The following is a 56,747-nucleotide window of genomic DNA, read 5'->3' as shown; positions in this document are numbered from 1 at the left end:
CATGGGATGCCGTTGAACTGCCGAGCCAATTTATGGAGAACTGGTGCTGGGAGCCACAAGCGCTGGCGTTTATCTCCGGTCACTATGAAACCGGTGAACCGCTGCCGAAAGAATTACTGGATAAAATGCTGGCGGCGAAAAACTACCAGGCGGCGCTGTTTATTCTGCGTCAGCTGGAATTCGGCCTGTTTGATTTCCGTCTGCACGCTGAGTTTAACCCGCAGCAGGGGGCCAAAATCCTTGAAACACTGGCAGAGATTAAAAAGCAGGTTGCTGTGGTGCCAGGGCCGACATGGGGTCGTTTCCCACACGCTTTCAGCCATATTTTTGCCGGCGGCTACGCAGCGGGTTATTACAGCTATCTGTGGGCTGATGTCCTGGCGGCTGACGCGTTCTCTCGCTTTGAAGAAGAGGGGATTTTCAACCGCGAAACCGGACAGTCGTTCCTGGATAGCATCCTGACTCGTGGGGGTTCTGAGGAGCCAATGACGCTGTTCAAACGCTTCCGTGGCCGTGAACCTCAGCTCGACGCCATGCTGGCGCATTACGGCATCAAGGGCTGATTGTTCGCGTGAAAATTTGTTTACTGGATGAAACAGGCGCCGGAGACGGCGCCTTATCTGTTCTGGCGACCCGCTGGGGGCTGGAGCATGATACAGACAACCTGATGGCGCTGGTGATGACGCCGGAACATCTGGAACTGCGCAAGCGAGACGAACCTAAACTCGGCGGCATCTTCGTTGATTTTGTCGGCGGGGCGATGGCGCACCGACGTAAATTCGGCGGCGGTCGCGGCGAAGCGGTGGCGAAGGCTGTCGGCATTAAAGGCGATTATCTGCCAGACGTGGTGGATGCTACCGCAGGACTGGGACGCGATGCGTTTGTGCTGGCTTCTGTTGGCTGCCATGTACGGATGCTGGAACGTAATCCGGTGGTGGCGGCGCTGCTCGACGATGGCCTGGCACGTGGTTATGCCGACCCGGAAATCGGCGGCTGGCTTCAGGAACGTTTACAGCTGATCCATGCGTCCAGTCTGACGGCGTTGACCGATATCACGCCGCGCCCGCAGGTGGTGTATCTCGACCCGATGTTCCCACATAAGCAGAAAAGTGCGCTGGTGAAAAAAGAGATGCGCGTGTTTCAGTCGCTGGTGGGGCCAGACTTAGATGCCGATGGGTTGTTGATGCCAGCACGTCAGCTGGCGACTAAACGTGTTGTGGTGAAGCGTCCGGATTACGCGCCGCCGCTCGCGGATGTGGCGACACCCAATGCGGTAGTCACCAAAGGGCATCGCTTTGATATTTACGCCGGGACGGCGTAACGTGTTGGCCGCATCCTGTTTGATGCGCTGAATCGCCTGATGGCGCTACGCTTATCAGGCCTACGGCTGAGTGTGGTTTGAAAGCCGGATAAGGTGTTACCGCAGTGGTGTCGATAATCGCCTGATAGTTTGTAGGCCGGATAAGGCGTTACCGCAGTGGTGTCGATAATCGCCTGGTAGTTTGTAGGCCGGATAAGGCGTTACCGCAGTGGTGTCGATAATTGCCTGGTAGTTTGTAGGCCGGATAAGGCGTTAGCCGCATCCGGCGATTCGACTACACGAATGGAGCCAGCGGATCGGCAATCTCAAACGCCACGGTCTTGTCAGTCTTCGGTGGATATATCAACTCACTGACAATTGAGACCTTCAGTTTTTTCGCCTCTGCACGCGTCAGTTTCACTTGCTGATCCCACCCTTCGGTATACACCGCGCCCCATGCACCAAGATCCAGACAGGTAACGTAGTTTTCCTGACGGTACGGCAGTGGCGCAACGTTTAGCAAGCTGGCTGCCGCGTTATTTCCGGCAAATTTGCCCAGTAAAATAGCGTGCTGACAGGTCATTAGCGCGTGATTGCCTTTGTCATCGGTGGCGGCGTAAGCCACATCGCCGGTGGCATAGATATCATCATGGCCGATGACCTGAAGGTTAGCGTCCACATGCAGGCGACCCTGGCGATCGCGCGGTGCGTCAATTTGCGCCGTTAACCCGTTTGCCTGGACGCCAACCGTCCAGATAACGGTCTGTGAGGCGATGGTCTGCCCATCTTTCAGCGTGACGCCGGAGGCATCCACGCACTCCACTTCCGCATTGACCCGCCATTCGACGCCCAGTTCAGCGGAGGCTTCGATAATGACGTCACGTAATTCCTGGCTCCAGCGCCCGCCCGGCTGTGCGCCGCGTTCAACTACGACAACTCTGGTCTTAGCATCAGCACCTAATATTTCGCGCAAACGCCCCGGCAATTCCAGCGCCATCTCAATCCCGGTAAAGCCGCCGCCACAGACCACGACCGTATTGCGAGCCTCACATTCCGGTTGTAATGCCAGATCCTTAATGTGCTGCTCCAGTACGGCGGCGCTCTCCAACTGGTCGAGGTCAAACGCGTGCTCGGCGGCGCCAGCGACAATGTCGCGGTTTACGTGGCTACCGCTGGCGAGAACCAAACGGTCGTAATGGCGCAAGTGGGTTTCACCGTTGACGTCTTTCCAGCTGACTTCTTTAGAGGCCGGGAGGATCTGCTCAACGTGACCTTGCAGGAAGTTAACGCCGGTAGCGTCGAATAAGGGTTGCAGCGGGGCGACCAGCGTGTGGACCGCGCTTTCATAAAAACGCGGGCGTACACGCAGCTCTGGCTGTGGCGCAATCACCGTAATATCAATGGTCTGCCGGTTTTTCTCCGCCAGACGTGCGGCGCTCAATGCTGCCCACATACCGGCAAAACCGGCACCCACGATCAGAATTTGTTTCTGCATTAGTTTTATCTCACTGGTGACTACGATTTATTTACTCGGATTTTATTGGTCGTAGTTATGGATTGCAATGCGATCCTGATCCTTTTTTCATTATTGTGCCGGGTTGTTTTATTATCTATTTGATAAATATCTATTTATATTTTTATTCTTATGCAGGGTTACTCTGTTCTCTGGAATGCATTAGATGAAAAAGCTACAATAAACTCAGATTCATTTTGGCTGAGATAAAAAATGGCATTTTACAGTTCCGGGGTTGAGTACGGCATCCATAGCCTGATGTGTATGGTCGACAGCAAAGGCGACGCGCGGGATATGAGCGTGCGAGAAATTGCCGAACTACAAAGCGTGCCGTATGACTATCTGGCAAAAATCTTCACTCGTCTGTCGAAAGCAGGTCTGGTGCGCAGTATCGAGGGTAAGGGCGGCGGGTTCCAGTTGGCCAAACCCGCGGAAGACATCACCGTGCTGGATGTGGTCAATGCCATAGATGGCGATAAGCGTATTTTTGAATGTCGTGAAATTCGTCAGCGTTTAGCCGTTTTTGAGGAGCATCCACCGGAGTGGGCCTGTGAAGGTATTTGTGGCGTGCGTTCGGTGATGGATATGGCGCAGCAGCGGATGGAAGAGGCGTTAGGACAGCATACGATTTTGGATTTAGCGCGAAAAATGTATCGCAAAGCGCCGGACACCTTCGTAGTGGAAGTACAGGAGTGGATTGCCGCGCGCAAAGGGTAATGCATTGAAAATGCCCAATAGCGCAAAGCGATCGGGCATGTTGAATGTAGGCCGGATAAGCCGCATCCGGCACTGAAGATTATTGCTCGGTACTCGGCGTATTAATCATCCGGTTCAGCCATGGCACCATAATCGCCATCACAACCGTTACCGCCAGGGTCACCAGGCCTATTTTACTGAACACGTTGGTGTAGATAGGCAGGGTCTGGAGTGGGTCGGTAATGTTTTCCGGTACGGCTGTAAACGTTGCGACGTAACCCCCCATCAGGAAGGCTGCTGCCTGCGTCAGGAACCACATCCCCAGAATAAAGCCCATCAGGTGCTGTGGCACCAGCGCGGCGACCATTGCCAGTCCCAGGGCGCTAATCAGCAGTTCACCCAGACTCTGGAACAGATACACCAGCACGATAAACCACGGAGACGTCAAACCCTGAGCATCGGCAAACCACATTCCGGCTGCGGCGGCAGTCAGGAAGCCTAGTGAGCACAGGAACATGCCAAGCGTAAACTTCATCGGCATGGTCAGATCTTTGCCTTTGTTACCCAGACGGGTATAAATCGCGGCCAGGACCGGGCTTGCCAGTACTACCCAGAAAGGGTTCAGCGCCTGGAAACTCACCGGGTTGATGGTAATACCGAGAATTTCATGATGCACGTTATTGATGGCAAAGAAGTTCAGTGATGTCGGCATCTGTGCATACAGCACGTAGAACACAACCGCTTCCAGCATCAGGATAAAGGCCACGAACATTTTATTGCGTCCAGTTTTATCCAGTTTGAATGCCTGACGGAAGAAGATAATGGTGACGGCAATCGACAGTACGATCAGCACCAGGTTGGCAACTTTAACGTTGTGCATCAGCCAGGCGCAGATGAATACCATCACCACCGTACCAGCCAGCACATAGAGCAGGTTACGGAAATTCAGCGGCTTATGATCGGGTTCGGAACCGATATTCTTTACCATTCCACGGCAGGCAAAGTAGACCAGTAGTGCAACGATAAGCCCGGCACCGCACAGGTTATAGGTAACGGCGTAGCCAAACTTATCGGCAATCACCGGTGCCAGCGACAATGACAACAGCGAACCGATGTTGATCGACATATAAAACAGGGTAAAAGCACCGTCCAGACGTGCGTCTTTCGGGGGATAGCATTTTGACAGCAGGCTTGCCGGGTTGGCTTTAAACAGCCCGTTACCCACGGCAATGGTACCCAGTGCGACAAAAATCAGGTCGGGCTTGAGCAGTGACATCCCGGTCATGAAGTAACCAAGTGCCAGCACGATAGCGCCAAGCACCAGCGTGCGTTTGGTCCCTAAAAGATGGTCGCCGACATAACCGCCGATGGAGATCAGGCCGTATACCAATGCAGCAAACGCGCCAAAGGTGACAAATGCCTGTTCCTGAGAAAATCCGAGTTGCTTAACAAAAAATACCGCCAGGATGCCCTGAACGCCGTAATAGCCAAATCGTTCCCATAATTCCACAAAGAAGATCATGAAGAACGGACGAGGTTGCTGCAGCAAGCCCGTAGGTGCAGTTTTATTCATATTCCATCGCCTTTCAAAGCCATCCCGAAAAGTATGAACGCGTATGCTTAAACGCGCCGAAAAAGTCTTGTTTTGTTATAGACTGCGGCGATTAGCCGTAAGGGTAGATTATTATAGAGATAGTTTTCGATCCAATTAGTTGATCACACTAATTATGATTTATTTGTTGGATTGATGTACTAATTGTGTCCGAATGATAAAAACAAAAACGCCCGCATAGGCGGGCGTTTACAGGCTTTAATGCTTGCAGCGGGCCGGGTTATTCCCCGGCAGCAAGTATTTTATGCTTCTTCTTCGTCACGCAGCGGAACAATCAACATGTCGACGTGAACGGTGTTGATCAGTTGACGCGCGGAGGACATCAGTTTGCTCCAGAAATCCTGGTGGTGGCCACAAACGACGAGATCCATGTCGTATTTTTTGATGGCATCGACCAGGACCTGGCCCAGGTCACCGCTACCGCTCAGGGTTTCGGTGATTGGGTAGCCTGCATTGGTGGACAGCTCGGTTAACGCGTGGTGGGTTTCTTCAGAAATGCGTTTCTGCATGTCGCCCAGATTCACGTCGATTAGCCCGGTGTACAGGTCGGAATAGTTTACGTCAACGTGGATAAGGGAGACTTTCGCATTGTAAGGCCGCGCCATAGAGACCGCTTTTTCAACCAGAACTTTGCTTTCTGGAGAAAGATCAACCGCGATAAGAATGTGTTTATAAGCCATAGTGTTACTCCTTCCATAAGTTGTCGATGACTAGCCTGCTGGCGTTCATTTGCCGCCGCGTCATCCGCGTCCTGCGAACTTTGTGCGCGGGGCTAGCCCAGTCGTAAAAACGTACCTTTTAAGGACTATCCTTACATTATAGCGACCGGGATAATCCGTCAATCCGCCTTGCTTGCCAAGTAGTTAAACAAATTTTTTAGTTAATTGCATTGATAGTGATTAACCTTCTGGCAAAAAAATTAACTAATCTCCTACACTATTTAGAGAGGCGTTCGGATGCGTGACACTAACACGAGCGGTTTCGGTTGTACTCTTCACTGAATGGTTTGGCAGGGTATCGGGGAGCGGTAGTCCCGGAAAGGAGTTCCGTGGGCGGGTCGCCGGGGAGGAGATATGATAAGCACCATTGCGTTATTCTGGGCTTTATGTGTCGTTTGCATTGTTAATATGGCGCGTTATTTTTCTTCGCTACGCGCACTGTTAGTGGTACTTCGTGGTTGCGATCCATTACTTTACCAGTATGTCGATGGGGGCGGCTTTTTTACCTCGCATGGGCAACCTAACAAGCAGATGCGTCTGGTGTGGTATATCTACGCTCAGCGTTACCGTGATCATCATGACGATGAGTTTATTCGCCGCTGTGAGCGGGTTCGCGGTCAGTTCATCCTTACCAGCGCGTTATGTGGGCTGGTGTTAATCAGTATGGTCGCGCTGATTATCTGGCACTGATTTCTACGACAGATATAAAAAAAGCGGGTCAGTTTCCTGACCCGCTTTTTTACTGTGCATGCGCTTAGATTAGCTTCAGGGAGAGCCAGTACAGCACCCCGGAAAGGATAATCGCTGCTGGCAGGGTGAAGACCCAGGCCATCAGAATGCTGGTTACCGTTTTACGCTGCAAACCGCCACCGTCAACAACCATCGTCCCTGCAACAGAAGAGGAGAGAACGTGAGTGGTGGAAACAGGCATACCGGTGTAACTGGCGAGACCGATAGAGACTGCGGCAGTCATCTGTGCCGACATCCCCTGAGCATAGGTCATGCCTTTCTTACCGATTTTCTCACCGATAGTGGTCGCCACGCGACGCCAGCCAATCATCGTACCGCAGCCCAGAGCCAGAGCAACAGCCATGATAATCCAGACGGGGGCGTACTCGATGGTGCTCAGCATGTCGGTTTTCAGTTTCTTCAGCAGGCGCTGATCGTCGCTGCTTACGCCAGGCAGTTTCACGACTTTATCGGTCGTATCAGAAATGCACAACATAATGCGACGCAGCTGGCTACGCTGCTCAACGCTTAACTTGTCGTAGGTTTCCAGGTTCGCCAGCATACCTTTCGCACGCTCAAGCGCGTTGATGGTATTTGCCGGGTGACAATGGAACTCTGCCGGTGTCGTTGTCGCCGTTTCCGTCGGAGACGGAATCAACTGATCAACGCCGGTCGCCTGTTTGAGCAGATCAGGACGCTGCTGGAAGTAGGTTTCGACGTTATTGATAGCATCACGGGTACGCGTAATTTCGTAACCAGAAGCATTCATATTCACCACGAAGCCTGCAGGCGCTACGCCAATCAGTACCAGCATTACCAGACCAATACCTTTCTGCCCATCGTTAGCGCCATGAGAGAACGCCACACCAATAGCGGAGAGGATCAGCGCGATACGCGTCCAGAACGGCGGCTTTTTCTTACCGTCTTTCTTTTCACGCTCTGCTGGAGTCAGGTGAATACGCGCCCGCTTCTTGGTGCCGTTCCAGTAACGACGCAGCAAGAAGATCAGACCGCCAGCGAACACCAGACCGACAATAGGGGAAATGATCAGTGAACCGAAAATATTGAGCACTTTCGGGATGTTAAGTGCATCCACCACTGAAGTCCCGTTCATCAACGCATTGGTTAAACCAATACCGATGATCGCGCCAATCAGCGTGTGGGAGCTGGATGCAGGCAGACCAAAGTACCAGGTACCGAGGTTCCAGATAATTGCCGCCAGCAGCATGGAGAACACCATGGCGAGGCCATGTGAAGAACCCATGTTGAGCAGCAGATCCGTTGGTAGCATATGCACGATGGCATAAGCTACGCTGAGACCACCCAGCAAAACACCAAAGAAGTTGAACAACGCAGCCATAACCACCGCCAATTGCGAACGCATTGCACGGGTATAGATCACGGTTGCGACAGCATTGGCTGTATCGTGGAAGCCGTTAATTGCTTCGTAGAACAGCACAAAAGCCAGAGCAAGCAATAATAAAAGCCCGGTATGTAAATCCAGGCCAGCAAACAAATGTAGCATAGGACGTTACGCCATTTTGAGGACATGAACGCGGCGCATTATCAGTGACTTTGGCGGCGCGGGCAAAGTGAAATATAGAGTTTTTTTGATTTGTCTCCTGCTTTGTTTTACACCACTAAAGAATTATCCTATAGAATTCAGATAAATACCTATTATTGATAGTTTGGTGCTGGTGCGACCACTGAGGAATCTTTACAATTCACGCCCGCTTTTTAGAGAGGATCGCAACGTGGAAAGGTTTGATACCGTTATTATAGGCGCTGGCGCAGCGGGTATGTTCTGTGCCGCGCAGGCAGGGCAAGCAGGCAGTCAAGTACTGCTGATTGATAATGGTAAAAAGCCTGGACGTAAGATCCTCATGTCCGGCGGAGGGCGCTGCAACTTTACCAATCTTTATGTGGAACCGGCTGCATATTTGAGTCAAAACCCGCATTTTTGCAAATCGGCGCTGGCTCGCTATACGCAGTGGGACTTTATCGATCTGGTGGGTAAACACGGCATTGCCTGGCACGAAAAAACGCTCGGTCAGCTGTTCTGCGATGATTCGGCCCAACAAATCGTCGATATGCTGGTTGCCGAGTGCGAAAAGGGTAACGTTACGATGCGGTTACGTAGCGAAGTCCTGAGCGTCGCACGAGATGATAACGGCTTCATTCTGGAACTGAACGGGATGACGGTCGGTGCGAAGAAATTGGTGATTGCCTCCGGTGGGCTTTCCATGCCGGGTTTGGGGGCAACGCCGTTTGGTTATAAAATTGCCGAACAGTTTGGACTGAAGGTGTTGCCGACGCGCGCAGGCCTGGTGCCCTTTACGTTGCATAAGCCACTGCTGGAGCAGCTTCAGGTGCTCTCTGGTGTGTCTGTTCCTTCCGTTATCACCGCTGAAGATGGCACCGTATTTCGTGAAAACCTGCTCTTTACGCACCGTGGGCTTTCAGGTCCGGCCGTTTTGCAAATTTCCAGTTTTTGGCAGCCCGGCGAATTTGTCAGCATTAATTTGTTGCCGGATGTTGACCTTGCGAGCTTTCTCGACGAACAACGAAGCGCACATCCAAATCAGAGCTTAAAGAACACGTTAGCGATGCAGTTGCCGAAACGTCTGGTGGAGTGCCTGCAGCAATTAGGGCAAATCCCGGATGTGACGCTGAAACAACTTAACGTACGCGATCAGCAAACGCTGGTGGAGACGCTAACTGAATGGCGGGTGCAGCCGAACGGTACCGAAGGGTATCGCACAGCGGAGGTCACGCTGGGTGGTGTAGATACCAACGAACTGTCTTCGCGCACGATGGAAGCCCGCAAAGTGCCAGGGCTGTACTTTATTGGTGAAGTGATGGATGTCACCGGCTGGTTGGGTGGGTATAACTTCCAGTGGGCGTGGTCGAGCGCCTGGGCATGCGCACAGGATTTGGTGTCTGCATAAGTGAAAGACTCTGTCTGCACACAATAAGAAAAAATATCATAGTGATGTGTGATACATGAACTGACTCTGACGTGCGTTTCTTAACTCCAGGAATGATATGATAAATCAGTTAAAAATCGCACAGATAAGAGAACGGGAGACACATGGTTATTCCTGAGGTAAAACAGGAGCGGCTCTATCAAAAGATAGCCAATCTCATCATTAAGCTCATCAATGATAGTATTTTTCCGCCGGGAAGCTTCTTACCACCCGAACGTGAGCTGGCGAAGCAACTTGGTGTAAGTCGCGCATCGCTCAGAGAAGCGCTGATTGTGCTGGAGATTTCCGGATGGATCACCATCCAGTCAGGTAATGGTGTGATTGTTGCGGATAAAAAGCATTCCACCAGTGATTATTCGATTGAAGAAATTCTCTATTCACGTGAGTTGGTCGACAGCCATTGTGCGCGTCTTGCTGCTCAGGCCGGGAAAGATGATCTCATTAGCCAGCTTGAAGCACTGCATCTCAGCATGGAAAAGGCCATAAGCGAAAACAATGTGCATGGTTTTTATTCCCTCGATAAGCAATTCCATCTGACAGTATCAGAAGCCAGCCAGAACCGCGTACTGCTTGATATGTCGCGAATGCTGTGGGAACAGCGCGTTAATATCCCGTATGCCGGACTGGACAAACGTTCCGGCAATCGGGATGTATTAACCAGCATGAATACACAGCATAAAGCGATTGTGGATGCGATCCGCCAGGCTGATGCTGACGGTGCTTACCAAAAATCGCTGGAACATCTGGCCTATGTCAGACAGATCGTGGGTCTTTAATAACACCACGCTATTGGCTTAGAGCGGCTACCGCTGCACGTGCGCCTACGCTGTGCAATTGCTGACAGGCAGCGGTTACGCGTTCGATAAAGTCTGCGTTATCGCAAAGGTCTCTCCCAAAGATAGTGTCAATGGCTAACAGCGCCCGGACACGTTCTTCTATTGATGGATACTGTTGATAAATAGCCTGATACTGTGCTGACAGCGGATCTATCACCTCAATCGGATGACCTTGTTCATCCACACCGCTGATGTAGCGCATCCAACCGGCGACTCCCAACGTCAGATGGCGAGCGTCTTCGCCTTTTTTCAGATGGAGTCGAATGGGGTCCAGCAAGCGTTGCGGTAATTTTTGGCTGCCATCCATCGCAATTTGCCAGGTTCGGTGCTTCAGTGATGGATTAGTAAAGCGCGCGATCAACAGCTCTGCATAAGCCGCAAGGTCTGTTCCTTCCGGCATCGACAGCGTCGGTGCTTGTTCATTGAGCATCAAAGCCAGCGCAGCGTTGCGATACGCCGGGTTGGTCATCGTATCGGCAATCGTTTCATAACCGCCCAGATAACCAAGATAGGCCAGGAAAGAGTGGCTGCCGTTGAGCATGCGTAACTTCATCATCTCAAATGGCACCACATCTGCTACAAACTGTGCGCCCACGCGATCCCAGTCAGGGCGTCCATTGACAAAGTTATCTTCAATCACCCACTGACGGAACGGCTCACAGGCAATGGCACAGGGATCATCTACCCCAAGCTGTTCAGCGATTTGCGCTAACGTCTCTTCTGTTGCTGCCGGAACGATGCGGTCGACCATTGTGCATGGGAACGTTGCCTGTTCGGCAATCCACTCAGCCAACTGCGGATCGCGCTCGGCGGCTAAACCCAGGATAGCGGTTTTTGCGACGTGACCATTTTCTCGAACGTTGTCGCAGGACAGCACAGTAAAAGCTTTCAATCCCTGCTGACGGCGAAGAGCGAGGGCTTCGACGATATAACCCATTGCTGATTTGGGGGACTGTGGGTGAGCAATGTCGTGCTGGATAAACGGATGATTCAGATCCAGCTCGCCGCTGGCGGCATCCGTGCAATATCCTTTTTCGGTGATGGTCAGCGAAACGATGGCCGTTTCTGGACGGGCCATTGCGTGGATAATGGCTTCACAACCGTCAAATTCAGGATGCAGCGCTTCTTTCATCGAGCCAATGATTTTAAGCTCTGTCGTTTGTGCTCCGCGCTCGGCAACGGTGTACAGCAGATCCTGCGCCTTCAGGTTTTGAATCAGTGTGGCATCGTTTCCGGGCATCAGGTTGACCTCACAGATACCCCAGTCGCTGTCACTGCTTTCCAGCAAATGATGTGTATAGAGCGCCTGATGAGCGCGGTGAAAAGCACCGCAACCAAGATGTACGATGCGCGAAACAAGGCGTGAACGATCCCAGCGTGGGCGTGGGGTGGAAATCTGGGCGGTGGCGAGATTCTTGTCCATGACAAACTCCTGTCATTGATGATCTTCTTTGATAATGCGCTATCAAAGACCGGTCCTGACTGAAAGTGAAAAACCGCATGGCGGGGATACCATGCGGCAATGTGGTTACTGATTGAAGAAGGCGCGCTGGATAGCCAGTTCAACGCCGCGTACTTCAGCCAGGCCTTTAAGGCGACCAATAGCGGAATACCCTGGGTTGGTTTTCTTTTTCAGATCATCAAGCATTTGATGACCATGGTCTGGTCGCATGGGGATAAGTGAGGCGTTGCCTTCCGCTTTACGCCGTTGTTCTTCTTCGACTATCGCTTTCACGACGCTGTACATATCGACATCCCCGGAAAGATGCGCCGCCTCATGAAAGGTTTTGGGATTATCTTCGCGTTGTGTGGAACGCAGGTGCGTAAAGTAAATCCGCGGGCCGAACTGTTTGATCATATCAACCAGATCGTTGTCTGCGCGTACGCCGTAAGATCCTGTACACATCGTAAAACCGTTGGCAGTACTGTTTACGGTATCCACCATCCACTGCATATCTTCTACAGTAGAAACGATGCGCGGCAGGCCAAGAATTGGGCGCGGCGGATCGTCCGGATGAACCGCCATACGTACACCTACTTCTTCCGCTACCGGGATAATGGCTTTCAGGAACCAGGCAAAATTTTCCCGTAAGGCCGCTTTGTCGATATCTTTATAGGTTGCAAGGTGGCTACGGAATTGGTCCAGCGTATAGCCTTCCTCGGCACCTGGCAGACCGGCAATGATATTTCGCGTCAGCCGGGCTTTGTCCTCTTCGCTCATATCCGCAAAACGCTGGTGAGCCTGGGCAATTTCCTCCGCGCTGTAGTCCGCTTCCGCACCGGGACGCTTGAGGATATGCAGTTCAAAGGCGGCAAACTCAATCTGGTCAAAACGCAGAGCCTTTGAACCATCGGGTAGCACATACTCCAGGTCGGTGCGGGTCCAGTCCAGAACCGGCATGAAGTTGTAGCACACGGTAAAGATGCCGCAGTGGGCGAGATTGCGCAGCGTCTGCTGGTAATTCTTGATCCACAGGTCGTACTGGCCCGTGTGGGTCTTGATGTCTTCATGGATCGGCACGCTTTCCACGACCGACCAGACCAGACCCGCTTTTTCCACGATCGCTTTGCGTTTGAGAATTTCTTCTACGGACCAGACTTCACCGTTTGGAATATGGTGCAGTGCAGTGACCACACCCGTTGCACCGGCTTGACGAACATCGGCCAACGACACGGGATCGTTTGGGCCATACCAACGCCAGGTTTGTTCCATCGCTTTATCTCCTGGAAAAATTAATGAAAGGTCGCATTGATCTTCAGATAGCGTTCCGGGTATTGATCGAGTTCCTTCACGGCGTCAGGCACATCATCAATATTCACCACCTTGCTGACGACATCCGCAGGATTAATGTTCAGCGTAGCCAGCATCTGTAACGCTTCTTCGAATTCGCCAGCACTGGTACGTGATCCGCGCAGATCCAACTCTTTAAACGTGATCAGGTTAGTGGGCAACGATGTCTCCTGTTTTGGCCAGCCGGTGAAAGCAATACGACCCGCAAACGACGCAAGATCCAGCGTTTCGCGAATTGCACTGTTGGCACCAGATGCTTCGACGACAACCTGTGCCATCGTCCCCTGCGTGATATCTTTTATCGCCTCAACAACCTGGGTGTTCGACGGATTGATGACGTAAGGCACGCCCAGCGATTTTGCGTACTGAAGTCGTTCGTCCACGATATCGATCAGAATTGGCGTCGCACCGTAGCGCAATGCGCTCAATGCAGCCATCAGACCAATCGCACCGGCTCCAATAATGGCGATATGCTCCCCGGCCGTCAGTTTGGCGCGATGTAACGCATGCAGTGCGATAGTCAATGGTTCAGCCAACGGAGCCATCTCAGTGGCGACGTCATCCGGGATTTTGTGAATCAAATGCGCGGGGTGAGCAACCACCTCCTGCATTGCACCATCAATATGTACGCCAATGACCTTCAGGTTTTCACAGCAATTTGTTCTCCCCACTGAACAGGGGTAGCAATGACCACAATAAATATAAGGATCAACAATAACGCGGTCACCTTCCTTAATATTTGCTGGCATGCCCTTGCCTTGTTTAATAACAATACCCGTGACTTCATGTCCAATAATACGTGGATAGGTCACCAGGGGGTTAGTACCGCGAAATGCACCTATATCAGATCCACATATTCCAGCAGCATCAACTTTTATTAATACTTCATTATCTTTCTTTTCTGGGTAATCAACCCAACGGGTTTCAATTTCACCAGGTTTATTGATGTAGACAGCTTTGACTTTCATTTGTTTTTAATCCTTTATTTTTGACAAATACGAATACCAGACAGCTGGAAACAATCGCAATAGCACCAGCCAGATAGAATGCGTAATCATATTTACCGCTGAACTGAACAATAAATCCGGTGACCAGAGGGCCAATAATTCCGGATATATTTGCCAGCCCATGCATGGCGCCACCGACGCTACCCACTTTATCTTTGTGCACGACATCCTGAATAACTGCCCAATAAATAGGTCCAGTCAAATACAGCAGGAATAACGAGACTGACATCAATCCAACGGCACTGCCGATAGTGGTAACCGTTCCAGAAACCGCCACACAGATTGCCGCTCCAGCCAGGCAAACACCGAGAATGAGACGGCGAGAAAGCAGGGCGTTGCCCGTTACCCGATAGATAAAGTCAGAGCATACGCCACCCAATACCATGCCGATTGCACCAATTACCCAGGGGATCACCGTTGCAATACTGATTTCTTTAATATCAAGGTGTAGCGAGTGGTTCAGATAGCTTGGGAACCAGGTCAGGAAGAAAAAGAGTATGTAGTTATAGCTGAAGAAGGCCAGCGTCGTTGCCCACACCATCGGCTGCTTCATGTAGTAGCCGAGAGAAGGCATCGCTTTACCGTCATCCGCTAAAATGATGTCATCATGGTTTTCAAAATCGACACGTTCTTCCGGGGCGAGGTGTTTACTTTTTGAGGGTTTATCACTGGCAATGAAATACCAAAGTAATACCCAGGCTAAACCAAACAGGAAAATAATACCGAATGCCGGACGCCAGCCTAATGAAAGAGCCAGCAGGCCAACTACTGGACCGGAAATTGCGCCGCCCAACGGCGAGCCTGCGCTGAAAATGCCGATGGCAGTGGCAGATTCTTTACGTGAAATCCAGTTGTTGATAATTTTATTACCAGCAGCACTGACCGGTCCTTCAGCCATGCCGAATAATACGCGAACAGCCAGCATAGTCCATAAGCCAGTAACCAGACTGGTCATCCCACAAAATACTGACCAGAGTAATGCGGCGACCAGAAATACTGTTTTGGGGCCAAATCGGTCACTGGCCCAGCCACCGATAAAGTTAAATAGTGCATAACCAACAAAGAATGCGCTGAATATCATACCCATCTCAGCAGCATTGAATCCTAATTCCTTTTCGATGAGTGGAGCGGTGATCGACAATGCTGAACGATCCATATAGTTAAGCATGTAAACTATAAAAAGAAGAAAAACGATAAGCCATCCCATTGTTTTTCTTTTCATGATATATCCTCTTATTGTGGTCTAGCGGCCTGACCACAATATTTAAAACCTATTTTAAGATCACCATTCTTTTGATACGAATGTGATCAACATAACGAAAAATTAGCGCGTTAAATAATCACGATCAAATGCGAGTTTGCATATCTTTATGAATTTTAAGGTTTTTAATGTTAGCGGTGAAATTTAGGATAAAAACGAGCTTCGTATTCAACACCTATTTTGGGTGGATATTGCAATAGCGTCGTACAGGGAGAACGGCGAACGTTCAGCGCAAATCAGTCAACCAGCGCAGCGGCCAGGTACAGTCACAGTGGTATCCCACCCGCTGAGAACGGAAAAAGGGTTCATAACGACCTCTTCTTGTAATATTTCATTAACATTTGAGCTACATGTCACAGAATCAACGATGGGACTAAAAGTCGCTTTGACACGCTTTGGGTTACCTTCTAGAGTGGAAAAATACAGATTTTAGATAAGAGACTATCTGTGAAATTAAGATGGTCTCTTATTGCATTTTTTTAGCTAATGGCGACCTTCTTCCGAATATTATGAAGGGGAAAGCCATGTCCGCATGTTCATTCTCAAATCCGATAAAAATCCGTGGTGTAGATGATGTTATTAATTGCATCGATGCCAGGGGAAAAATCAGTGGCAGAGCTGGTGTTATTTGGTGGTTGGCACTAGGCGGTCTTTTTCTTGATGCTTTTTCAAATTCAGCCCTCAGTGCTGGATTAAACCCAATGACCCGCAATTTAAATCTTACTGCGACCGAAGTTGCACTACTCACCTCATTTTCATCGTGGGTTGCCATATTATTTAATCCCATTGGCGGCTGGATTGCCGATCGCTGGGGGCGTGTACCACCGCTGATTATCGCCAAAATAATGGCGGTGATTGGTGCTTTGTTGGTGATGTCATCCTCCAGTTTTAGCACGATTATCGTTGGTCGCTTCTTTGTTGGTGTCTCTTACGGGATGGACTTTGCTGTGGCAATGGCCATGCTGGCAGAGTTCACGCCGGTGAAACTAAAAAGCCGTTTAAACACCTGGCAGGGTGTCTGGTATGTTGCCGTTTGTTTAAATTTGGTATTAGCGCTGATGTTTTATTCATGGGATGTAGGTGATGCCATCTGGCGTTATTCTATTGCTGTAACGGCGTTATGTGGACTCATCGTTCTATTTTTCCAGTTCCGTTATTTAGTAGAAAGCCCGGTATGGTTGGCGAGAAAATCACGACTTTCTGAGGCTGTGAACGCTATGAATAAAATATACGGTGATAATTTTATTCTGGCGCCGAAAGCAGAACAGAAACCCGTTATTGGGCAGGCTGAAAAAGGTGCAAAAAATGTGCTGTTAATATTTCGTGGCGTCTATTTACCACGTACGATTCTGGCTTCGACCGTTCAAATCTGTCAGTCGATCCAATATTTCGGTGTGGGCTGGTATTTGCCGGTTATTAGTGCTGCGATGTTTGGTAAAAACTTTGTTTACGCAACCTTATGTTCACTATTTTTTAACGTTTTCGGTATCGTCGGCGGTTTCTTATCTCCCGCGATTGGCCGCCGTCTGGGGTTGCGTCGCTCCTCGGCGATCGGCTTTGCCGTGGCCTTCCTCGTGCTACTCACGCTGGGTCTGTTCAGTGACACTATGCCACTTTGGGCCTCTTTGTTGGTCCCTGCACTGTTTATTCTTTGCCACTCTGGCGGACCTGGTGCAAACGGGAAAAGCCTGTCGTCACTCTCTTTTCGCAGTGAACTGCGGGCTGGCGCGAACGGCGTGGTCGGTGCGCTCGGGGCAATAGGTGCGGCGCTTGGGCTGTTTATTTTCCCGGTCTTCCGTGATTTGTATGGCCTGCAAACGACCTTCCTGATCATGTCTGCCGTGCCGCTGTTTGCGAGCATTATCTGTTTTGTTATTCCGTGGGACCCCACTCGCACCACTATTCAGCCGGATAACGAGCCAGGTGCACCGCAGTTCGAATCACCCCATTCATCTTATCCAGAGTCGATGGCCCCAGAATCAAACAGGAGTACGAAATGAGTGAATACGAAGATGTCATCCTGGCTATCGATGAAGGTACATCGGGGACCCGTGCGGCAGTTGTTGCACAAAATAGCCAGGTTCACTGCCTGGAATACCAACCGCTTCAGGTCAGTAGTCTGCGTCATGGTGTGGTGGAACAAGATGCTGACGAAGTCTTGCAGGCCACTATTGAGGTTTGTCGCAAAGCGATAGCTAACGCGCAATGCAACAAGATGCGCATTGTGGCGCTGGCGATTGCGACCCAACGCTCAACGGCAGTGCTGTGGGATGCGCAAACGGGCAAGGCATTAACTCCGGCGATGGTCTGGCAGGATGCGCGCTTCACCGATGAACTGGCCCAGCTAGCCCCTGAATGGGATGCAAAACTGCTACCGCTGATTGGGCGACCGGTTGGGATACGCTCTCCTTATCTTTGGGCGTCGCACCATCTTGCCAATACGCCTGCGGTGGCGAAGGCGTATCAGGCTGGAACACTGGTCTTTGGTACCGTTGATAGCTGGTTGCTTTGGCATTTGGCGCAGGAGAAAAAAAGTGTCACCACACCGACAAATGCCACCTCTGCTGGCGCGTATTGCCTCAAAGAGCATCACTATCATTTGCCATGGCTACAGACCCTGGGCTTCCCGGCGTCATTGTTGCCTGAATTACATGACGATGCCGATGACTTCGGCACCACTCGTGAAGATATTCTGGGGATTAGCGTGCCAATCCTGGCCTGTGCAGGGGATCAGTTTGCAGGGGCAATTGGGCTGGGGTGTACCGAGCGAGGGCAGGCTTTTTGTATGCATGGCACTGGCAGCTTTGTTGATTTAATGATGGGGCCAACGGTACCAACATTGCAAAAGGGCTGTGAAAGTACGCTCACCATGACGGCGCGCCGCCAAAAAGGGCTTTCGCATTTCTCTGTCGAAACCTTTGTCCCCACTACCGGTTCGGCGCTCAACTGGGTGTGCGAAAAACTGCATTGGTTTGACTCACCTGAACACATCAGCGAGCTGGCCGCGCAGGCCAGCGACGCGGGTGGCGTAAGTTTTATTCCGGCGCTAACGGGGCTACGCGTACCCCATCTCCAGCCTCATGCCCGTGCGTCCCTGAACGGTATCTCAATCTCGACCACGCGCTCGCAGGTGGCCTACGCGATTCTGGAAGGGATTGCGCATTCGGTCGCGGCCTGTATTCGCGCAAATGAAGCGGCAACTGGGATCCCCACAAAAGAGTTGGTGGTCGGGGGAGGGTTATCAAATAGCGATACGTTATTGCAAATCCAGGCCGATCTTAGCGGTATTCCCGTGCGGCGAATGGCCGAAACGGCGCGGGCAAGCTTACGTGGCGTTGCGTTTTTGGCCGGTGCCGATGGGCTGCTGTGGGACTCGCTGTCGGATGCCTGCGCCATGCTAAAAACCGCGCGGCTATTTGAGCCAAAAATCAGTCATGACCTCCGCGAACAAAAAATTAATCGCTGGGCGATGCGTATTGCACTCGAAATGGAAGCCGCCGACAGCCTCACCTCAGCTAATCAGGAGCATACTTACTCATGAAGTTTTTCCCTTCGCGAAAGCCCAACAAAACCTGTAGTGAGATGTACGGTGCAGAGCCATTACGTCTCCAGCGTGCTGAACAACTGGATCGACTGGAAAGCGACACCTACGACATTCTGATTGTCGGTGGTGGTGTAACCGGAGCCTACGCGGCGTTGGATGCCAGCCTGCGTGGCTACCGGGTGGCGCTGATTGAGAAAAGTGACTTTGCCTCAGGCACTTCATCAAAGTCATCGAAAATGGTACACGGCGGTCTGCGCTATATCGAACAAGGAAATCTGGGACTGGTTCGCCACTCTTTACTCGAACGCCAGCGTATGCGGAGGAATGCCCGTCATCTGGTGCAACGGTTACCCTTTTTATTCCCGGTGCTCGATAAAAATGGCGTATTCGACAAGCGGATGTCCGCTGCATTTGAAAGCCTGCTCTGGACCTACGACCTTGCAGGAGGATGGCGGGAAGGCATCCTTCACCAAAAATTGACCCCTGCGGAAGTGCTGTCGCATTGCCCGACGCTCAAAGAAGAACAGCTATCCGGTGGTTTTATGTATTTCGATGCCCGCGTCGACGATGCCCGACTGACGTTGGCATTGGTGCGCACGGCGGCGTTTCATGGCGCGGCGGTGACCAACCACGCGGAAGTCATCGAAACCACGCGTGACCGGCACGGCAAAGTGAATGGGGCCATCGTTTATGCCGATGGCAGAGAAATTCAGGTCAATGCGCGGGTTGTCATCATGGCGACGGGCGTCTGGCTGCGTGACTGGAATGGACTGAAAAAAGGTGATGCATCGCCGCTGAATATCCGTCCTGCCAAGGGGGTACATGTTGCTATTCCGTGGATGAAGATCCGCAATGATTGCACTGTGACGATCCCGGTTGCCGGGCGCAGTCGCCGTGCGACGATCACCCGTTGGGGCAACGTTTCCTATTTGGGTACCACGGATGAAGATTATCAGGGCGATCTCAATGATGTTCACTGCAATCGCGCTGAACTGGACTTTCTGCTGGAAGGGGCGAATTCGGCATTGAAAACCGATCTCCGCCCGGAAGACGTGGTGGGAAGTATCGCCGGTTGCCGCCCTCTTGTGGGGACGGCGGGAGGCAAGACCGTTGAGATGAAACGTAATCATGAAATCACGGTTGCGGCAGATGGTCTGATTACGATTGTCGGCGGCAAACTGACGACATCACGTCATATGGCAGAAGAGACCATCGATGCCGCCAGCAAAATACTCGGCCGTAAAAAGGCCTGCTCAACCAAAACCGCCTGGTTGCTGGGGGCGGCGGGCTATGACCCGCAGGCGATTCTGGCATCGGGCGGTTTGTCTGCGCACCTGGGGGAGCGCTACGGGACTGAAGCGCATTTTGTCAGTGACCTTATCCAGTCCAATCCCTTACTGGCAAAGCCAATTGTGGAAGGTCTCCCCTATACCGAAGCGGAGGTGGTGTATGCCGTGCGCCATGAACTCGCCAGTACCATTGATGATGTGTTATCGCGCCGAATTCGTGCCCGTCTGATGGCTCGTGATGCGTCAGCGAATGCTGCGGAACGCGTGGGGGCAATTCTGCAACAAGAGCTCAAGCTTCAGCCTGAACAGGTGGCCCGGCAGGTAGCCAGCTATCGGGCGGCAATTAAACATGAAAAATCAACACTTATGGGGACATCCGAATGATCAGTAAAGAAGCGATTAAACGCGGTTACAACCGTGGAAATTATACGGTAGGTGCACACACACGCCCGGCATGGGCGACGGATATCAAAAGCAGCGGTGGCGCGAAAGGGATGCAGATTGATCCGGTAGTGATGAGCGAGGCAACGTTTGATCGACTGCGGGTCATTGCAGATGAGGTGCTGACGTCGGAGTCTGATGTGATTACCTGGACCCGCGACTGGTGGGCCGGATCGATGATTGCGGAAACCCAGGGTGCACCGGCTACGTCAAAAGGGGCGATTGTACGTGTCTCTACGGTAGAACAAATTCAGGATGTGATGCGTCTGGCGAATGCGTTGGCAATCCCAGTTACGGTTTCCGCCGGGCGCAGTAACGTCACTGGTGCCGCATTGCCGTTGCGGGGGGGCATCGTACTGGATGTTTGCGAACTCAACAAACTTATCGACTTCGATCCACAAAGCCAGATTGTTGACGTTGAAGCCGGCATGTTCGGCGATATTTTTGAACAAACTATCCAAAAAGAGTACGGCATGACGATGGGCCACTGGCCGTCATCGTTTGGTATCAGTACCGTGGGCGGTTGGGTGGCCTGTCGTGGCGCGGGACAGTTGTCGACCCGCTACGGCAAAATTGAAGATATGGTTTTTGGTATGGATGTGGTGCTGGCCGATGGGCGCTTAATCACCGTTGGCGGCTATGCACGCAGCGCTATCGGGCCTGATTTACAGCAAATGTTTATCGGTTCGGAAGGCACGCTGGGCGTGATTGTGCGTGTGCGTTTGAAGCTACATCGTCTGCCGGATTATGGCCGTGCCATCGCCTGGGGATTCTCCAGCTTCGCCAGTGGACTGGAGGCATGCCGTGAAATTTTACAGCATGGCGCGAACCCCGCAGCGTTGCGCCTGTACGATAACCTGGAAAGCGGCGTGCAGTTTGGTTTACCAGAGACCAATGTCCTGTTGATTGCGGATGAGGGGGAGCCTGAGATTGTCGATGCGGTACTGGCTATCAGCGAACGCGTGTGCCAGCGCAGCGGACAACAACTCGACGGCGAGGCTATTTTTGAACGCTGGCTGGACACCCGATATCTGACCGGAAAAAGTGCTGAAGGCTTTAAAAAGAGCCCGGGTCTGGTGGCGGATACACTGGAAATGGTGGGACGTTGGCGCGATCTGAGCGACGTGTATGATGATGTGGTGGCTGCGATTAACGCCGTACCCGGCACGCTGGCCGGTTCGGCGCATCAGTCTCACGCCTACATTGACGGCGCATGCCTCTATTTCTCATTGCGCGGTGATGTGGCGATTGAGCAACGTGCGGCCTGGTACCGTGCAGCATGGGATGCAGCGAATGCGGTGCTAATTAAGCACAACACCTCCCTTAGCCACCATCATGGTGTTGGTCTCCTGCGTTCGCCTTATATGCAGGCTTCTTTAGGCGAATCGCTTTCCGTTCTGGCGGATATCAAATACGCGCTGGATCCGAAAAACATCCTTAACCCTGGCAAACTGGGGTTAAGCGTCGATCTTCCTTCACATCAGGCAGGTCAATAATGATCAAAAATCTTGGCGTGCTCCTGGCACGCCAGCCCGTCATCATGGCGATTTACGGTATTGAGCAATTGAAAACCGCGCTGTCCAGCAAGGCAGAAGTCTGCATTATTGCCAATATTGACCTGATTAAGCTCCATCCGGTGATAGAACTGCTGTCGAAGGCGGGGAAGTACGTCATCGTGAATATCGACAGCTGCAATGGGCTGTCCCAGGATAAGGGCGGCATTGATTATGTGGCCGAAACGGGAGCGATGGGGTTGCTTTCGACGCGTTTACAAACCGTGCAGCGTGCGAAAAAGTGTGGACTGGTGACGATGCAGAAAATCTTTGTCACCGACCGTTCCACCTGGTTACGTAGCCTGAAAGCCGTAGAACAAAGCGAACCCGATTACGTGCAACTGATGCCTGCGCAGATGTTGCCGTTACTCTCACAGGCTGACCGTAATGTGTTGCCGCCGATAGTGGCATCAGGCTTCGTCTGTAACGAGGAACATGCTCAAACGGCGCTGTTACACGGCGCGATAGCAGTTTCGAGCAGTGATAGCGCATTATGGGATATAGACCTTCACCGTTAGAACACCGGGAGCCCGACTATGGAGAATTCACAACTTTTTGTTATTGCACATTATTTTTCTCGTCAGGGAATGGGGGACAAGGTCAATGATGCGCTCAGACTGCTTGCGGATGCCTCGCGTCAGGAGCCTGAAAACATCACCTATGAGTTTTTCCGTTCCACGGAAGACGGCGATCGCTTTGTGATTATTGAGACTTATCGTTGCGCACAAGGTCTCGAAATTCACCGACAAACGGAGCATTTTCAACGTATTGGCGTTGGGATTATCAACCCGTTGCTTGAGCGTAAAGAGGTGAAAAGCTTTCTCACTCATGCCGATGCACCGCGTAGTTAAAAGCTGGTCATTTTTACTACCAGGAGTACATCAATGAACACTGTCATGAAGGATTTTACGTTTTCAACTGTACCGGAAATTATCGTCGAGTGGGCGGGAGCATCACGAGCAGGGGAGATTATTCAGCCGCGATTTAGCGCGCGTCGCGTGTTGTTGGTGACCGACCCCGGACTGGTCAAAGCCGGGATTCTGCCGCCTGTTTTGCATAGCCTGCAAGCGGCAGGGTTTCAGGTGACGGTCTATGATCGGGTCCAACCCGATCCGCAGGAACGTCTTGTCCGGGAAGCTTTACAGGTTGCTCGTGATGACCATTGCGACATGGTCATTGGTCTGGGCGGCGGCTCCTCGCTGGATGTCGCGAAGCTGGTGGCCGTGTTAATCCACTCAGAGCAAGATCTGCAGGCGCTTTACGGTATTGGCAAAGTGTCTGGGCAGCGTCTGCCGTTGATTAACATCCCTACCACGGCAGGGACGGGATCAGAAGTCACTAATATTTCGATTTTGACGACCAATGATGACAGCAAAATGGGGATTGTCGCACCACAGCTATATGGCGACCTGGTGCTGCTGGATGCGCAATTGACGCTTGGACTTCCTCCGGTTCATACAGCGGCGGCTGGCATCGACGCGATGGTTCATGCCATTGAGGCTTATACCGGTAAACATAAGAAGAACCCGATTTCGGATGCGCTGGCACGGGAAGCATTACGCTTAATTAGCCGCCATCTGGTGACGGCCTGCCGTGATGGCCACAATCGGGAAGCCAGAGAGAGTGTGTTGTTGGGGGCAATGCTGGCAGGTCAGGCTTTCGCCAACTCTCCCGTGGGGGCGGTGCATGCGTTGGCATATCCATTGGGGGCTCGCCATCATATTCCACATGGTTTGTCGAATGCGCTGATGCTGATTCCGGTGCTGCAGTTTAATGCGCCAGTCGCTGCGCCGTACTATGCCGAGTTGGCTGCTGTCATTGGCGAGGAGGTGTCGGGGGATACGGAGAAAGATGCCGCGGTATTTATTGCTGCGATGGTACGCATTATTGCTGAATCTGGTGCACCGAAAAGGCTGCGCGATGTCGATATCCCTGCTGAAACGCTGGCGATATTGGCTCAGGATGCCATGCAGCAGACCCGTCTTCTGGATAACAACCCTGTTCCGCTCACTGCAGACGATGCGTTGCGGCTATACCAACACGCGTTTTAAACAGAACACTCGCCAGAAGCTTGTCCGGCGAGCGGATTGCCGGACACTGTTTTGGCCGATGACATCGCGAGAACAACCGAATAGACATATCGAATCCAGGTGTTAGTATTCAATAGATAGCAGTTATGAGTATGCGTGTTTCATTTCCGGCCAGGAACGCTGATGATGACAACATTACTACCCGATTTCACAGCATTTTCGTCATTCACTTCCTTCGCGGTAAGCGTTGCCTTAACGCCTGTCCGCTCTTTGGCCATCGTTTTTCATTCCTTCTCATCCCGGATGGAATCTCTCACTGAATAGCGGTTCAGTGGGTTTTGTGACACGCATCGTTTGATAACAGGGATTACGGCGGGTCGAATATGGATAAGTTTAAGCGTCATTTGGTGTGGTGGGGTGCGGGCATCCTGGTGGTGGTGGCCGCGATAGCATGGTGGATGCTACGTCCTGCGGGGATACCTGAAGGGTTTGCAGCCAGCAATGGCCGAATTGAAGCCACTGAAGTGGATATCGCCACCAAAATTGCCGGGCGTATTGATACGATCCTCGTGTCGGAAGGGCAGTTTGTCCGTCAGGGCGAGGTGCTGGCGAAAATGGATACCCGCGTGCTGCACGAGCAGCGACTGGAAGCGGTCGCGCAAATCAAAGAAGCGGAAAGTGCGGTGGCGGCGGCACGGGCGCTGCTGGAACAACGGCAAAGTGAAATGCGCGCTGCGCAGTCGGTAGTCAAACAGCGTGAAGCAGAGTTGCAGTCGGTCTCTAAACGCCACGTGCGCTCCCGTTCACTGTCCCAGCGTGGTGCGGTGTCTGAGCAGCAACTGGATGACGACCGCGCCGCCGCTGAAAGTGCGCGTGCTGCGCTGGAATCGGCAAAGGCGCAGGTCTCTGCCGCGAAAGCGGCGATTGAAGCCGCCCGCACCAGTATCATCCAGGCGCAAACCCGGGTCGAAGCTGCACAGGCCACCGAACGACGCATTGCGGCAGATATCGATGACAGCGAGCTTAAAGCTCCGCGCGATGGTCGCGTGCAGTACCGTGTGGCTGAACCGGGCGAAGTGCTGTCAGCTGGCGGGCGCGTGTTGAATATGGTCGATCTCAGCGATGTCTACATGACATTCTTCTTGCCGACCGAACAGGCTGGTCTGCTGAAGATTGGCGGTGAAGCGCGACTGGTGCTGGATGCCGCGCCGGATCTGCGTATTCCGGCGACCATCAGCTTTGTCGCCAGCGTCGCGCAGTTTACGCCGAAAACGGTTGAAACCAGTGATGAGCGGCTAAAGCTGATGTTCCGCGTGAAAGCGCGTATCCCACCGGAGCTGTTACAGCAGCACCTGGAGTACGTGAAAACCGGTCTGCCGGGCATGGCCTGGGTGCGTCTGGATGAAAGTCGCGCCTGGCCTGACTCCCTGGTGGTGAGGTTGCCGCAATGACGCATCTGGCGCTGGTTCCCGTTCCTCCCGTGGCGCACCTTGACGGCGTGAGTCAGCATTACGGGACAACGGTCGCGCTGAACAATATCACGCTGGATATCCCCGCCCGCTGTATGGTGGGGCTGATTGGCCCGGATGGCGTCGGAAAATCGAGCCTGCTGTCGCTTATTTCCGGTGCGCGGGTGATTGAACAGGGTAACGTGATGGTGCTGGGTGGCGACATGCGCGACCCGAAGCATCGTCGTGATGTCTGCCCGCGTATTGCCTGGATGCCGCAAGGGTTGGGTAAAAACCTGTACCACACGCTGTCGGTGTATGAGAACGTTGACTTCTTTGCCCGGCTGTTTGGTCATGACAAAGCGGAGCGTGAAGCGCGTATTACCGAACTGCTGAACAGCACCGGGCTGGCGCCGTTTCGCGACCGCCCAGCCGGGAAGCTCTCGGGCGGGATGAAACAAAAGTTGGGGCTGTGCTGTGCGTTAATCCACGACCCGGAATTGCTCATTCTTGATGAACCCACCACTGGGGTAGACCCGCTGTCACGTGCCCAGTTCTGGGATCTGATTAACAGCATTCGCCAGCGTCAGACCAATATGAGCGTGCTGGTTGCCACCGCCTATATGGAAGAAGCCGAGCGCTTTGACTGGCTGGTGGCGATGAACGCGGGTGAGGTATTAGCCACCGGCAGCGCGCAGCAGTTGCGCGAAAAAACGAACAGCGCCACGCTGGAGCAGGCGTTTATCGCGCTGTTACCGCAAGCGCAGCGTCAGGCGCACAAGCCGGTCGTGATCCCGCCTTATCACGCCGAGCAGGAAGAGGTCGCCATTGAGGCGAAAGATCTGACCATGCGCTTCGGCAAGTTCGTCGCCGTTGACCACGTTAACTTTCGCATTCCCCGCGGGGAGATCTTCGGCTTTCTCGGCTCCAACGGCTGCGGTAAATCCACCACCATGAAGATGCTCACCGGACTGCTGCCCGCAAGCGAAGGTGAGGCGTGGCTGTTTGGGCAAGCAGTTGACCCGAAAAATATCGATACCCGCCGTCGGGTGGGCTATATGTCGCAGGCGTTTTCGCTCTACAGCGAACTGACCGTGCGGCAAAACCTTGAGCTTCATGCACGGCTGTTCCATATCCCCGAAGCGGAAATCCCTGGGCGGGTGCAGGAGATGAGCGAACGCTTTTCGCTGACCGATGTTGAAGACGTGCTGCCTGGCGCCTTACCGCTGGGGATTCGTCAGCGCCTGTCGCTGGCCGTGGCGGTGATTCATCGCCCGGAAATGTTGATTCTCGACGAACCGACTTCCGGGGTTGATCCGGTGGCGAGAGATATGTTCTGGCAACTGATGGTCGATCTGTCGCGGCAGGATAAAGTCACTATTTTTATCTCCACCCACTTTATGAACGAAGCGGAGCGCTGCGACCGGATGTCGCTGATGCACGCCGGAAAAGTGCTCGCCAGCGGTACGCCGCAGGAGCTGGTGAAACAACGCGGCGCAGCCAACCTGGAAGAGGCGTTTATTTCCTGGCTACAGGAAGCCGCAGGCCCGGCACCGGAAGCTCAGTTACCGCCAGCCAATGTTCCGGTCGTGCATGAAAACAGTCAGCCGCCGCGCCAGGGCTTTAGCCTGCGGCGCTTGTTCAGCTACAGCCGGCGTGAAGCGCTGGAGCTGCGGCGGGACCCGGTGCGTTCAACGCTGGCGCTGATGGGGACGGTGATTCTGATGCTGATCATGGGCTACGGCATCAGCATGGACGTGGAAAATCTGCGTTTCTCCGTACTCGACCGTGACCAGACCGTCAGCAGCCAGGCGTGGACGCTGAATCTGGCGGGATCGCGCTATTTTATCGAGCAGCCGCCGCTTACCAGCTATGACGAGCTGGACAAGCGAATGCGTTCGGGCGAAGTGGCGGTGGCGATAGAAATTCCACCTAACTTTGGCCGCGATATTGCGCGTGGCACGTCGGTGAAGATTGGCGTCTGGGTTGATGGCGCGATGCCGAGCCGGGCCGAAACGGTAAGGGGTTACGTACAGGCCATGCACCAGACCTGGTTGCAGGATGTGATGGCGCGTCAGCCCAATGCCAGTGGGAAAAACGGGCTGATGACCATCGAGACGCGTTATCGCTATAACCCGGATGTGAAGAGCCTGCCGGCGATTGTTCCGGCGGTGATCCCGCTGCTGTTGATGATGATCCCTTCCATGCTCAGCGCACTCAGCGTGGTGCGCGAAAAAGAGCTGGGATCGATTATCAATCTGTACGTTACCCCCACGACCCGCAGTGAGTTTTTACTCGGCAAACAGTTGCCGTACATCGTGCTGGGGATGCTTAACTTTCTGCTGCTGTGCGCGTTGTCGGTGTTTGTGTTCGGTGTGCCGCATAAGGGGAGTTTTTTAACCCTGACGCTGGCCGCGCTGCTGTACGTCACCATTGCTACCGGACTGGGGCTGCTCATCTCCACGTTTATGAAAAGCCAGATCGCCGCCATTTTTGGTACCGCGATTATCACGCTGATCCCGGCAACGCAGTTTTCCGGGATGATCGACCCGGTGGCTTCGCTGGAAGGGCCGGGCCGGTGGATTGGTGAAATTTACCCGACCAGTCATTTTCTGACCATCGCGCGTGGAACGTTCTCTAAAGCGTTGGATCTGATGGATCTGTGGCAGCTGTTTATCCCGCTGGCAATCGCCATTCCGGTGGTGATCGGTCTGAGCGTGTTACTGCTGAAAAAACAGGAGGGGTGATGCGCCGATTACGCAATATTTATAATCTTGGTATCAAAGAGTTGCGCAGCCTGCTGGGCGACAAAGCGATGCTGACGCTGATTGTCTTCGCCTTCACGGTATCGGTTTACTCTTCTGCGACGGTGCTGCCTGGGTCGCTGCATCTTGCGCCGATTGCTATCGCCGATATGGACCAGTCGCAGCTGTCGAACCGCATTGTGAACAGCTTTTATCGCCCGTGGTTTTTACCGCCGGAGATGATCACTGCCGATGAAATGGATGCCGGGCTGGATGCCGGACGCTATACCTTTGCTGTGAATATTCCGCCTGATTTTCAGCGCGATGTGCTGGCAGGACGACAGCCGGATATTCAGGTTAACGTGGACGCCACGCGAATGAGCCAGGCGTTTACTGGTAACAGTTATATCCAGAATATCATCAGTGGTGAAGTGAACAGCTTTGTGGCGCGTTATCGTGACAACACTGAGCCGCCGGTGGCGCTGGAAATGCGCATGCGCTTTAACCCTAATCTGGAACCTGCCCGTTTTGGCGCGGTGATGGCGATCATCAACAACATTACCATGCTGGCGATTGTGCTCACCGGGTCGGCGCTGATCCGCGAACGTGAGCACGGGACGATAGAGCACCTGCTGGTGATGCCGGTGACACCGTTTGAAATCATGATGGCAAAAATCTGGTCGATGGGGCTGGTGGTGTTGGTCGTTTCCGGGTTGTCGCTGATGTTGATGGTGAAAGGGGTACTCGGCGTGCCGATTGAAGGCTCGATACCGCTATTTATGCTGGGTGTGGCGCTGAGCCTGTTTGCCACTACCTCGATCGGTATTTTTATGGGGACGCTGGCACGATCGATGCCGCAACTGGGATTGCTGATGATTCTGGTGCTGTTGCCGTTACAGATGCTCTCAGGGGGCTCTACGCCGCGTGAAAGTATGCCGCAGGCCGTGCAGGACATCATGCTAACCATGCCGACCACCCACTTTGTCAGCCTCGCGCAGGCGATCCTTTATCGTGGGGCTGGGTTCAGCATCGTCTGGCCGCAGTTCCTGACGCTACTGGCGATTGGCAGCGCGTTTTTCCTGATAGCGTTGTTACGCTTTCGTAAGACGATTGGCACGATGGCGTAATCATCATTGCCGGGGGCGCTTCGCTTGCCCGGCCTACGTAGGCCGGATAAGGCGCAGCCGCCATCCGGCAACGAAACAGGCAATTACTCTTCTTTCGGCAGGCACTGCAAATGACCATGACGTACGCCGCGCTGGGAAATCACATCATCGGCAAAATGCTGCACATCGCCCATATCGCCTTTCAGCACGGCGATTTCCAGGCAGTCGTCATGGTTGATGTGAACGTGTAGCGTAGCGACCGACAAATCATGGTGATGGTGCTGCGTCGAAACAATGCGGCTGGCCAAATCACGCTTCTCATGTTCATAAACATACGAGAGTACCGCGAAGCCCTGAGTGCCATGCTCCTGGGTCGTTTCCTGCGCCAGTGCACCACGCAAAATATCGCGAATCGCTTCAGAACGGTTGTTGTAACCACGGCGCTGGCTCAGGCTATCCAGCGTTTCCAGTAAATCGTCATCGAGAGTAATGGTGACTCGTTGCATCTGCAGTTAACCTTTCATGTCGCGCGTCGGCGCACAGGGAATGCGGGAGTTACAGCCTCTGCACGGCGTCGGCTGTCAGGGTAAATGGCGTTGGCGTGCACACGGCCAGACTCAGGGTGTCGAGCTGGCACTGGCTAACGGAGAGCGAGGTTGTCAGCGTAGTGCTATCGACGCTGACAATTTGCCAGGCGCTGCCGCCACGCTGCTTAACGATGGCTTCTTTGCGCGTCCAGATGCGCCAGAAAGCCGCCAGTTGGTGTTCCGGATGTTCTGCTTCGATTTCGGCATGTTCCCCGAGACTGAACACCGTATTTGCCAGTGTCTTCCAGTTTTCGCGCGGGCGCACGACTTCAATATCGCAGCCCACTTCCCCTTCGTCGCTAAGCAGCAGAGCAATGTCATCACCGCTGTGGCTAAGATTGAACCACAGCGGCGTGTCGGCTGAAAAGGCCGGTTTTCCTTGCTCGCCGTAGACGATATCAGGCAATGGCGAAAGGGCATGGGAAAGCAGCACGCGGCCCGCCAGCCAGCGTGCGCGGCGAGCACCCTGCGGTGCCTGCTCATAGAGCGCATGAGGCAGTACGCCGGTGCTTAAATCAGAAACTTTCCCTAGAACGATCCGGTACATATCACGGCCAACGTTTGATGATGATAGAAGTATTGATGCCGCCAAACGCAAAGTTGTTGCTCTGCAAAAACTCGCAATCAATCTTGCGGGCTTCACCCATAATGTAATCCAGCGCGCCACAATTGGCATCTGGCTGACTCAAATTCAGCGTAGGCGCAAACCAGCCTTCACGCATCATTTGCAGACTCATCCAGGCCTCCAGTGCGCCACAAGCGCCAAGGGTATGCCCAAAATAGCTTTTAAGCGAGGATAGCGGCACATTATCACCATAAATTGCGGCAGTCGCCTGACTTTCTGCAATATCGCCACGATCGGTTGCGGTACCGTGCGCGGAAATATAGCCGATATCCTGGGCGCTAATACCGGCCATGCTCAGCGATTTTTCCATGCAAATCTGCATTGTTTCACGCTGTGGCTGGGTGATATGGGCAGCATCGCAGTTAGTGGCAAAGCCGACGATTTCACCGTAAATCGTTGCTCCGCGTGCTTTAGCGTGTTCCAACTCCTCCAGCACCAGCGTACCAGCACCTTCTCCGATGACCAGACCATCGCGTTTTTCATCGAATGGGGAGGGGGTGGTTTTCGGTTCGTCATTGCGCTGGCTGGTGGCGAACAGCGTATCAAATACGGCGGCTTCGGAAGGGCACAGTTCTTCTGCACCACCGGCAACCATCACCGTTTGATAGCCGTGACGGATGGCTTCCCATGCGTAACCAATGGCCTGGCTACCGGAGGTGCAGGCGCTGGATGTCGGGATGACTCGCCCACGCAGGCCGAAAAATAATCCGGTGTTAACGGCCGTGGTGTGCGGCATCATTTGCACGTAGGTTGTGCCGGTGATGTTATTGGTGTGCTTCTCGGTCAGCATGGTCGCGAACTCACTCACCGGCCCGGTGCTGCCTGTGGAGGAACCGTATGCTATTCCGGTTTCACCGTTGGTCAGTACCCGATCGCCAATCAGTCCGGCCTGCTCTAACGCCAGTTCTGATGCGCGAGTGGACATCAGCGACACGCGACCCATGGCGCGAATGCGCTTGCGGGTATAGTGTTCCGGCAGCGTGAAGTTGTCGATCGGCGCACCCAACAGCGTGTGCAGTCCGTCATAAACCTGCCACTCCGGCATTTTGCGTACCGCATTTTCATACGCCAATAGCCTGGCGGAGACATCCTGCCAGTTTTCCCCAAAGGCGGTGACGCCGCCCATGCCTGTAATCACGACACGACGTGTCATAACATCCCTCCATTGATGGAAATCACCTGGCGAGTGACATAGCCCGCCACATCCGACATTAAATAGCTGGCAAGCCCGGCCACTTCTTCAGCCTGACCTATCCGTTTCATGGGGATCATCGACATCGCCTCTTTCAATGCGGCTTCTTCCATCTCGATCATCCCGGTATCAATCAGTCCTGGTGCAATGCAGTTTACGGTAATTTTGCGTTTTGCCAGTTCGATGGCCAGCGCTTTGGTGGCGCCAATAATACCGGCTTTTGCTGCACTGTAATTAACCTGACCGCGGTTGCCCATCACGCCGGATACCGAAGACAATGTGATGATACGACCACCCTGGCGTGCGCTAATCATTGGCATAATGCACGGATGAATGACGTTGTAAAAGCTGTCGAGGTTGGTGTGGATCACCGCATCCCAGTCGTTATCACTGAGTGCAGGGAAGGCGGCATCACGCGTCACCCCGGCGTTGCTGACAATACCGTACCATGCGCCGTTAACCTCAATATCGTGCTCCAGTACTTCACGGCACTGCTCGCGATTGGCAACGTCAAACGTCAACAGACGCCCTGTGCCGCCCGCGGCGAGGATAGCCTCCAGTGTGTCTTGTGCACCTTGCGCATCGCGATGATAGTGCACGCCGACCACAAAGCCGTCTGCCGCCAGTTGTCTGGCGATGGCGCGACCGATACCTTTGCTGGCACCCGTAACTAAAACTGAACGACTCATGTGGACGCTCCTTGTTGAAATAGCGTGTTAATTTCTTCTGCTGTTGGCTGGAAGGTGTTGACGCGACCGGTTGCCAGCGTCTTGTTGTCTGCCTGAATGACGCATTCAAAGCTACCGAATCGTGCATCCTGCATCAGCAATTTGACATGGATGCTCAGTATCTTCCCGGCAGGCAGAACACCCGCAGCACAGACTAACTCGCGTGCGCCCAGCACCATACCTAACGCAATACTCGCCTGACCGTGTTGCTGGCGGTGCCAGCCAGACCAGACGCCAATGGTCTGCGCCATTAATTCCAGTGCGAACCAGCCGGGCAAATTGCCATCAGGGTCGAGGAAAGGGGCCAGTACGCTGTTTGCTGATACCGTAACGTGGCAGGTGGCGGTTTCGTCCGCCACACTGACGACCTCTTCAAGGAGCAGCATCGGTGCATCATGCGGTAAATAATCGCCCGGTGATAAATAGTGGCTCATGAGATTCTCCCGAGCAGGATGCTGGCATTATTACCGCCGAAGGCGAACGAGTTAGATAAGATTACTGGACGAGTCAGCGGCTGCGGCTGTTCAATGATGCCGCAGGGGGGCAATGTTTCATCGCGCGGTGACTGGCTGAAATCCTGCGGTGGCAGTGGCAGGTTGCGTTGCAGAATCAGCATACTGATCGCGGCTTCGGTGATCCCCGCAGCACCCAGCGTGTGGCCGGTCAGGTGTTTGGTCGAGCTGCATGGGACCGTGTCGCCAAATAGTGTGCTCACGACGTTGGATTCAATTTGATCATTTAGCGGAGTGGCCGTTCCGTGCAGATTGATATAGCCCACGTGTTCCGGTGTCATTCCTGCGTCGTTAAGTGCCTGGCCTATGGCGCGAATGGCACCTTCTCCCTGCGGGTGGGGAGCCGAAATATGGTACGCATCGCTGGATTCGCCGACGCCCAGGAGTGCAATGGGCTGTGGCTCGCGGGTTAATACCATCAATGCGGCACCTTCGCCGATGGTGATCCCGTTGCGGTCGCGGCCAAACGGCTGGCATCGTGTTGGGGAGAGCGATTCCAGACTGTGGAATCCGTTGATTGGCATTCGGCTTAGCGTATCGGCACCGCCGACAATGGCAATATCCACCAAACCAGATTCGATTAAGCGACGCCCGCTCATGATAGCCCGCGCACTGGACGAGCAGGCGGTTGAGAGCGTAAAGGCCGGGCCATCCAGCGCCAGCCAGTGGCTAAGAAAACGCGACGGATCGCCCAGTTCCTGCTGCGGGTAGCGCCAGTCGGTGCTCTCTTTGTCGTTGAGTATTAGATCAACGTGAACGTCACCTTCATCCAGACCGGAGGTGCTGGTACCGAGAACGACAGCAATACGATCGCGGCCAAACCGGGTGATAGCGTCGTCCACCTGCGGCTGGATTTGTGCCAGTGCGGCCAGCAGTAGCTGGTTATTGCGCGAACGATGTGCGCTAAATTGCTGAGGGATCGCGGGCAGCTCACCGTCTACGCCTGCTAATACGGCGGGTGGGTGTCCTTGCAGCCAGTTCGCGCGTGGGCGCATTCCCGGCGCGATGCCACGTGTGAGGTTGGCTGCGATTTCATCGGTGTTATTGCCCAACGCGTTAATCATGCCAACGGCAGAAATGTAGATCATCTCAGTCACCCAGGTATTGAATGGTGATGTGGTATTTAAATACGTGCTGCTCAATGCTGATCGGTTCGCGTTTTCCTTTTCGATTCAGATACGTGATTTCCGTGACCAGTTTGCCGCGGCTATTGCGCAGTTCACGCGTATCACCCGTATCGACGAGCCTCCAGCCTTGAGGTAATTGCGGTTGCCAGGCGCTAATTGGCCAATGGCTGAGCATCACGTCAGCCAGCACCTGACTGGCGGGCGGCAGTTGCGGAACGATGATCGATTGCTCGGTGTGCAATCCTTTTTCATCGTAAGTCACGAGGAACAGGCGAATGCCAACTGATGACAAGCCGGCCAGTGTGATTTTCTTATCATCAGCGTTAAGCATGACCAACAGCGACTGAGTTTTGCCGTTAAAACTTCCGGTCAGCAGCTGTTGTGAATTCACCGCGGGAGAAATCCCCGGAGCAGGTAGCGTCACACGAGCGCCCGGCTCTAACCAGGCTTGCGGACGGCCTTGCTGTTCCGGCTGCGAGTGGCCGCATCCGGCCAGCAGTAACGTGGCGACGAGCAGGCCCCGCCGGATGGCGCTGTGCTTATCCGGCCTACAATTGATGCGCTGGTGTTGACCGACAATGCCGCCATCCGGCAAAAGCCCACTCAACCAACGAAATATCGGTTTACTCATCGTTTTTTCTTCTCTCTTTTCGTTGGCATCGCCAGCGGTGATAGCAGGAAGGCGGTGAAAATGCCGCTTACCAGCACAATGCCAAAACTGCTGATTGCCTGAGTGGCGCTAAAGACCAGCATGCCGAGCGTCAGGAGCGTGGTCATCATCGCCAGCGTGATAGCCAGTAGTGACGTCAGTGGCGTACCGCGTGGATTACTGAAAAACAGCGTGTAGTTAATGCCAATTCCCAGTACCAACACCAATGCCAGCAGTGAGAACAAGTTGAGCGCATGGCCACTCAGGGCCAGTACCGCCAGACCACAACCTAAAGATAACACGGAGGGGACCAGGCTAATTAAGCCCTTACGCCAGCCAAGTCGAATCACGGCGCCACAGGCAATTACTGCCAGTGCAACACACAGCAAGCCCGTCAGAATATGGCGATAAAGGGCAAACAGATTGTCAAAGCTGCTCTTACGATCCACCCATGCAACACCGGAATATTTCGTGCTGAGTGTGTTTAAAGCATCACTTTGTTTCACGCCTTCAACGGGAACCAGTACGCTGCTTTCGCCGTCCGCCAGCGACAGCCACAGCAAGCGCCAGCCCTCACTGGCCGGGCTGGAAAGCCAGGCATCGACGGTGACCGGCATAGCGCTAAGATCGGGTTTCACCGTTGCCAGTCCGGCGCTGTTTAAGGCCTTTGTGACGGCGGGTGCGGCATCTTTTAACAGGGTGAGATCCTGCTGCTGCCGGGTGAGCGAATTTAACGGAATGGTGCGATATCCGCTGAGTAATCCGTCTTTTTTTGCCTCTTCCAGCGCGGGAGTAAAGGCTTCCAGTCGCTCCAGCGTTTGCTGAGCGGATTTGCCGTACACGACAAACCACTTCTGGTCGACGCTTTGCCCGGTCAGGGCGGTAATCGCTTTTTCCTGAGCGAGAATGCCCTGCGGCAGCGCCTGTAACTGGGAGATATCATCGTCTACACGTAGCGTCGCCATACCTGCCAACGAGAACAATGCCAGCGCCACCGGCAGGCCAACGGATACTGTCTTATTCCGCCGCCAGGCGGCAAGCCAGCGTAGCATGAGTACCATTGCCGGAACCGGGCGCACTGGCAACCTATGACACAACCACGGGTGCCAGAAAATGACTGTCAAACATGAGGCACTCAGACCCACCGCCGCGAATACCGCCATCTGGCGAATACCGGGGAAGGGGGCGAGCATCATAATCAGATACGCCGCCACGGTGGTCAGTAGTGCCAGGAGCAGGGCATTGCGTACTTTGGCAAGGCTTTGCCATGGCGATGTTTCTGCACCGTGCACCATCCGCTCGGTCAAATAGTAGAGCGTATAGTCGGCGGAAATACCGATGATGCTCATGCTCATCACCAGCGTCATCAGATGGAGCTCGCCAAAAATCAGCAGCGTGACGACGGTTCCCGCCAGCGCGCCAATACCAATTGAAATCAGGCACAGCAGCAGCGGACGCAGCGAACGAAACACGGCCACGATGAGCAGGATCACCCCGATCACGGTCGCTATGCCGAGGGTCGAGATATCCTGTTTCGCCTGCTGGCTGGCGTAATCGCTGTAGAACAGCGTCCCGCGAGACAGCAGTTGTGCCTGCGGATAGTGGGTTTTGAACTCACCTTCCAGCGTATTCAGTGTAGTGACCAATTGGTGCGTCTGTTGCATATCAAACGATGAACCGGTCAGCTCGCCATGTAACAGATACCAGTAGTTGCCTTGCTCGTCCTGCGTGACCAGCCAGCCGTCCATCAGGCGTAAACGCTGCCCATTTTTAGCCATGGCCAACTGCGAGCCGCGCATCAGCATGAGAGGGTCGTTTTGTAGCTCTTTGCCGCTGACGCCGGAGAACGCCGAGTAAAGCTGGGACAGAATCCACTGGGCCTGCGCTTCGCCGCCGTTTTGCAGACGGGCGCGGGTGTCGTTATCTATCAGGCCGTTACGATGTTGCCAGAAGAAAGCCCCCCAGGCCTGCTGGCTGTTGGCATCCATCGGGCCTTTCACCTGAGCCAGCGCGTGCGATTTTTGCAGTAGCGCCAGCCAGTCGCGCGCCGCCGCCGGGTCCGGTTGTTTACCGGGGCTCACCAGCCAGACCAATTGCCGGTCAAGGCGCTGCATAAACCCCTCGTTCAGACTCGGCGGGATGGCCCCCAGCGTCTGCTTTGGCAACATGGCCAGCACGCTGCTGTTAAGCCGGGCCTGAGGTAGCAGCGTCAGCAGGACGCCAAGCAGAATCAGGCAGGCGGCTCCCCATAGCAGCGCGGGGCGTTTACTGGGCGGTAAAGCGTTGGCGTTCGTCATCGGTCAGTTGCGCTGGCGTGAGTTGGTGTTGGGAAAGCGCGATATCGGTACGATCGCCCTGCTTATCATTGAGCTGAATACTCTCCAGATAGGTCTTGCCGGCTAAATCAATCGTCGCAAAAATCTTATCCAGCGGGGTGGTGATTGGCGTCAGGCGTAGCGTCCAGCGACCGTCCCCTAAGTCTGCAAACGCCACGCGGAAGTTTTTTTCCAGCACCTTACGATCCGCCTGGAATAGCGCCCGTAGCAGATGGTTAAACTGGAACATTTGCGGGTTATTCTCCGCGGTGATGGTCTGCGGCGGTTGACCGTTAATCGCCTGAACCATCCGTTTGTCATCCAGTAGCAACTGCATCGGGAACGGCGCGGTTTGGTCCCATAACAGGCCCTGGTCGCGGGCGATCAGCATGTTGCCCTGAGATCGTAGCGGCTGCGGCAGATCCTTTATCGTCCGGGTTTGATCGAAGTGGGCGCGAACCACCGGTTGTTCGGTAAAACGCTGTTGCAGGGCGTCAAGCGTCAGGGCGCTGACGAAAGGGCTGACGAGCAGCAGGAGCAATGGCCATAATTTCATGGTGTCACTCCCATCCGTTCAAACAGAATATCGGGGCTGACAAAGCACAGTTCACGGCTTTTTTCGTCTACGGCGACCTGGATGGTGTAGCCTGTTGTGGCGCGTTTCCCTGTTTCAGCATCAAAAATTTCGTAGCCGATACGCAGGCGATTTTCGAACTCTTTAATTTGGGCGCGTACACGGATACGCTGCTCGAAAGTCAGGGCATTGCGATACTTCACGCGAGTGTCGACCACGGGCCACAGATAGCCAGATTCTTTCATCTGCCGATAACCGTAATCGAATTGGTTCAGCAGTGCCTCACGGGCAATCTCGAAATAGCGGAAGTAGTTGCCATGCCACGCTACACCCATCATATCGACGTCGTGAAACGGAATAGTCAGCTCGACTTCAGCCGTAAAGCGGGGATCGTTAAGCACCCTTTACTCCTTGTCTTTGGTGTCCGGCAGTTGCCAGAAATCGAAAAAGTTAAACCAGTCGAGTGGCGACTGAAGTGCATAGTGCTCAAGGCGTTCGGCGTAGCGATCGACGGTATGTTGTAATGCCTGTTGTCGGGTAGCGCGTGGCAAGAGCAGCGGGTCAGCAAACGGTTCGCAGTGGATATGTAGCTTCTCCTGCTGGCGCAGGGCGAAAATCAGATCCACCGGGCAGCGTAAAATAGACGCAAGAATGAACGGGCCCTGTGGGAATGGCGCAACGTGTCCCATAAAGCGGCTCCAGCAGACACGCCATTCGCCGCCACGTTGGGTAGTGACGGCGATGCGATCGCCGACGATGGCTATCCATTCGCCACGATCCAGTTTCTCTTTGAGCAGAATGGCGGTATCCGGGCCGATATCGTTCACCGGAAGCAGGTTTAACCCAGCCTGCGGGGCCATCTCTTCCATGATTTGTTTAAAGCGTTGGGCGTTATCGCTAAATACCAGCGCATTGATTGTCTTACTGCCCTGTAGTTGGGCCAGTGCCCGACAGGCTTCGACATCACCCAGATGCGAAGCCAGCAGCAGTTTTCCTCGCGGGTCGCTGACATTTAGCGTTTCTTCTGCGCCTGGTGCAAAAACAACATCGCGGCCGATGTGCAGCTCACCGCGCCAGCTGGCAATCTTATCCAACATCGCGCCGCCAAAACGCAGGAAATGCTGATAACTGGTCAGGTTTGACGGTACTGGCATCCGGCGTGCGATCAGTTGCGCCCGTACGCGGCTAATCCAGCTCTGAGAGGCTTTTCGGGCAGTTGATGCGGTGAGCCAGTAAACGCCGACTACCGGATACAGTAGCAGGGAGAAGGCTTTGCGACCGAGTAAACGCCAGACCAGCAGCATCAGACGCATTCCCCACAACCCTTTGACTTCCTGCTGCTGCGCCCAGTGTGTTGATGAACGACGAAAAAGCAGGGAGGGGATACGCGGCAACATGCCAAAAAACAGGCGAGTGTGCATTAATGAAATGCGCAGATTGTCTTTGAGCGCGTCGAAATGGGATAGCCCGTCCTGCGGATAGGTGACTCGCGTTGGGATAAAATAGCTGGTGTTGCCTTGCCAGTAGAGGCGCACCATCACTTCGGTATCAAAATCCATCCGTTTGCCGAGCGTCACGCGCTGTGCCAGTTGCAGTGTAGGTGCCACCGGATACACACGGAAACCACACATGCTGTCTTTTAGCTGCAACGAGAGCGTTTCTATCCACACCCAGATGTGAGTTACCCAGCGTCCGTACAGGCGCGAGCGAGGAACAGAATCATCGTAAATCGGTTGTCCGGAAATGAGCGCTGTCGGATGTTTTTTTGCCAATGCCAGCAGCCTGGGAATATCTTCAATGGCATGCTGCCCGTCGGCATCGACCTGCACGGCATGACTGAACCCGGCATCTGCCGCCGCCTGTATTCCGCTAATTACCGCCGCGCCTTTGCCTGCGTTGACCGGCAGGCGAATTAACGTCAGATTGAGGTATTCTGCCGCCAGGCGTGCCAGTTCATCTCGTGTGGTCTTGTCGCTGCCATCGTCCACTACAATGCAGGGGAGATTGAACGGCTGAAGACGCTCCAATACGCCCGACATCATCGCGCCGTGGTTATAGCAGGGGATCAACACGCACGGGGAAAACGTCAGCGGCATAACCGAATCTTCCCACTGCTGGCGGTATGGCGCGCTTCACCGTCGTGGCGCTGGTAACTAAAAGAGAGCATCTGACGTTCTTCCTGCCAGCTCAGACTCAGGGTGACGGTGGTTCCAGGCAATAGCGGTGACTGGAACTTCACGTTCTGAATACTGTGAAAACGCCAGCCAGGGACCAGCAACGTGGTGGCGTAATGCATCGCCCAATCCAGTTGTGCAACGCCTGGCAGCAGTGGCTGCACGGCAAAATGTCCGCTGAACCAAAACAGCGAAGGGTCGAGATGTAAAACAATCTCAGCCTGTTGAGGCTGTGCCTGATGGCGCTCGATTTCATGGGGTTTCATGAAATAACTCCTGTAATTGCGCATAGACACGCTTGTTCATACTGTTGACCGGAATTTCATCAATCACCCGCCAGTAGCGGGGAACGGCGACCGGCTCCAGCCAGGGCAACAGCGAACGTCGCCAGGTCAGTTCTTGCGGTTTTCCTCCGCACTCGATCCAGCGTTGATGGGCTTTGTCATCCAGTACCAGCAGGACGCCAACGCCCTGGCGCCCCCCGCGTGAGACCGGCAATGCCGCGACGTCACGGATACCGTCCAGCGCCAGCAAGCGTTGCTCCACTTCGCTGAGTGAAATGCGTTTCTCTTCAATCTTGACGACTCGCCCACGCCTGCCCATCAGGCGAAACTGACCGTTTTCAGTAAATTGCAGAATATCATCCAGCAACAGGCCATCATCAGCGGCAATTAGCGGTGAAAATACGCGAAACGCGTCATTTTCTGGTTGAAATCTGACGCCGGGAAAAGGCAGCCATGCCACATCATCTTGATGGCGATAACGCCACGCAAGGACTCCGGTTTCAGTGCTGCCGTAGATCTCATCGGGCCAGACATTCAGCCAGTCAGCAGCCTGGGTGACGTCTTGCCAGGGCAGCATACCACCCGCAGACAGTATCAGTTCGACCGGCGGCGGTGCCAGGTGGTGGTCGAGGCGTTTCAGAAACGCCGGACTGCTGATAAACGCATACCGATGCTCATGGCTCAACGCCGCCAGTTGTTCGGCATACCACAGCATTGCTGCGTGCAGCGGTAGACCTAAGGCCATCGGCAAGAAGATACGGAACGTCAGACCATACAGATGTTGCGGAACCACTGATGCGACCACCCGGCAACCTGCCAGACGATCGGCAAAGCGCGTCGCGAGCAATGCCGCTTCGCTATCCAGGCGAGCGATCGGTTTGATCACGCGTTTCGGCTGGCCGGTCGAACCGGAAGTGAACAGCTCCACAAAGGCGTCGCTGCGTATTGCCGGAAACGTGATGTCGTGGGTCACGGGTGTCATGGCAGAACTGACCACCCGCAGCACTCCCTGCCACTCCAGCGCTTTATCGCTCAGTACCCCGTCAAACAGCCTGTGCTGCTCGTTTAACAACGAAACGCGACAATGCCCAGGGATCACTGGCGTTTTGCCAGCATGTAGCGTGGCCAGTAGCGCGACGATAAATAAATAGCTGTTCTCGAAGCATAATGCCCAGCGCTCACCTTCCTGCTGCTGCAGGTACGTTATCAACTGGGCCACATCGTGGCGCAGATGACCCAGCGTCCAGGTATGCTCTTCCTGCCACGCAACAGGAACGTCGTTTGGGCGTAGGTCACAGAGCCATTGAGCAAGTGTGAGGGGCTGCTTCATTGGGTATCTCGTTTTATCACTAGTTGGCGAACTAACCACTCGCCGACCATCAATGTTCCCATCAGCAGATAGGAAACCATACCGTTCCAGGTCGTCCACAGGGTCATATCGCCATTCAGTGCGGTAAAGAGCGCAACGCTGCCATTGATGATGAAAAAGGCGCACCAGATTTGTGTCACACGGCGTGTGTAGCGTACTCCTGCCTCGGGCAGATTTGGGTCGCGCAGCCGCGCCAGGCGTTCAACAATGGGCATCGCGGACCACAGAGAACCACCAAATACCGACAGCATGACGCCGTTTACCACTACCGGGTAAAACAGCAGCAACTGATGCGTTTTGAGCAGATAACTGGCAATGCACAACGTGATACCCGCGACCGCCACGACCTGTGTCACGACGCGCAACGGCCCCGCCTGTCGCCGGGTCTGGCGAAAGCGTAAAAAAAGGAGTAGCGCCATCAACGGTAGCAACCAGTGCAGACTGTTATGCGCAAGGCCAAACCAGATCAAAAACGGCCAGGCCAACAACAGTAGGCCTGTTAGCAGTTGTACGACTGGCAGCGAGCGAGTGCCCGACACGGTGAATTACGCTTCTTTGAGAAGGCGTTCTACCGCGTCGACGACATCTTGTACGGTGCGTACTGCTTTGAACTCTTCCGGCTTGATTTTCTTACCGGTTTTCTTTTGCAGATGCACGATCATGTCGACGGCGTCGATGCTGTCGAGTTCCAGATCTTCGTACAGGCGCGCCTCAGGCTTAATGTCCTGCGGGTCGACTTCAAACAGCTTGACCAGCAGTGAGGAGACTTCTTCGTAAATGGCTTTTTGTTCGGTCATAACGGACTATCCTCAGGCACGTTGCGCGTGAATGAACGATGCCAGCGTGGCGACGGAGAAGAAGTGCTGACGCATTTCTTCGCTCTCTGCTGAGAGGACCACGCCATACTCGTTTTTCACCGCCAGCCCCAGCTCCAGGGCGTCGATTGAGTCCAGACCTAATCCATCGCCAAAGAGTGCCGCTTCGGTATCAATATCGTCAGCTGTCAGTTCGTCGAGATTCAATGTCGTTATAATGAGATTTTTGATTTCAAGATAAAGCGCTTGCATCATTAATTCCTGAAAGAGGTAAAGTACCTGGTTGTAATTGAAGCAAAAGATGCCGGTTCAACTGCCTTGCGGCCAGCGCCGGTTCTTGTGAATTTGCGTCGTAAAATTGGTCGATCTTAACCCGTTCGTGTACTGAAATGGTGAACATGGGCTTTATCGATGGGACGTCGTACCATTTGCTTTCTTTATCCAGCATTTGTTCGCTGCAGTTAATGGTGACGATGCGTAAATCGCTGCTGCAGCGTACGGCGATATTCGCCGCACCACGCTGTAACGTCATTTCCTCTCCGGGGCGTGTACGGGTTCCCTCGGGGAAAATTAAAATGGTATCGCCTTGTTCCAGACGTTGCTGGCACGCGGGTAACAGCGCATCAGCCTGACTGTTAATCAGATAATCTGCTGCCCGGACCACGCCGCCGAGAAACGGGTTCTTTAGTAATGCGCTTTTCACCAGACAGTCGGTTTCTGGCATGACCGAGGCCAGTAGCACGTAGTCGATGAGCGTCGGATGATTGGCAACGACCAGGCACCCTTTTTCGTTGCGTAAAATGTCTCGTCCTGCAATCTGGTAATCCAGCACGCCAAGTCGCTTCACCACCGTTAAAAAGAGGCGAAAACTGGCAGCAATGCTGCGTCTGGCGATACGCCGACGCCGGGCTTTATCCCATACTGCGATGAGCAATACGTTAAACCAGACGGTAGAAAGGAGCAGTCCGCCGAGGCCAAACAGGGCAAAGCAAAAACCGGTCATCACCAGTCGCCATACCCAATTAAGCCGCAGGAAAATCGTGTTCATCCCTGACTCCACTGCCACTGTACGCGTTCGCCTGGCAGGGTAAACGCCGCGGTATCTTGCAAATAATGTTGTAAAAACAACAGACTCTGTGGCAATGACGTCTCACCTTGCGCGCGGTGTGGACGGGTTTCGCATTGCCAGCGATCACCGGATTCAATAACCAATGCAACGGCAAACGGCCATGTCGGCATATCAGGCGGCAACTGTGGATGATAAAACTCGGGCAGAAAACCGTCGAAATCGACCATCAATACACGCTGATATCCCGCCTGCAACAGCCCGATGACTTCGCACAGCCCTTGCTGGAACGTATCCCTGCCAGCAGAAAGCGAGGAGGAGACAATCGGTTTTTTCGCGGCAATGGTCAGGTTTCCCACCGCAGAATTATGCACAGAGAGGGCGAAATCGGTCGGTGAGAGTGCCTGCTCAGTCGCCAGGGCGTGCAGGATCCTGTAGTTACGCTCCAGTTCACCATGGCGGCTGGTGTACAACACGGCGTCGATATCATGACGGCGTAGCATCGCCAGCCCGCAATCAACGGCCAGTTTACTACCGGAGCTGAGGCGGCGAGCCGTCATCATTGGTAACTCGCTGAGTTTAGCCAATGGCGCGGTGGGATCGATGGCGTGCGAAAACCGTGACCATTCATGCCACTGTTCTGTTTCGCTTAACCCTGGCGCCTTGGCCTGCCAGTCGATAATGTTGAATGCAAATTTCATCAACGCGTATCCGCGGTAAATCGGTTGTTCCGATTGTTTCTTATTTTTTCTTCTGACATATCAATAAAGTATGCCCAACACCTAAGTTGTCGTGGCGTTCATCTACCTGAAAACCTGCCTGATTCAGATAGTGATAAAACTTCTCTACGCTGTAGAAACGGCTGTTGCCATTCGCCATACAGGTAAAATAAAGCGAAGACGCATTCAGGCTAAATGAGGCTGCTTCAAATTTTTGGGCATCCCAAAACAGTTCCATAATGCACAGCTTCGCGCCCGGTTTCATCACCCGAGCAATGTTGCTCAGTATGGCGATAATTTGTTCCGGGGAAAAACAGTCCAGAAATTGGCTCATCCACCAGATATCTGCCTCTGCGGGTAAAGGCGAGTCGCTAAGCATATCCACAGCATGGAAATTTATGCGATGGGATAATCCCGCATTTTCGATATTTTCGCGGGCAAGTGCAATTTGTTGCGGCAAATCTAATAGAGTGACTGCAATATTGTCATCATGTTGACAACAACGTAATGCCCATTTTCCGGTATTTCCGCCGACATCGTACAGGGTTGCAGGGGCGCTGGCGAATACATATGGCAATGCGGCATCAAATGCGCCATCTGAATAGTAATGATCGAAAGCGAACCAACTTTCACGCGCAGCCAGGGGTAATTGTGACAGTGCAGGATAGATTGTTGGCCAGTCGCCAAAAATTTTTAATCCAGCGGGTTTCCCTTCTTTCAGCGCATTCTCCAGATAGAACAGTCCCTGATAACAAACATCCTGGGTGAAATCCATATTCACACGCGTCATCGTGTCATGTAAAAGGAAGTGGCCGACTTTTGCGAGGTAATAATATCCTTCTTTGTGGGTAATGATTCGCCCACTTAACCCCATATCCAACAGGATGCTGGCGGCATATTCGTTTATGGTGCTGTTCTCGGTAATTTCGTCGAGCGTGGCACCGCGTTTACCTTGCTTGTCCAGCCAGGTGAGTACTCCCGCATTTCGCAGACACAACGCGGTTTGAAAAAGCATAGGGGCAAAGGCGATACGTTGTGCTTCAGTAATGGCATCCAGTGCGCTAAGCGAATCCTGTTCGTACATGTGGGGACAACCTGTTAAATGGCAGAGAGTAAGAGTATCGGGCCTTTTCGGCCCGACTTTAGGCGTAATTACAGATTGGCACCGGCTGACAGATTGAGCTGGATGTCTTTATCCAGATTGCGTACCCAGCGGTTGTAGTTTTTATGGATTTTTCCACCAGAAGCCTGCAGGTTAAGGCTGCTGTCGTATTTAATGTCATAGCTGGTGGCGGTATAGGTGATACGGACTTCAGCCACATGGTCGCGGGTTTGTTGGCGTGCTTTAATGACACCAGGACCGGCTTCAGACATGACCCATTGGCGTTGAATGCCCGCTTTCAGAATCGCGGTTTTAACCTGATCCTGAGTGTGCCCCGCGCTTACGCTGGTGTGAACTTGATCGATTGGCGCAGTACGCGCACATCCCGCCAGCGCACCGACAACGGCAATGGCCGCAAACCACTTAATATACTGTTTCATTAAAACTCCCTCTCAAAGTACTGTTTATACGTGTTTAATAATAAGCTTCGAAATAATGATCACCCTGCAGCACCTGTGATTTTATTTAAGCTAAATTAGCATTTTATTTCACGTGTCCGATAGCAAGGCGACGGAGGTTACCGGATGGTAATATTCGGTGATTTTCTTCAACGGAAATTTTTCAGCGTAATCATCGGCGAGAAGTATAGATTTTTAGATAAAACGTATCAAATAAAATAACCTTTAAATATAGGCAGATAGTTTGAGTTAAATGCTATGGGGGGATTCATTATTCTTATGCGGTTTGGCAAAGACATCCGTACGTTGACTTATGTAATTTCTTTATTAAAAAATGAAATCCTTTTCACTCTTTATTTAAGATAAATTGCGATATATACCTGTATGGATATCAGTTTAACGGGCATATAAAAAGATAAAAACTACCTCGGTTGGTAGTTTTTCAGGGTAGCCGACTTTTGGGTCTGCCGGGACCAAGTAAAATGGCCAGTTTGCTGCCACCGGTGGTGGTTTCCATCCAGATTTTACACACGCTGGTTAATGGGACGGAGAGCAACATGCCCACGGGACCGAGCAGCCATCCCCACACCAACAGGGAAAGGAAAACGATCAGCGTCGACAATCCCAGGCGATGCCCCATCATACGTGGCTCAAGGATATTGCCAATCACCATATGCACCACCAGAAACAGCGCGCCGACCAGCACGCACTCGTACAGGCCATTGAACAGCAACGCCTGAATCATAGGCGGCACGGCGGAAATAACCGAGCCTATATTGGGCACATAATTGAGCAGGAAGGCCAGCACGCCCCACATCAGAGCAAATTGAATGCCCATTAGCGCCAGTCCCAGCCAGACGATGGCGCCAGTCCATAAGCTGAGTAACGTTTTCAGTGCCAGATAGTGGGATACGCCCTTTAATGCCCGATGCAGCCCCGCAATATGGATCTGCGGATTGTTCAGCGCAAAGCGCATTTTATAGGGGACGTGGCGTACCTCAAACAGCATAAAGACCACCGTCATCACCAGCAGAACGACGCTGGCCATCGCACCGGAAAGGCTGGTCATCAGCGTGGTTGTGAAGGTCATGAGCTTGTCGGAATCGATACGTTGCAGGATGCGCTCTGGCGACATATGCAAATTCAGAAAGGGCACCATCTCTTGCAGATACAGGACTTTGCGCGTCAGCTCCTTATTGTACTTGGGCAGCATGGCCATGAATTCTGTGATCGACGATGCCAGGACACCAACCAGTGCGGTAAGGACGATGAGCATCACGACGACCACCAGCGTAATGGCTACCGGGCGACGGATCCCCCGACGAATAAACCAGGTTACCAGGGGGTTCAACACAATGGCGAAAAACAGGGCCAGCAGTAGCTGCACAAGAATATCGGCTGCGGCGTGTATACCCGCGAGGATCACCACCAGTGCGGCCAGTTTAAGCAAAATGTGCAAACCTGTTTTGTCAGGCTGGATGGTCGTCATGTCTTCTTCCTGTGTGCATTTTTGCATTAAGTGTAGCGGCTGGCTTGCTGCCGATATTCCTAATCTGGTTACTGATTTCTGGGCTGCAACATGGTAGAAATGAAACACTGTTGTGAATATGTGGTGACCCTCCATGCCCGAACCCGTCGCTGAACCGACGCTGAGCGGATTGCGCCTCAATCTGCGCATTGTCTCCGTGGTGATGTTTAACTTCGCCAGCTATCTGACCATCGGCCTCCCGCTCGCGGTTTTGCCGGGTTATGTCCATGATGTGATGGGATTTAGTGCCTTCTGGGCCGGGCTGGTTATCAGTCTGCAATACTTCGCGACGTTGTTGAGCCGCCCTCATGCCGGTCGCTATGCCGATTTGCTGGGGCCGAAAAAGATTGTGGTATTTGGGCTGTGCGGCTGTTTTTTAAGTGGTCTGGGCTATTTGCTGGCAGGGAGCGCTCATGGTTGGCCGCTGGCCAGTTTATTACTGCTGTGCCTGGGGCGCGTGATTCTGGGCATCGGGCAAAGCTTTGCCGGGACCGGCTCTACATTGTGGGGCGTTGGGGTGGTTGGCTCAATGCACATTGGACGGGTGATTTCATGGAACGGTATTGTCACCTATGGGGCGATGGCGATCGGTGCGCCGTTGGGGGTGCTGTGCTACGCCTGGGGTGGCTTACAGGGGCTGGCGCTGACCGTGATGGCCGTGGCGCTGCTGGCAATATTGCTGGCACTGCCGCGTCCGGCAGTGAAAGCCAGTAAAGGCAAACCGTTGCCGTTTCGCGCGGTGCTTGGGCGAGTCTGGCCGTACGGTATGGCACTGGCGTTGGCCTCTGCCGGCTTTGGGGTGATCGCCACGTTTATTACCCTGTTTTACGACGCGAAAGGCTGGGACGGCGCGGCATTCGCGCTGACGCTATTTAGCTGCACGTTTGTCGGTACTCGTCTGCTATTCCCAAATGGCATCAACCGATTAGGTGGGCTGAATGTCGCGATGATCTGCTTTAGCGTCGAAATTGTTGGGCTGTTGCTGGTCGGGATGGCTTCCATGCCGTGGATGGCGAAAATCGGCGTGCTACTGGCCGGCGCAGGGTTCTCGTTAGTCTTCCCGGCGCTGGGTGTGGTCGCGGTAAAAGCGGTCCCGCAGCAGAATCAGGGCGCGGCACTGGCGACCTATACGGTATTTATGGATTTGTCGCTGGGTGTCACCGGGCCTTTGGCGGGACTGGTGATGACGTGGGCGGGTGTACCGGTTATCTATCTGGCGGCCGCAGGGCTGGTGGCGGTGGCGTTATTGCTGACATGGCGGTTAAAAAAACGGCCTCAGGTGGTGTCACCGGAGGCCGCATCATCGTCTTAACGATTACTGGATAACCAGCGTGTTAATGATGTTTTCTGCCGTGGTCTGTGCTTTCTGTTGATCATCAGCTGGCAGCGTGATTTGCAGGGTCAGCAGTTGGTTGTCCACTTTGCCCAACACCACGGAGGAGTAGGCAGTCTGCCCTTTCGCTGAAATGATGCTGTCTAACTGCTGAAGCGTGTGGCCTTTCAGCTCAATGGACTTGTTAGTGACCACCTGCAGTTGCGGGTCACGGCTACGCTGCTGATCTTCCAGACGTTTTGCCAGTACAGGCAGTGCTTCACTGGTATCGTCACCGACAATCACAATCACCGCTTTCTGGCCGGTTGCGTCAGAATAAACGTGCATGTTGTTGGCCTGAGTGCCCAGCTTGCCGCTCTGATCGGTCATGTCTGCCGGCAGGGAAAAACTGAGTTTGCCGTCGAGCAGGTTAACCGGTTGTCCGGCGGCGCTGCTTTGTGCGGCAGCACCCTCTGCTGGCGCTTTTGTATCGCTATTATCACAGGCCGCAAGCCCCATAACCAGCAGGCCAATACCGACATATTTAACCAGATTGCGCATTGACTTCTTCCTTTCGATAAACGGCCATAACGGCTCATTCGTCCATCTTATCACAACTCGGAAAATGAACCTTTAACTCGTCTGCAATGCAGAGATTTCAGATTTATCTGCCAGCCTTTTCAGCAACATATTCAGCAACACGCCATACATCGGCAGGAAGAAAATAATGCTGATCAGCACTTTGAAGCAGTAATCGACAAGCGCGATTTCCATCCAGTGCTCGGCCATAAAGGCATCCGGGCTGCGCCAGAAGGCGATAAAGAAGAACGCCAGCGTATCGCTGATGTTGCCAAACAGCGTTGAGGCCGTAGGCGCGAGCCACCAGCGACGGTTCTGACGCAGGCGGTTAAAGACGTGCACATCCAGAATTTGTCCCAGCGCGTAAGCCATAAAACTGGCGGCAGCGATACGGGCGACAAACAGGTTAAAGTGCAGCAGTGCATTAAAACCTTGCCAGGAGCCCATATAGAACAGTGAAGACACGCCATATGAGATCAGCAACGCAGGAACCATCACGGCAAAGATGATGCGTCTTGCCAGCGGTGCGCCAAAGATACGTACGGTCAGATCGGTCGCGAGGAAAATAAATGGAAAGCTAAACGCGCCCCAGGTGGTATGAAAACCAAAGATGGAGATCGGAAGCTGCACCAGATAGTTGCTGGAGGTGATCACCAGCAGATGAAATAGCGATAGCCAGAACAACGCTTTTACGCGCTGATTTTGTGTAAACGGAGTCATATTGTGACCTTTTTGTTGGATGGGGTGAGGGAACCCAATAAAAAACCGTCGCATGATACTGCTTTAAAAACACATTGCAATGGTTGTTTTTCACGCAATCGTTAACCTGATTGGCTTACGCCACAACAGAGCGTAAAATAACGCCGTTTTTGTATGAATGAGACTACGATGAGCGATCTGTTTACTTCTCCCGACCATACTCTTGATGCGCAGGGGCTGCGCTGCCCGGAGCCCGTCATGATGGTGCGTAAAACCGTGCGTGGTATGCAGGCCGGTGAGACGCTGCTGATTGTTGCAGACGATCCGGCGACAACCCGCGATATTCCCAGCTTCTGTACTTTTATGGAACATGAGCTGGTGGCCAAAGAGACCGACTCGCTGCCGTACCGCTATTTAGTGCGCAAAGGGCAGTAATCTTGTTATGCCGGATGGCGCTAACGCTGTGTAACCTGTAGGCCGGATAAGGCAACGCCGCATCCGGCACACACACATTATCCTTTACGCAACAACCGCAGCGCGTTGGCGGTTACCAGCACTGTTGCCCCCGTATCTGCCAGTACTGCCAGCCACAATCCGGTTATCCCCAGCAGCGTGGTAACAAGGAAAATCCCTTTCAGACCCAACGCAATCGCAATGTTTTGTCGAATATTGGCGTGGGTGGCGCGCGCCAGCTGGATCATTTGCACCAGGCCACGCAGACGGTTATGCGTCAGGGCCGCATCGGCAGTTTCCAGCGCAACATCGGTTCCACTACCCATGGCAATGCCGATGGTGGCGGCTTTCATCGCCGGCGCGTCGTTGATCCCATCGCCGACCATCGCCAGCGGTGACAGTTGGTTGAGCTGGGTAACGGCCTGCACTTTATCTTCCGGCAATAGCCCCGCTTTGAATTCAAGCCCCAGTTCAGCGGCAATAGCGGCTGCTGCGCGAGGATTGTCGCCGGTCAGGATCACCCCTTTCACACCGAGTTGATTCAGCTCGCTGATGGCGGTGCGGGCATCGTCGCGCAGTGTGTCCTGCAAGGCCAGTACGCCGAGTACGGCATCGTTACGCACGACCAGCACGACGGTTTGGCCTGCGCTTTCCAGTTCGCTTATCTGCCCGGCAAAGGCATCAGCAGGATGTTTGCCTGCCGCGCAAATCAGTACGCGCTCGCCGTTTACCTGTGCTTCAATCCCTGAGCCAACCAGCGCACGCTGTTCTGTCGCCAGCGGAATACTCAGTTCACGCGTTTGTGCTTCACGGACAATGGCCTGGGCCAGCGGATGCGTTGCACCTTGTTCAACGGCCGCTGCCAACACCAGCAGTTCGGCTTCGTCTAGCCCACTTGCCGGATGAATCGCCGTGACGCGCGGTTTACCGACGGTCAGGGTGCCGGTTTTATCAAACGCGACCTGCGTGACTCTGCCCAACTGTTCCAGGGCTGCACCGCCTTTGATTAACGCCCCGCGACGCGCCGCTGCGGCTAATCCGGAAGTGATTGCGGCAGGGGTTGAAATAACCAGTGCACACGGACAACCGATCAGCAGCAGCGTTAGCCCTTTATAAATCCATTCCTGCCAGGAAGCGGCAAACAGCAGCGGCGGTACGAGCGTGACCAGCAAGGCAATCGCCATGATGGCCGGGGTATAAATCCGGCTGAAGCGATCAATAAAACGCTCTATAGGGGCGCGACGCTCTTCGGCCTCTTCAATCAGTTTCAAAATACGGTCAATCGCGCTGGCACCGGGTTCAGAGAGAACCTCGAGAGTGACCAGTCGGTCTACGCTGGTGGCACCTGCCGGGACTTTTTCGCCCAATGCCCGCTCAACCGGAATAGATTCACCCGTCAATGCACTTTCATCAAAGCTGGCAAAACCCGAAACCAGTTTAGCGTCGGCGGGTAAACGTCCTCCGGCGGCAACTTCAATGATGTCGCCTGGCTGTAGGGCATTAATAGCAACCTCTTCACGCTCGCCGTTACGCAGGCGTGTGGCGGTTTCCGGCTTCAGCGCCATTAGCGCACTGACCCCTTTGCGGGCCCGGCTGGCAGCCCATCCTTCCAGGCGCTCACCAATTAAAAACAACAGCAGTACCATGGCCGCTTCCGCCGTTGCACCGATAAACAATGCCCCGATGGCGGCGACGCTCATCAGCGTTTCAATGGCAAAGTAGCTACCGGTCTTCATCAGGCGCAGCGCCTGACGTGCAATGGGGTACAGACCCACCAGTGTGGTGGCGATAAAGGCTATCTGGCCGAAGGGGTGATTGAACTGCTCCAGTCCCCAACTGATGGCCATCATGATAATCAATGAAATCAGCGGCAGATTTTCTTTAAACCGTGATTCGGGGGCTTCTTCTGGCGCCTGCTCATCGCGCAGGGTGTAGCCGGCTTTCTGCACTGCGCTTTCAATTTGCTGGCGGACATCGTAACCGGCATCCACCACCAGCTTTTCGGTAGCGAACAGAACCTGAACCTGGTTAACGCCGCTGACCTGGCGGACCGCATTTTCGACTTTACGCGCACAGGCCGCGCAATCCATGCCCGCGACTTTCCAGGAATAGCGAGTACCTAATACGGTTGCAGAAACGGGTGGTGGGGTTGAGCAACTGCCTTCACAGCAGCAGTCATCAGCTTTCTGCGGTGCAGGCGCGAGCTTGAATGAAGAGAACTGTGGGGCTTTTTTGCCATTGGCCTCTGGTGTCGACATGGCATCCTCCGATTGATAATCATTTCGTATTAACCGGAGGATACACTCTGGAGTCGACTCCAGAGTCAAGGGTTTTTAAAGATACAGCGAACGAACAATCAGGAAATGCCCGGCGAAGTAGCAAGCCGCCGCAATCGCGTTGTCCGCGCGGAAGCGGTAACGGTAATGGCTCCCCAGCCAGACAATGTTGCCGATGAACAGGAGAGAGGCCCCCAAAAATGCGGACAGCGCCGGCGCGGTCGGGCGGAAGAACCACAGTTCGCCTGCCATCCAGACCATCATCAGAGTAATACCGACAAAGGTACATATGGCGATACGCAGTTCTTCCAGGCGCGTCCAGATCACGGCGATCAGCAACGCACCTAACACCAGCAGCACCAGCGGTAAAGGCCAGAAGAACGACAGCGTCATTTGGCTGGCGAAGTAAATGGTATACAGCAGGTGCGACAGGAAAAACGCGCCAATGGCGTACAACAGACGTTGACGTGGCAATAGCGTCAACGCATCACCCAGCAGCGAGGCAAGCAAGCCGGCCAGTACCAGGTAGCTGATGGCGTTAAACATTGGCGCCTGCCAGGCCAGCAGCAGCAGGAGCAATAACGTCAGGGGTTTAAAGACCCAGCGTTGCCAGGCGGGCCCACGATAGGAAGCATCCACGAACAACCATGCGGAAAGACAAACAGCGATAAACGACCAAAGCATCTTAGTTCCTTGAATTCGTTATTTTTTCGTAAGCGGGGTGCTTACGGCTCTATTGACCAGTGTAGAGTCCGATACCGCCAGATGACAACACCATAACAGGCAAGGTATGCTTATTTCCGCATTTTCTGATGGGTTAATAATATGAGTAAGCCACCCCTTTTTTTTATTGTGATCATTGTCTTAATCGTTATTGCCGCGTCGTTTCGCTTTGTCCAGCAGCGGCGGGAAAAAGCGGAAAATGATGCTGCACCGTTGGTGCAAAAGAGGGTGGTGGTGAGTAATAAGCGAGAGAAGCCGCTAAATGACCGGCGCTCACGTCAACAGGAAGTGACGCCAGCGGGCACCAGTATGCGCTATGAAGCCAGCTTCAAACCGCAAAGCGGCGGCCTGGAGCAGACGTTCCGTCTTGATGCCCAGCAGTATCATGCGTTAACGGTTGGCGACAAAGGCACGCTGAGCTACAAGGGTTCGCGCTTTGTTGATTTTACCCAACGAATGCCGGATGGCGGCTGATGCCTTATCCGGCCTACAAGTCCGTAGGCCCGGTAAACAGAGCGCCACCGGGCGAAGGGATCTCAATTTATTTCTTCAACTGGCTCTTAATCTTCTTCTGCCACACCAGCAACTCAAATACGCCAAACAGAAAAATACGGATTTTCTCACCGTTGGTCATTTGCGGGCCATCTTTCGGCATGGTGGATTTCAGCAGCGCCAACTGCATGCCGTGCATCAGCACCATAAACACCAACGCCACATTCACGAAGATATTGAGCGGACGTGGGAACGGTTGAAAAATATTCAGGAGCAGGAATGCCCAGACGCACAGCATTAACAGACGTCCCAGATTAATCAGCATGTTGCTCTCCTTGTGCTTCACGTTGATACAGGCGATAAGCAACCTGCCCAGCCACTTTTTCGCGGTACAACGACCAGTTAACCGGAACAACAGGCAGGCCGTTTTCGACTTCGCTTTCAACGTAAATATACGCTTCGTTTGCCAGCCAGCCGCGAGTTTCCAGAAGTGTTAATGTTTCTTCCAGTAATCCTTTGCGAAACGGTGGATCAACAAACACTACGTTATGCGGCGTACCCGTCTGGGCTAAAAACGTCAGGGTGTTGGTGTTGATGACGCGGGCATGTGTTGCCTTCAGCGTGGCGAGATTTTTTTGTAACTGCTGCGAAACCGCGCGATCCATCTCCAGAAGCGTGGCATCTGCCGCATAGCGGGAGAGTGCTTCCAGAGCCAATGCGCCGCTGCCAGCAAAGCAATCAAGGCAACGAGCATCGACCATCACCGGGGCCAGCCAGTTAAACAGCGTTTCGCGTACACGGTCGGTCGTTGGGCGTAGACCCGGACTGTCCGGAACCGGGAGTTTACGGCCTCGCCATTGCCCGCCAATAATGCGGATCTGACCGCTGCCTGAGTGATTCGGTTTTTTCATTTCTATTATTGCTCAATCCGCCTATAGCATGTCATTCCAGGCGGTGATGTGAGTTAAGTTAAGTGATAGACTATTTCATCATTTTTTTAGCTGCTATGTACATAGCGTTGACGCTGTGCCATGAAGCAACAGCGGGGGAGTGTAGTCGCAAATGGCGAAAGAGAAAAAACGTGGCTTTTTTTCCTGGCTGGGCTTTGGTCAAAAAGAGCAGGCACCGGAAAACGAGACAGAACTAAAAAACGAAGAACAACAACCGGTTACTGAAGAAGCTACCGTCGTTGATGAGCCGTCACGCGCGCAGGAAACGCATAGCGAGGCGGAAACAGAAGCCTTTGCAGCTGAAGTTGTTGAAGTCACTGAACAGGTTGCGGAAATTGAAAAACTGCAGCCGGAAGAAGAACCCGTTGCCGAGCAACAGCAACCGGACGTTGAACCGGTCGTTGAATCCATAGTGGAAACACCGGCACCCGCGGCAGTGACCGAACACGAAGAATTACCGCTGCCGGAAGAGGTTAAAGCCGAAGACGTTTCACCAGAAGAGTGGCTGGCTGAAGCGGAAACCGTTGAAATTGTTGAGGCAGTTGAAGAAGAAGCTGAAAACGAGCCACAGCTAACTGATGAAGAGCTGGAAGCACAGGCGTTGGCAGCTGAAGCGGTGGAAGAAATTGCTGAAGATGCCGCGATTGTTGAGCCTGTTGAAGACACGCCAGCAGCAGAAGAGGCGGTGGTAGAAGACGCTGTGCAGGAGCAGGAAAAACCGACGAAAGAAGGTTTCTTTGCGCGCCTGAAGCGTAGCCTTCTGAAAACCAAAGAAAACCTCGGTTCCGGATTTATCAGTCTGTTCCGTGGTAAAAAGATCGACGATGATCTGTTTGAAGAGTTGGAAGAGCAACTGCTGATCGCCGATGTGGGCGTAGAAACGACCCGCAAGATCATTGCGAATCTGACGGAAGGCGCCAGCCGCAAGCAGCTCAAAGATGCAGAAGCGTTGTACGGCCTGCTGAAAGATGAGATGGGCGAGATTCTGGCTAAAGTTGATGAACCGCTGAATGTTGAGGGTAAAACGCCATTTGTTATCTTAATGGTTGGTGTTAACGGCGTGGGTAAAACCACCACCATTGGCAAGCTGGCGCGTCAGTTTGAGCAGCAGGGTAAATCAGTGATGTTGGCGGCGGGCGATACTTTCCGTGCCGCGGCGGTAGAGCAGTTGCAGGTCTGGGGTCAGCGTAACAATATTCCGGTGATTGCTCAGCATACCGGTGCGGATTCTGCCTCCGTTATCTTTGACGCCATTCAGGCGGCGAAGGCGCGAAACGTAGATGTGCTGATCGCTGATACCGCAGGGCGTTTGCAGAATAAATCGCACCTGATGGAAGAATTGAAAAAAATCGTTCGTGTGATGAAGAAGCTGGACGAAGATGCGCCGCATGAAGTTATGCTGACTATCGATGCCAGCACTGGGCAGAATGCGATAAGCCAGGCCAAACTGTTCCATGAAGCGGTGGGTTTAACCGGTATCACCCTGACCAAGCTGGACGGAACGGCGAAAGGTGGGGTCATTTTCTCGGTTGCCGATCAGTTTGGCATCCCTATCCGCTATATCGGTGTGGGCGAACGTATCGAGGATTTACGTCCGTTTAAAGCGGGCGATTTTATAGAGGCACTTTTTGCCCGAGAGGATTAACAATGATTCGCTTTGAACATGTCAGCAAGGCCTATCTCGGTGGGAGACAAGCGCTGCAGGGAGTCACATTCCATATGCAGCCTGGCGAGATGGCGTTTCTGACCGGCCACTCCGGCGCGGGTAAAAGTACCCTGCTGAAGCTGATCTGTGGAATTGAACGGCCCAGCGCCGGGAAGATCTACTTCAGC

General features: G+C 53.5%; 56 protein-coding genes (2 of these 56 cut by a window edge). 21 read left to right on the top strand and 35 right to left on the bottom strand.

Features of this window, described 5'->3' with window-relative positions; all coding sequences use genetic code 11:
* Positions 1–563, top strand: partial view of an oligopeptidase A gene (gene prlC / locus NNO03_RS02495; protein ID WP_271448713.1) — the final stretch only. The gene continues 1,480 nt to the left of window position 1, outside the view; the window shows 563 of its 2,043 coding nt (coding positions 1,481–2,043); its start codon lies beyond the left edge, outside the window; it ends in the stop codon at positions 561–563.
* An 8-nt stretch (positions 564–571) separates the two neighbouring features.
* A complete protein-coding gene (rsmJ, locus tag NNO03_RS02490; protein WP_271448712.1) occupies positions 572–1,321 on the top strand; it encodes a 16S rRNA (guanine(1516)-N(2))-methyltransferase RsmJ in 750 nt (249 codons plus the stop codon).
* Positions 1,322–1,595: 274 nt separating this feature from the next.
* On the opposite strand, the gene NNO03_RS02485 is transcribed toward rsmJ, so the two are convergent.
* Entirely contained in the window at positions 1,596–2,795 is a 1,200-nt protein-coding gene (locus tag NNO03_RS02485; protein WP_271448711.1) for an NAD(P)/FAD-dependent oxidoreductase, read from the bottom strand.
* A gap of 231 nt (positions 2,796–3,026) precedes the next feature.
* Between NNO03_RS02485 and NNO03_RS02480 the strand changes: the two genes are divergently transcribed.
* On the top strand, positions 3,027–3,530 hold the full coding sequence (locus NNO03_RS02480) for an Rrf2 family transcriptional regulator (RefSeq protein ID WP_271448710.1): 504 nt from the start codon (positions 3,027–3,029) through the stop codon (positions 3,528–3,530).
* 79 nt (positions 3,531–3,609) lie between these two features.
* Here NNO03_RS02480 and dtpB read toward each other — a convergent pair whose 3' ends face one another.
* Together dtpB and uspA are read right to left on the bottom strand one after the other, a co-directional pair.
* The gene (gene dtpB / locus NNO03_RS02475; RefSeq protein WP_271448709.1) at positions 3,610–5,082 is read right to left on the bottom strand and encodes a dipeptide/tripeptide permease DtpB; all 1,473 of its coding nucleotides are present in this window, start codon (positions 5,080–5,082) and stop codon (positions 3,610–3,612) included.
* A 281-nt stretch (positions 5,083–5,363) separates the two neighbouring features.
* Positions 5,364–5,801 carry a universal stress protein UspA gene (gene uspA / locus NNO03_RS02470; RefSeq protein WP_137382013.1) on the bottom strand — a complete coding sequence of 146 codons (438 nt, stop codon included), beginning with the start codon at positions 5,799–5,801 and terminating at the stop codon, positions 5,364–5,366.
* A 393-nt stretch (positions 5,802–6,194) separates the two neighbouring features.
* Here uspA and uspB point away from each other — a divergent pair, with 393 nt between their 5' ends.
* Positions 6,195–6,530: a universal stress protein UspB gene (gene uspB / locus NNO03_RS02465; protein WP_003023371.1), complete on the top strand. Its 336-nt coding sequence runs from the start codon at positions 6,195–6,197 to the stop codon at positions 6,528–6,530.
* A gap of 64 nt (positions 6,531–6,594) precedes the next feature.
* On the opposite strand, the gene pitA is transcribed toward uspB, so the two are convergent.
* The gene (gene pitA / locus NNO03_RS02460) at positions 6,595–8,094 is read right to left on the bottom strand and encodes an inorganic phosphate transporter PitA (protein WP_137382012.1); all 1,500 of its coding nucleotides are present in this window, start codon (positions 8,092–8,094) and stop codon (positions 6,595–6,597) included.
* Between the two features lie 229 nt (positions 8,095–8,323).
* On the opposite strand from pitA, the gene NNO03_RS02455 reads away from it, so the two are divergent.
* Together NNO03_RS02455 and NNO03_RS02450 are read left to right on the top strand one after the other, a co-directional pair.
* Positions 8,324–9,517 carry an NAD(P)/FAD-dependent oxidoreductase gene (locus tag NNO03_RS02455; RefSeq protein ID WP_271448708.1) on the top strand — a complete coding sequence of 398 codons (1,194 nt, stop codon included), beginning with the start codon at positions 8,324–8,326 and terminating at the stop codon, positions 9,515–9,517.
* Between the two features lie 143 nt (positions 9,518–9,660).
* Entirely contained in the window at positions 9,661–10,332 is a 672-nt protein-coding gene (locus NNO03_RS02450; protein WP_271441287.1) for a FadR/GntR family transcriptional regulator, read from the top strand.
* 10 nt (positions 10,333–10,342) lie between these two features.
* On the opposite strand, the gene NNO03_RS02445 is transcribed toward NNO03_RS02450, so the two are convergent.
* The 4 genes from NNO03_RS02445 to NNO03_RS02430 form a co-directional block, all read right to left on the bottom strand.
* Positions 10,343–11,815 (bottom strand): fructuronate reductase, encoded by a 1,473-nt coding sequence (locus tag NNO03_RS02445; RefSeq protein WP_271448707.1) that lies wholly within the window; start codon positions 11,813–11,815, stop codon positions 10,343–10,345.
* A gap of 105 nt (positions 11,816–11,920) precedes the next feature.
* Entirely contained in the window at positions 11,921–13,105 is a 1,185-nt protein-coding gene (gene uxuA / locus NNO03_RS02440) for a mannonate dehydratase (RefSeq protein ID WP_271448706.1), read from the bottom strand.
* A gap of 20 nt (positions 13,106–13,125) precedes the next feature.
* A complete protein-coding gene (locus NNO03_RS02435) occupies positions 13,126–14,151 on the bottom strand; it encodes an alcohol dehydrogenase catalytic domain-containing protein (protein WP_202037499.1) in 1,026 nt (341 codons plus the stop codon).
* Positions 14,123–15,412 (bottom strand): MFS transporter, encoded by a 1,290-nt coding sequence (locus NNO03_RS02430; RefSeq protein WP_048213619.1) that lies wholly within the window; start codon positions 15,410–15,412, stop codon positions 14,123–14,125. Before NNO03_RS02430 ends, NNO03_RS02435 begins: the two co-directional genes overlap by 29 nt.
* A gap of 548 nt (positions 15,413–15,960) precedes the next feature.
* Here NNO03_RS02430 and NNO03_RS02425 point away from each other — a divergent pair.
* The 10 genes from NNO03_RS02425 to NNO03_RS02380 all read left to right on the top strand — a co-directional run bounded on the left by NNO03_RS02425 (position 15,961) and on the right by NNO03_RS02380 (position 29,627).
* Entirely contained in the window at positions 15,961–17,451 is a 1,491-nt protein-coding gene (locus tag NNO03_RS02425) for an MFS transporter (RefSeq protein ID WP_333908914.1), read from the top strand.
* Positions 17,448–18,992 (top strand): FGGY family carbohydrate kinase, encoded by a 1,545-nt coding sequence (locus NNO03_RS02420; protein ID WP_271448704.1) that lies wholly within the window; start codon positions 17,448–17,450, stop codon positions 18,990–18,992. The genes NNO03_RS02425 and NNO03_RS02420 overlap by 4 nt, the downstream gene beginning before the upstream one ends.
* On the top strand, positions 18,989–20,668 hold the full coding sequence (locus NNO03_RS02415) for a glycerol-3-phosphate dehydrogenase/oxidase (protein WP_271448703.1): 1,680 nt from the start codon (positions 18,989–18,991) through the stop codon (positions 20,666–20,668). The genes NNO03_RS02420 and NNO03_RS02415 overlap by 4 nt, the downstream gene beginning before the upstream one ends.
* On the top strand, positions 20,665–22,221 hold the full coding sequence (locus NNO03_RS02410; RefSeq protein WP_271448702.1) for an FAD-binding oxidoreductase: 1,557 nt from the start codon (positions 20,665–20,667) through the stop codon (positions 22,219–22,221). Before NNO03_RS02415 ends, NNO03_RS02410 begins: the two co-directional genes overlap by 4 nt.
* Complete coding sequence (locus NNO03_RS02405) at positions 22,221–22,796, top strand: glycerol-3-phosphate responsive antiterminator (RefSeq protein WP_271448701.1); 576 nt, start codon at positions 22,221–22,223, stop codon at positions 22,794–22,796. Before NNO03_RS02410 ends, NNO03_RS02405 begins: the two co-directional genes overlap by 1 nt.
* A gap of 18 nt (positions 22,797–22,814) precedes the next feature.
* Positions 22,815–23,129 (top strand): putative quinol monooxygenase, encoded by a 315-nt coding sequence (locus NNO03_RS02400; protein ID WP_271441295.1) that lies wholly within the window; start codon positions 22,815–22,817, stop codon positions 23,127–23,129.
* Between the two features lie 33 nt (positions 23,130–23,162).
* A complete protein-coding gene (locus tag NNO03_RS02395) occupies positions 23,163–24,329 on the top strand; it encodes an iron-containing alcohol dehydrogenase (RefSeq protein ID WP_271448700.1) in 1,167 nt (388 codons plus the stop codon).
* A gap of 362 nt (positions 24,330–24,691) precedes the next feature.
* Positions 24,692–25,759, top strand: coding sequence for an HlyD family secretion protein (locus NNO03_RS02390; RefSeq protein WP_202037506.1), 1,068 nt, complete (start codon positions 24,692–24,694; stop codon positions 25,757–25,759).
* Complete coding sequence (gene rbbA, locus NNO03_RS02385; protein ID WP_271448699.1) at positions 25,756–28,503, top strand: ribosome-associated ATPase/putative transporter RbbA; 2,748 nt, start codon at positions 25,756–25,758, stop codon at positions 28,501–28,503. The genes NNO03_RS02390 and rbbA overlap by 4 nt, the downstream gene beginning before the upstream one ends.
* The gene (locus NNO03_RS02380; RefSeq protein ID WP_137381997.1) at positions 28,503–29,627 is read left to right on the top strand and encodes an ABC transporter permease; all 1,125 of its coding nucleotides are present in this window, start codon (positions 28,503–28,505) and stop codon (positions 29,625–29,627) included. Before rbbA ends, NNO03_RS02380 begins: the two co-directional genes overlap by 1 nt.
* 83 nt (positions 29,628–29,710) lie before the next feature.
* Here NNO03_RS02380 and nikR read toward each other — a convergent pair whose 3' ends face one another.
* The 21 genes from nikR to NNO03_RS02275 all read right to left on the bottom strand — a co-directional run bounded on the left by nikR (position 29,711) and on the right by NNO03_RS02275 (position 47,391).
* Positions 29,711–30,112, bottom strand: a complete 402-nt coding sequence (gene nikR / locus NNO03_RS02375) for a nickel-responsive transcriptional regulator NikR (protein WP_005121550.1) — start codon at positions 30,110–30,112, stop codon at positions 29,711–29,713.
* 49 nt (positions 30,113–30,161) lie between these two features.
* A complete protein-coding gene (acpT, locus tag NNO03_RS02370; RefSeq protein WP_271441299.1) occupies positions 30,162–30,740 on the bottom strand; it encodes a 4'-phosphopantetheinyl transferase AcpT in 579 nt (192 codons plus the stop codon).
* A gap of 1 nt (position 30,741) precedes the next feature.
* Positions 30,742–31,971 (bottom strand): beta-ketoacyl-ACP synthase, encoded by a 1,230-nt coding sequence (locus NNO03_RS02365; protein ID WP_271441300.1) that lies wholly within the window; start codon positions 31,969–31,971, stop codon positions 30,742–30,744.
* Positions 31,968–32,699 (bottom strand): 3-ketoacyl-ACP reductase FabG2, encoded by a 732-nt coding sequence (locus tag NNO03_RS02360; protein ID WP_271441301.1) that lies wholly within the window; start codon positions 32,697–32,699, stop codon positions 31,968–31,970. Before NNO03_RS02360 ends, NNO03_RS02365 begins: the two co-directional genes overlap by 4 nt.
* Complete coding sequence (locus NNO03_RS02355; RefSeq protein WP_271448698.1) at positions 32,696–33,172, bottom strand: 3-hydroxy-fatty acyl-ACP dehydratase; 477 nt, start codon at positions 33,170–33,172, stop codon at positions 32,696–32,698. Before NNO03_RS02355 ends, NNO03_RS02360 begins: the two co-directional genes overlap by 4 nt.
* Positions 33,169–34,338, bottom strand: coding sequence for a beta-ketoacyl-[acyl-carrier-protein] synthase family protein (locus NNO03_RS02350; RefSeq protein ID WP_271448697.1), 1,170 nt, complete (start codon positions 34,336–34,338; stop codon positions 33,169–33,171). The genes NNO03_RS02355 and NNO03_RS02350 overlap by 4 nt, the downstream gene beginning before the upstream one ends.
* Position 34,339: 1 nt before the next feature.
* Entirely contained in the window at positions 34,340–35,008 is a 669-nt protein-coding gene (locus NNO03_RS02345; RefSeq protein ID WP_271441304.1) for a DUF3261 domain-containing protein, read from the bottom strand.
* A complete protein-coding gene (locus NNO03_RS02340; protein WP_271448696.1) occupies positions 35,005–37,323 on the bottom strand; it encodes an MMPL family transporter in 2,319 nt (772 codons plus the stop codon). The genes NNO03_RS02345 and NNO03_RS02340 overlap by 4 nt, the downstream gene beginning before the upstream one ends.
* A complete protein-coding gene (locus tag NNO03_RS02335) occupies positions 37,292–37,897 on the bottom strand; it encodes an outer membrane lipoprotein carrier protein LolA (RefSeq protein ID WP_271448695.1) in 606 nt (201 codons plus the stop codon). The genes NNO03_RS02340 and NNO03_RS02335 overlap by 32 nt, the downstream gene beginning before the upstream one ends.
* The gene (locus NNO03_RS02330) at positions 37,894–38,316 is read right to left on the bottom strand and encodes a thioesterase family protein (RefSeq protein ID WP_045448568.1); all 423 of its coding nucleotides are present in this window, start codon (positions 38,314–38,316) and stop codon (positions 37,894–37,896) included. The genes NNO03_RS02335 and NNO03_RS02330 overlap by 4 nt, the downstream gene beginning before the upstream one ends.
* Before the next feature lie 3 nt (positions 38,317–38,319).
* Positions 38,320–40,011, bottom strand: coding sequence for a glycosyltransferase (locus NNO03_RS02325; protein ID WP_271448694.1), 1,692 nt, complete (start codon positions 40,009–40,011; stop codon positions 38,320–38,322).
* The gene (locus NNO03_RS02320; protein WP_172741969.1) at positions 40,002–40,355 is read right to left on the bottom strand and encodes a beta-hydroxyacyl-ACP dehydratase; all 354 of its coding nucleotides are present in this window, start codon (positions 40,353–40,355) and stop codon (positions 40,002–40,004) included. Before NNO03_RS02320 ends, NNO03_RS02325 begins: the two co-directional genes overlap by 10 nt.
* Positions 40,342–41,703 (bottom strand): AMP-binding protein, encoded by a 1,362-nt coding sequence (locus NNO03_RS02315; RefSeq protein WP_271448693.1) that lies wholly within the window; start codon positions 41,701–41,703, stop codon positions 40,342–40,344. Before NNO03_RS02315 ends, NNO03_RS02320 begins: the two co-directional genes overlap by 14 nt.
* On the bottom strand, positions 41,700–42,281 hold the full coding sequence (locus NNO03_RS02310; protein ID WP_202037516.1) for a hypothetical protein: 582 nt from the start codon (positions 42,279–42,281) through the stop codon (positions 41,700–41,702). Before NNO03_RS02310 ends, NNO03_RS02315 begins: the two co-directional genes overlap by 4 nt.
* 6 nt (positions 42,282–42,287) lie before the next feature.
* Complete coding sequence (locus NNO03_RS02305; RefSeq protein ID WP_005121566.1) at positions 42,288–42,539, bottom strand: acyl carrier protein; 252 nt, start codon at positions 42,537–42,539, stop codon at positions 42,288–42,290.
* 12 nt (positions 42,540–42,551) lie between these two features.
* Positions 42,552–42,809 (bottom strand): phosphopantetheine-binding protein, encoded by a 258-nt coding sequence (locus NNO03_RS02300; protein WP_048213596.1) that lies wholly within the window; start codon positions 42,807–42,809, stop codon positions 42,552–42,554.
* Positions 42,790–43,605 carry a 1-acyl-sn-glycerol-3-phosphate acyltransferase gene (locus tag NNO03_RS02295; RefSeq protein ID WP_271448692.1) on the bottom strand — a complete coding sequence of 272 codons (816 nt, stop codon included), beginning with the start codon at positions 43,603–43,605 and terminating at the stop codon, positions 42,790–42,792. Before NNO03_RS02295 ends, NNO03_RS02300 begins: the two co-directional genes overlap by 20 nt.
* A complete protein-coding gene (locus tag NNO03_RS02290; RefSeq protein ID WP_271448691.1) occupies positions 43,602–44,324 on the bottom strand; it encodes a beta-ketoacyl synthase chain length factor in 723 nt (240 codons plus the stop codon). Before NNO03_RS02290 ends, NNO03_RS02295 begins: the two co-directional genes overlap by 4 nt.
* Positions 44,325–44,364: 40 nt before the next feature.
* A complete protein-coding gene (locus NNO03_RS02285; protein ID WP_137381983.1) occupies positions 44,365–45,426 on the bottom strand; it encodes a class I SAM-dependent methyltransferase in 1,062 nt (353 codons plus the stop codon).
* A 68-nt stretch (positions 45,427–45,494) separates the two neighbouring features.
* A complete protein-coding gene (locus NNO03_RS02280; RefSeq protein WP_122973906.1) occupies positions 45,495–45,872 on the bottom strand; it encodes a hypothetical protein in 378 nt (125 codons plus the stop codon).
* 472 nt (positions 45,873–46,344) lie between these two features.
* Positions 46,345–47,391 (bottom strand): AI-2E family transporter, encoded by a 1,047-nt coding sequence (locus tag NNO03_RS02275; protein WP_202037518.1) that lies wholly within the window; start codon positions 47,389–47,391, stop codon positions 46,345–46,347.
* Between the two features lie 133 nt (positions 47,392–47,524).
* Between NNO03_RS02275 and NNO03_RS02270 the strand changes: the two genes are divergently transcribed.
* The gene (locus NNO03_RS02270; RefSeq protein ID WP_271448690.1) at positions 47,525–48,742 is read left to right on the top strand and encodes an MFS transporter; all 1,218 of its coding nucleotides are present in this window, start codon (positions 47,525–47,527) and stop codon (positions 48,740–48,742) included.
* A gap of 3 nt (positions 48,743–48,745) precedes the next feature.
* Here the strand turns inward: NNO03_RS02270 and NNO03_RS02265 are convergent, their stop codons facing one another.
* Both NNO03_RS02265 and NNO03_RS02260 read right to left on the bottom strand, forming a co-directional pair.
* Entirely contained in the window at positions 48,746–49,303 is a 558-nt protein-coding gene (locus tag NNO03_RS02265) for a DcrB family lipoprotein (protein ID WP_005121574.1), read from the bottom strand.
* A 72-nt stretch (positions 49,304–49,375) separates the two neighbouring features.
* Positions 49,376–50,041, bottom strand: coding sequence for a 7-cyano-7-deazaguanine/7-aminomethyl-7-deazaguanine transporter (locus tag NNO03_RS02260; protein WP_271448689.1), 666 nt, complete (start codon positions 50,039–50,041; stop codon positions 49,376–49,378).
* A gap of 168 nt (positions 50,042–50,209) precedes the next feature.
* Between NNO03_RS02260 and tusA the strand changes: the two genes are divergently transcribed.
* Complete coding sequence (tusA, locus tag NNO03_RS02255) at positions 50,210–50,455, top strand: sulfurtransferase TusA (protein ID WP_271448688.1); 246 nt, start codon at positions 50,210–50,212, stop codon at positions 50,453–50,455.
* A 77-nt stretch (positions 50,456–50,532) separates the two neighbouring features.
* Here the strand turns inward: tusA and zntA are convergent, their stop codons facing one another.
* Positions 50,533–52,731 carry a Zn(II)/Cd(II)/Pb(II) translocating P-type ATPase ZntA gene (gene zntA, locus NNO03_RS02250; protein ID WP_271448687.1) on the bottom strand — a complete coding sequence of 733 codons (2,199 nt, stop codon included), beginning with the start codon at positions 52,729–52,731 and terminating at the stop codon, positions 50,533–50,535.
* A gap of 75 nt (positions 52,732–52,806) precedes the next feature.
* Positions 52,807–53,433 (bottom strand): lysoplasmalogenase, encoded by a 627-nt coding sequence (locus NNO03_RS02245; RefSeq protein WP_137381978.1) that lies wholly within the window; start codon positions 53,431–53,433, stop codon positions 52,807–52,809.
* Between the two features lie 141 nt (positions 53,434–53,574).
* Between NNO03_RS02245 and NNO03_RS02240 the strand changes: the two genes are divergently transcribed.
* Entirely contained in the window at positions 53,575–53,946 is a 372-nt protein-coding gene (locus tag NNO03_RS02240; RefSeq protein WP_202037522.1) for a DUF2500 domain-containing protein, read from the top strand.
* A 67-nt stretch (positions 53,947–54,013) separates the two neighbouring features.
* Here the strand turns inward: NNO03_RS02240 and NNO03_RS02235 are convergent, their stop codons facing one another.
* Positions 54,014–54,289, bottom strand: a complete 276-nt coding sequence (locus tag NNO03_RS02235) for a DUF1145 family protein (protein WP_271441314.1) — start codon at positions 54,287–54,289, stop codon at positions 54,014–54,016.
* A complete protein-coding gene (rsmD, locus tag NNO03_RS02230) occupies positions 54,279–54,875 on the bottom strand; it encodes a 16S rRNA (guanine(966)-N(2))-methyltransferase (RefSeq protein ID WP_271441315.1) in 597 nt (198 codons plus the stop codon). Before rsmD ends, NNO03_RS02235 begins: the two co-directional genes overlap by 11 nt.
* A gap of 151 nt (positions 54,876–55,026) precedes the next feature.
* Between rsmD and ftsY the strand changes: the two genes are divergently transcribed.
* Together ftsY and ftsE are read left to right on the top strand one after the other, a co-directional pair.
* Positions 55,027–56,559, top strand: a complete 1,533-nt coding sequence (gene ftsY / locus NNO03_RS02225; protein WP_271448686.1) for a signal recognition particle-docking protein FtsY — start codon at positions 55,027–55,029, stop codon at positions 56,557–56,559.
* Positions 56,560–56,561: 2 nt separating this feature from the next.
* Positions 56,562–56,747, top strand: partial view of a cell division ATP-binding protein FtsE gene (gene ftsE, locus NNO03_RS02220; protein WP_137381973.1) — the 5' end (the start) only. The gene runs 483 nt beyond the window's last position; 186 of the gene's 669 nt are visible here — the first part of the coding sequence; it begins with the start codon at positions 56,562–56,564; its stop codon lies beyond the right edge, outside the window.

It is taken from the genome of Citrobacter sp. Igbk 16 (genome assembly GCF_028069755.1).
Taxonomy (GTDB): Bacteria; Pseudomonadota; Gammaproteobacteria; order Enterobacterales; family Enterobacteriaceae; genus Citrobacter.
Note: the sequence above shows the minus strand (reverse complement) of the source record. Positions and strands in the feature narration are given on the sequence as shown.

Excerpts from the sequence above, each read along its gene's own strand:
- NNO03_RS02325 (WP_271448694.1), bottom strand. The coding sequence starts at position 40,011 with ATGCCGCTGACGTTTTCCCCGTGCGTGTTGATCCCCTGCTATAACCAC.
- NNO03_RS02410 (WP_271448702.1), top strand. The coding sequence starts at position 20,665 with ATGATCAGTAAAGAAGCGATTAAACGCGGTTACAACCGTGGAAATTAT.
- NNO03_RS02350 (WP_271448697.1), bottom strand. The coding sequence starts at position 34,338 with ATGATCTACATTTCTGCCGTTGGCATGATTAACGCGTTGGGCAATAAC.
- NNO03_RS02450 (WP_271441287.1), top strand. The coding sequence starts at position 9,661 with ATGGTTATTCCTGAGGTAAAACAGGAGCGGCTCTATCAAAAGATAGCC.
- rsmD (WP_271441315.1), bottom strand. The coding sequence starts at position 54,875 with ATGAAAAAACCGAATCACTCAGGCAGCGGTCAGATCCGCATTATTGGC.
- NNO03_RS02245 (WP_137381978.1), bottom strand. The coding sequence starts at position 53,433 with ATGCTTTGGTCGTTTATCGCTGTTTGTCTTTCCGCATGGTTGTTCGTG.
- NNO03_RS02430 (WP_048213619.1), bottom strand. The coding sequence starts at position 15,412 with ATGAAAAGAAAAACAATGGGATGGCTTATCGTTTTTCTTCTTTTTATA.
- NNO03_RS02260 (WP_271448689.1), bottom strand. The coding sequence starts at position 50,041 with ATGACTCCGTTTACACAAAATCAGCGCGTAAAAGCGTTGTTCTGGCTA.
- uspA (WP_137382013.1), bottom strand. The coding sequence starts at position 5,801 with ATGGCTTATAAACACATTCTTATCGCGGTTGATCTTTCTCCAGAAAGC.
- pitA (WP_137382012.1), bottom strand. The coding sequence starts at position 8,094 with ATGCTACATTTGTTTGCTGGCCTGGATTTACATACCGGGCTTTTATTA.
- NNO03_RS02365 (WP_271441300.1), bottom strand. The coding sequence starts at position 31,971 with ATGACACGTCGTGTCGTGATTACAGGCATGGGCGGCGTCACCGCCTTT.
- nikR (WP_005121550.1), bottom strand. The coding sequence starts at position 30,112 with ATGCAACGAGTCACCATTACTCTCGATGACGATTTACTGGAAACGCTG.
- NNO03_RS02270 (WP_271448690.1), top strand. The coding sequence starts at position 47,525 with ATGCCCGAACCCGTCGCTGAACCGACGCTGAGCGGATTGCGCCTCAAT.
- dtpB (WP_271448709.1), bottom strand. The coding sequence starts at position 5,082 with ATGAATAAAACTGCACCTACGGGCTTGCTGCAGCAACCTCGTCCGTTC.
- zntA (WP_271448687.1), bottom strand. The coding sequence starts at position 52,731 with ATGTCGACACCAGAGGCCAATGGCAAAAAAGCCCCACAGTTCTCTTCA.
- NNO03_RS02335 (WP_271448695.1), bottom strand. The coding sequence starts at position 37,897 with ATGAAATTATGGCCATTGCTCCTGCTGCTCGTCAGCCCTTTCGTCAGC.
- NNO03_RS02360 (WP_271441301.1), bottom strand. The coding sequence starts at position 32,699 with ATGAGTCGTTCAGTTTTAGTTACGGGTGCCAGCAAAGGTATCGGTCGC.
- rbbA (WP_271448699.1), top strand. The coding sequence starts at position 25,756 with ATGACGCATCTGGCGCTGGTTCCCGTTCCTCCCGTGGCGCACCTTGAC.
- NNO03_RS02435 (WP_202037499.1), bottom strand. The coding sequence starts at position 14,151 with ATGAAAGTCAAAGCTGTCTACATCAATAAACCTGGTGAAATTGAAACC.
- NNO03_RS02405 (WP_271448701.1), top strand. The coding sequence starts at position 22,221 with ATGATCAAAAATCTTGGCGTGCTCCTGGCACGCCAGCCCGTCATCATG.
- NNO03_RS02300 (WP_048213596.1), bottom strand. The coding sequence starts at position 42,809 with ATGCAAGCGCTTTATCTTGAAATCAAAAATCTCATTATAACGACATTG.
- NNO03_RS02485 (WP_271448711.1), bottom strand. The coding sequence starts at position 2,795 with ATGCAGAAACAAATTCTGATCGTGGGTGCCGGTTTTGCCGGTATGTGG.
- NNO03_RS02480 (WP_271448710.1), top strand. The coding sequence starts at position 3,027 with ATGGCATTTTACAGTTCCGGGGTTGAGTACGGCATCCATAGCCTGATG.
- NNO03_RS02445 (WP_271448707.1), bottom strand. The coding sequence starts at position 11,815 with ATGGACAAGAATCTCGCCACCGCCCAGATTTCCACCCCACGCCCACGC.
- NNO03_RS02415 (WP_271448703.1), top strand. The coding sequence starts at position 18,989 with ATGAAGTTTTTCCCTTCGCGAAAGCCCAACAAAACCTGTAGTGAGATG.
- NNO03_RS02305 (WP_005121566.1), bottom strand. The coding sequence starts at position 42,539 with ATGACCGAACAAAAAGCCATTTACGAAGAAGTCTCCTCACTGCTGGTC.
- NNO03_RS02275 (WP_202037518.1), bottom strand. The coding sequence starts at position 47,391 with ATGACGACCATCCAGCCTGACAAAACAGGTTTGCACATTTTGCTTAAA.
- NNO03_RS02315 (WP_271448693.1), bottom strand. The coding sequence starts at position 41,703 with ATGAAGCAGCCCCTCACACTTGCTCAATGGCTCTGTGACCTACGCCCA.
- tusA (WP_271448688.1), top strand. The coding sequence starts at position 50,210 with ATGAGCGATCTGTTTACTTCTCCCGACCATACTCTTGATGCGCAGGGG.
- NNO03_RS02340 (WP_271448696.1), bottom strand. The coding sequence starts at position 37,323 with ATGACGAACGCCAACGCTTTACCGCCCAGTAAACGCCCCGCGCTGCTA.
- NNO03_RS02390 (WP_202037506.1), top strand. The coding sequence starts at position 24,692 with ATGGATAAGTTTAAGCGTCATTTGGTGTGGTGGGGTGCGGGCATCCTG.
- acpT (WP_271441299.1), bottom strand. The coding sequence starts at position 30,740 with ATGTACCGGATCGTTCTAGGGAAAGTTTCTGATTTAAGCACCGGCGTA.
- NNO03_RS02345 (WP_271441304.1), bottom strand. The coding sequence starts at position 35,008 with ATGAGTAAACCGATATTTCGTTGGTTGAGTGGGCTTTTGCCGGATGGC.
- NNO03_RS02265 (WP_005121574.1), bottom strand. The coding sequence starts at position 49,303 with ATGCGCAATCTGGTTAAATATGTCGGTATTGGCCTGCTGGTTATGGGG.
- NNO03_RS02400 (WP_271441295.1), top strand. The coding sequence starts at position 22,815 with ATGGAGAATTCACAACTTTTTGTTATTGCACATTATTTTTCTCGTCAG.
- uxuA (WP_271448706.1), bottom strand. The coding sequence starts at position 13,105 with ATGGAACAAACCTGGCGTTGGTATGGCCCAAACGATCCCGTGTCGTTG.
- NNO03_RS02420 (WP_271448704.1), top strand. The coding sequence starts at position 17,448 with ATGAGTGAATACGAAGATGTCATCCTGGCTATCGATGAAGGTACATCG.
- NNO03_RS02235 (WP_271441314.1), bottom strand. The coding sequence starts at position 54,289 with ATGCTGATTAATCTGGGACGTCTGTTAATGCTGTGCGTCTGGGCATTC.
- ftsY (WP_271448686.1), top strand. The coding sequence starts at position 55,027 with ATGGCGAAAGAGAAAAAACGTGGCTTTTTTTCCTGGCTGGGCTTTGGT.
- NNO03_RS02295 (WP_271448692.1), bottom strand. The coding sequence starts at position 43,605 with ATGAACACGATTTTCCTGCGGCTTAATTGGGTATGGCGACTGGTGATG.
- NNO03_RS02380 (WP_137381997.1), top strand. The coding sequence starts at position 28,503 with ATGCGCCGATTACGCAATATTTATAATCTTGGTATCAAAGAGTTGCGC.
- NNO03_RS02285 (WP_137381983.1), bottom strand. The coding sequence starts at position 45,426 with ATGTACGAACAGGATTCGCTTAGCGCACTGGATGCCATTACTGAAGCA.
- NNO03_RS02355 (WP_271448698.1), bottom strand. The coding sequence starts at position 33,172 with ATGAGCCACTATTTATCACCGGGCGATTATTTACCGCATGATGCACCG.
- NNO03_RS02425 (WP_333908914.1), top strand. The coding sequence starts at position 15,961 with ATGAAGGGGAAAGCCATGTCCGCATGTTCATTCTCAAATCCGATAAAA.
- NNO03_RS02290 (WP_271448691.1), bottom strand. The coding sequence starts at position 44,324 with ATGAAATTTGCATTCAACATTATCGACTGGCAGGCCAAGGCGCCAGGG.
- NNO03_RS02395 (WP_271448700.1), top strand. The coding sequence starts at position 23,163 with ATGAACACTGTCATGAAGGATTTTACGTTTTCAACTGTACCGGAAATT.
- NNO03_RS02320 (WP_172741969.1), bottom strand. The coding sequence starts at position 40,355 with ATGAAACCCCATGAAATCGAGCGCCATCAGGCACAGCCTCAACAGGCT.
- uspB (WP_003023371.1), top strand. The coding sequence starts at position 6,195 with ATGATAAGCACCATTGCGTTATTCTGGGCTTTATGTGTCGTTTGCATT.
- NNO03_RS02240 (WP_202037522.1), top strand. The coding sequence starts at position 53,575 with ATGAGTAAGCCACCCCTTTTTTTTATTGTGATCATTGTCTTAATCGTT.